General features: G+C 34.1%; 57 protein-coding genes (1 of these 57 running past the window's edge). 24 read left to right on the forward strand and 33 right to left on the reverse strand.

Going from position 1 to position 57,671, the window contains the following annotated elements; genetic code table 11:
• Positions 1-186: 186 nt before the first annotated feature.
• From LF845_RS06615 to LF845_RS06645, 7 genes are all read left to right on the forward strand, one after another.
• Positions 187-1,326, forward strand: a complete 1,140-nt coding sequence (locus LF845_RS06615) for an ABC transporter substrate-binding protein (protein WP_242820220.1) — start codon at positions 187-189, stop codon at positions 1,324-1,326.
• Between the two features lie 56 nt (positions 1,327-1,382).
• The gene (locus LF845_RS06620; RefSeq protein WP_242820221.1) at positions 1,383-2,264 is read left to right on the forward strand and encodes a branched-chain amino acid ABC transporter permease; all 882 of its coding nucleotides are present in this window, start codon (positions 1,383-1,385) and stop codon (positions 2,262-2,264) included.
• 8 nt (positions 2,265-2,272) lie between these two features.
• Positions 2,273-3,115: a branched-chain amino acid ABC transporter permease gene (locus LF845_RS06625; protein ID WP_242820222.1), complete on the forward strand. Its 843-nt coding sequence runs from the start codon at positions 2,273-2,275 to the stop codon at positions 3,113-3,115.
• Positions 3,116-3,124: 9 nt separating this feature from the next.
• The gene (locus tag LF845_RS06630) at positions 3,125-3,913 is read left to right on the forward strand and encodes an ABC transporter ATP-binding protein (protein ID WP_242820223.1); all 789 of its coding nucleotides are present in this window, start codon (positions 3,125-3,127) and stop codon (positions 3,911-3,913) included.
• Positions 3,897-4,604 carry an ABC transporter ATP-binding protein gene (locus LF845_RS06635; RefSeq protein WP_242820224.1) on the forward strand — a complete coding sequence of 236 codons (708 nt, stop codon included), beginning with the start codon at positions 3,897-3,899 and terminating at the stop codon, positions 4,602-4,604. The genes LF845_RS06630 and LF845_RS06635 overlap by 17 nt, the downstream gene beginning before the upstream one ends.
• A 110-nt stretch (positions 4,605-4,714) precedes the next feature.
• On the forward strand, positions 4,715-6,352 hold the full coding sequence (gene pruA / locus LF845_RS06640; RefSeq protein ID WP_242820225.1) for an L-glutamate gamma-semialdehyde dehydrogenase: 1,638 nt from the start codon (positions 4,715-4,717) through the stop codon (positions 6,350-6,352).
• A gap of 7 nt (positions 6,353-6,359) precedes the next feature.
• Entirely contained in the window at positions 6,360-7,259 is a 900-nt protein-coding gene (locus LF845_RS06645; RefSeq protein WP_242820226.1) for a proline dehydrogenase family protein, read from the forward strand.
• A gap of 35 nt (positions 7,260-7,294) precedes the next feature.
• On the opposite strand, the gene LF845_RS06650 is transcribed toward LF845_RS06645, so the two are convergent.
• The 10 genes from LF845_RS06650 to LF845_RS06695 are packed head-to-tail and all read right to left on the reverse strand — an operon-like array spanning position 7,295 to position 16,179.
• A complete protein-coding gene (locus tag LF845_RS06650; RefSeq protein ID WP_242820227.1) occupies positions 7,295-7,822 on the reverse strand; it encodes a hypothetical protein in 528 nt (175 codons plus the stop codon).
• Positions 7,819-8,598 (reverse strand): PilW family protein, encoded by a 780-nt coding sequence (locus tag LF845_RS06655; RefSeq protein ID WP_242820228.1) that lies wholly within the window; start codon positions 8,596-8,598, stop codon positions 7,819-7,821. The genes LF845_RS06650 and LF845_RS06655 overlap by 4 nt, the downstream gene beginning before the upstream one ends.
• 1 nt (position 8,599) lies before the next feature.
• On the reverse strand, positions 8,600-8,980 hold the full coding sequence (locus LF845_RS06660) for a type IV pilus modification PilV family protein (protein WP_242820229.1): 381 nt from the start codon (positions 8,978-8,980) through the stop codon (positions 8,600-8,602).
• Entirely contained in the window at positions 8,968-9,438 is a 471-nt protein-coding gene (locus LF845_RS06665; protein ID WP_242820230.1) for a pilus assembly FimT family protein, read from the reverse strand. The genes LF845_RS06660 and LF845_RS06665 overlap by 13 nt, the downstream gene beginning before the upstream one ends.
• 2 nt (positions 9,439-9,440) lie before the next feature.
• The gene (locus tag LF845_RS06670; RefSeq protein ID WP_242820231.1) at positions 9,441-13,241 is read right to left on the reverse strand and encodes a pilus assembly protein; all 3,801 of its coding nucleotides are present in this window, start codon (positions 13,239-13,241) and stop codon (positions 9,441-9,443) included.
• Positions 13,242-13,245: 4 nt separating this feature from the next.
• On the reverse strand, positions 13,246-13,521 hold the full coding sequence (locus LF845_RS06675) for a hypothetical protein (protein ID WP_242820232.1): 276 nt from the start codon (positions 13,519-13,521) through the stop codon (positions 13,246-13,248).
• Between the two features lie 54 nt (positions 13,522-13,575).
• Positions 13,576-14,472 carry a hypothetical protein gene (locus LF845_RS06680; RefSeq protein ID WP_242820233.1) on the reverse strand — a complete coding sequence of 299 codons (897 nt, stop codon included), beginning with the start codon at positions 14,470-14,472 and terminating at the stop codon, positions 13,576-13,578.
• Between the two features lie 56 nt (positions 14,473-14,528).
• Positions 14,529-15,170, reverse strand: coding sequence for a response regulator transcription factor (locus tag LF845_RS06685; RefSeq protein ID WP_242820234.1), 642 nt, complete (start codon positions 15,168-15,170; stop codon positions 14,529-14,531).
• Complete coding sequence (locus tag LF845_RS06690; protein WP_242820235.1) at positions 15,167-15,460, reverse strand: MTH1187 family thiamine-binding protein; 294 nt, start codon at positions 15,458-15,460, stop codon at positions 15,167-15,169. Before LF845_RS06690 ends, LF845_RS06685 begins: the two co-directional genes overlap by 4 nt.
• Entirely contained in the window at positions 15,457-16,179 is a 723-nt protein-coding gene (locus LF845_RS06695) for a tRNA1(Val) (adenine(37)-N6)-methyltransferase (RefSeq protein WP_242820236.1), read from the reverse strand. Before LF845_RS06695 ends, LF845_RS06690 begins: the two co-directional genes overlap by 4 nt.
• Before the next feature lie 165 nt (positions 16,180-16,344).
• On the opposite strand from LF845_RS06695, the gene LF845_RS06700 reads away from it, so the two are divergent.
• The 3 genes from LF845_RS06700 to LF845_RS06710 all read left to right on the forward strand — a co-directional run bounded on the left by LF845_RS06700 (position 16,345) and on the right by LF845_RS06710 (position 18,911).
• On the forward strand, positions 16,345-16,590 hold the full coding sequence (locus tag LF845_RS06700) for a type II toxin-antitoxin system prevent-host-death family antitoxin (RefSeq protein WP_242820237.1): 246 nt from the start codon (positions 16,345-16,347) through the stop codon (positions 16,588-16,590).
• Complete coding sequence (locus tag LF845_RS06705) at positions 16,590-16,862, forward strand: type II toxin-antitoxin system RelE/ParE family toxin (protein ID WP_242820238.1); 273 nt, start codon at positions 16,590-16,592, stop codon at positions 16,860-16,862. The genes LF845_RS06700 and LF845_RS06705 overlap by 1 nt, the downstream gene beginning before the upstream one ends.
• A 129-nt stretch (positions 16,863-16,991) precedes the next feature.
• Positions 16,992-18,911: a transketolase gene (locus LF845_RS06710; RefSeq protein ID WP_242820239.1), complete on the forward strand. Its 1,920-nt coding sequence runs from the start codon at positions 16,992-16,994 to the stop codon at positions 18,909-18,911.
• A gap of 34 nt (positions 18,912-18,945) precedes the next feature.
• Here the strand turns inward: LF845_RS06710 and LF845_RS06715 are convergent, their stop codons facing one another.
• A complete protein-coding gene (locus tag LF845_RS06715; protein ID WP_242820240.1) occupies positions 18,946-20,244 on the reverse strand; it encodes an NCS2 family permease in 1,299 nt (432 codons plus the stop codon).
• Positions 20,245-20,834: 590 nt separating this feature from the next.
• Here LF845_RS06715 and LF845_RS11895 point away from each other — a divergent pair.
• Entirely contained in the window at positions 20,835-23,129 is a 2,295-nt protein-coding gene (locus LF845_RS11895) for an NADP-dependent malic enzyme (RefSeq protein WP_278252189.1), read from the forward strand.
• 59 nt (positions 23,130-23,188) lie between these two features.
• On the opposite strand, the gene LF845_RS06730 is transcribed toward LF845_RS11895, so the two are convergent.
• Both LF845_RS06730 and LF845_RS06735 read right to left on the reverse strand, forming a co-directional pair.
• On the reverse strand, positions 23,189-23,713 hold the full coding sequence (locus tag LF845_RS06730; protein ID WP_242820241.1) for a biotin transporter BioY: 525 nt from the start codon (positions 23,711-23,713) through the stop codon (positions 23,189-23,191).
• The gene (locus LF845_RS06735) at positions 23,706-24,584 is read right to left on the reverse strand and encodes a patatin-like phospholipase family protein (protein WP_242820242.1); all 879 of its coding nucleotides are present in this window, start codon (positions 24,582-24,584) and stop codon (positions 23,706-23,708) included. The genes LF845_RS06730 and LF845_RS06735 overlap by 8 nt, the downstream gene beginning before the upstream one ends.
• Positions 24,585-24,628: 44 nt before the next feature.
• On the opposite strand from LF845_RS06735, the gene LF845_RS06740 reads away from it, so the two are divergent.
• The gene (locus LF845_RS06740) at positions 24,629-25,270 is read left to right on the forward strand and encodes an endonuclease V (protein WP_242820243.1); all 642 of its coding nucleotides are present in this window, start codon (positions 24,629-24,631) and stop codon (positions 25,268-25,270) included.
• Here the strand turns inward: LF845_RS06740 and LF845_RS06745 are convergent.
• The 6 genes from LF845_RS06745 to LF845_RS06770 all read right to left on the reverse strand — a co-directional run bounded on the left by LF845_RS06745 (position 25,267) and on the right by LF845_RS06770 (position 31,012).
• On the reverse strand, positions 25,267-26,016 hold the full coding sequence (locus LF845_RS06745) for a DUF169 domain-containing protein (RefSeq protein WP_242820244.1): 750 nt from the start codon (positions 26,014-26,016) through the stop codon (positions 25,267-25,269). The genes LF845_RS06740 and LF845_RS06745 overlap by 4 nt on opposite strands.
• Positions 26,010-26,429, reverse strand: a complete 420-nt coding sequence (locus LF845_RS06750) for a CBS domain-containing protein (RefSeq protein ID WP_242820245.1) — start codon at positions 26,427-26,429, stop codon at positions 26,010-26,012. Before LF845_RS06750 ends, LF845_RS06745 begins: the two co-directional genes overlap by 7 nt.
• Before the next feature lie 93 nt (positions 26,430-26,522).
• Positions 26,523-28,445, reverse strand: a complete 1,923-nt coding sequence (locus LF845_RS06755; RefSeq protein ID WP_242820246.1) for a putative nucleotidyltransferase substrate binding domain-containing protein — start codon at positions 28,443-28,445, stop codon at positions 26,523-26,525.
• 9 nt (positions 28,446-28,454) lie between these two features.
• Complete coding sequence (locus LF845_RS06760) at positions 28,455-28,817, reverse strand: hypothetical protein (RefSeq protein ID WP_242820247.1); 363 nt, start codon at positions 28,815-28,817, stop codon at positions 28,455-28,457.
• A gap of 113 nt (positions 28,818-28,930) precedes the next feature.
• Positions 28,931-30,739 carry a sodium:solute symporter family protein gene (locus LF845_RS06765; RefSeq protein WP_242820248.1) on the reverse strand — a complete coding sequence of 603 codons (1,809 nt, stop codon included), beginning with the start codon at positions 30,737-30,739 and terminating at the stop codon, positions 28,931-28,933.
• A gap of 12 nt (positions 30,740-30,751) precedes the next feature.
• Positions 30,752-31,012: a DUF4212 domain-containing protein gene (locus tag LF845_RS06770; protein WP_242820249.1), complete on the reverse strand. Its 261-nt coding sequence runs from the start codon at positions 31,010-31,012 to the stop codon at positions 30,752-30,754.
• A gap of 461 nt (positions 31,013-31,473) precedes the next feature.
• Here LF845_RS06770 and LF845_RS06775 point away from each other — a divergent pair, with 461 nt between their 5' ends.
• Positions 31,474-33,348: an AMP-binding protein gene (locus LF845_RS06775; RefSeq protein WP_242820250.1), complete on the forward strand. Its 1,875-nt coding sequence runs from the start codon at positions 31,474-31,476 to the stop codon at positions 33,346-33,348.
• Between the two features lie 5 nt (positions 33,349-33,353).
• On the opposite strand, the gene LF845_RS06780 is transcribed toward LF845_RS06775, so the two are convergent.
• The 13 genes from LF845_RS06780 to LF845_RS06840 all read right to left on the reverse strand — a co-directional run bounded on the left by LF845_RS06780 (position 33,354) and on the right by LF845_RS06840 (position 46,466).
• Positions 33,354-34,148 (reverse strand): TIGR02757 family protein, encoded by a 795-nt coding sequence (locus tag LF845_RS06780; protein WP_242820251.1) that lies wholly within the window; start codon positions 34,146-34,148, stop codon positions 33,354-33,356.
• Positions 34,132-34,239, reverse strand: a complete 108-nt coding sequence (locus LF845_RS06785) for an RCKP-type rubredoxin-like domain-containing protein (RefSeq protein ID WP_242820252.1) — start codon at positions 34,237-34,239, stop codon at positions 34,132-34,134. The genes LF845_RS06780 and LF845_RS06785 overlap by 17 nt, the downstream gene beginning before the upstream one ends.
• Positions 34,239-34,646 (reverse strand): Fur family transcriptional regulator, encoded by a 408-nt coding sequence (locus LF845_RS06790; protein ID WP_242820253.1) that lies wholly within the window; start codon positions 34,644-34,646, stop codon positions 34,239-34,241. Before LF845_RS06790 ends, LF845_RS06785 begins: the two co-directional genes overlap by 1 nt.
• 19 nt (positions 34,647-34,665) lie before the next feature.
• A complete protein-coding gene (locus tag LF845_RS06795; RefSeq protein ID WP_242820254.1) occupies positions 34,666-37,044 on the reverse strand; it encodes a TIGR03960 family B12-binding radical SAM protein in 2,379 nt (792 codons plus the stop codon).
• 17 nt (positions 37,045-37,061) lie between these two features.
• Entirely contained in the window at positions 37,062-38,177 is a 1,116-nt protein-coding gene (rodA, locus tag LF845_RS06800; RefSeq protein WP_242820255.1) for a rod shape-determining protein RodA, read from the reverse strand.
• The gene (gene mrdA, locus LF845_RS06805; protein ID WP_242820256.1) at positions 38,164-39,978 is read right to left on the reverse strand and encodes a penicillin-binding protein 2; all 1,815 of its coding nucleotides are present in this window, start codon (positions 39,976-39,978) and stop codon (positions 38,164-38,166) included. The genes rodA and mrdA overlap by 14 nt, the downstream gene beginning before the upstream one ends.
• Positions 39,979-40,415: 437 nt before the next feature.
• On the reverse strand, positions 40,416-41,216 hold the full coding sequence (mreC, locus tag LF845_RS06810; protein WP_242820257.1) for a rod shape-determining protein MreC: 801 nt from the start codon (positions 41,214-41,216) through the stop codon (positions 40,416-40,418).
• A 7-nt stretch (positions 41,217-41,223) separates the two neighbouring features.
• Complete coding sequence (locus LF845_RS06815; protein ID WP_242820258.1) at positions 41,224-42,246, reverse strand: rod shape-determining protein; 1,023 nt, start codon at positions 42,244-42,246, stop codon at positions 41,224-41,226.
• An 84-nt stretch (positions 42,247-42,330) separates the two neighbouring features.
• Positions 42,331-42,888 (reverse strand): HD domain-containing protein, encoded by a 558-nt coding sequence (locus tag LF845_RS06820; protein ID WP_242820259.1) that lies wholly within the window; start codon positions 42,886-42,888, stop codon positions 42,331-42,333.
• A complete protein-coding gene (gene lgt, locus LF845_RS06825) occupies positions 42,875-43,828 on the reverse strand; it encodes a prolipoprotein diacylglyceryl transferase (protein ID WP_242820260.1) in 954 nt (317 codons plus the stop codon). Before lgt ends, LF845_RS06820 begins: the two co-directional genes overlap by 14 nt.
• Positions 43,829-43,844: 16 nt before the next feature.
• Positions 43,845-44,726, reverse strand: a complete 882-nt coding sequence (locus tag LF845_RS06830; RefSeq protein ID WP_242820261.1) for a DMT family transporter — start codon at positions 44,724-44,726, stop codon at positions 43,845-43,847.
• Positions 44,723-45,604 carry a DMT family transporter gene (locus tag LF845_RS06835; protein WP_242820262.1) on the reverse strand — a complete coding sequence of 294 codons (882 nt, stop codon included), beginning with the start codon at positions 45,602-45,604 and terminating at the stop codon, positions 44,723-44,725. Before LF845_RS06835 ends, LF845_RS06830 begins: the two co-directional genes overlap by 4 nt.
• Entirely contained in the window at positions 45,585-46,466 is an 882-nt protein-coding gene (locus LF845_RS06840; RefSeq protein ID WP_242820263.1) for a DMT family transporter, read from the reverse strand. Before LF845_RS06840 ends, LF845_RS06835 begins: the two co-directional genes overlap by 20 nt.
• A 231-nt stretch (positions 46,467-46,697) precedes the next feature.
• Between LF845_RS06840 and LF845_RS06845 the strand changes: the two genes are divergently transcribed.
• The 3 genes from LF845_RS06845 (at position 46,698) to LF845_RS06855 (ending at position 50,562) form a co-directional block, all read left to right on the forward strand.
• The gene (locus tag LF845_RS06845; protein ID WP_242820264.1) at positions 46,698-48,020 is read left to right on the forward strand and encodes an NAD(P)/FAD-dependent oxidoreductase; all 1,323 of its coding nucleotides are present in this window, start codon (positions 46,698-46,700) and stop codon (positions 48,018-48,020) included.
• Positions 48,021-48,321: 301 nt separating this feature from the next.
• Entirely contained in the window at positions 48,322-49,308 is a 987-nt protein-coding gene (gene pta, locus LF845_RS06850; RefSeq protein ID WP_242820265.1) for a phosphate acetyltransferase, read from the forward strand.
• 9 nt (positions 49,309-49,317) lie between these two features.
• Positions 49,318-50,562: an acetate kinase gene (locus LF845_RS06855; RefSeq protein ID WP_242820266.1), complete on the forward strand. Its 1,245-nt coding sequence runs from the start codon at positions 49,318-49,320 to the stop codon at positions 50,560-50,562.
• A gap of 26 nt (positions 50,563-50,588) precedes the next feature.
• On the opposite strand, the gene LF845_RS06860 is transcribed toward LF845_RS06855, so the two are convergent.
• A complete protein-coding gene (locus LF845_RS06860) occupies positions 50,589-51,335 on the reverse strand; it encodes a slipin family protein (RefSeq protein WP_242820267.1) in 747 nt (248 codons plus the stop codon).
• A gap of 93 nt (positions 51,336-51,428) precedes the next feature.
• On the opposite strand from LF845_RS06860, the gene LF845_RS06865 reads away from it, so the two are divergent.
• The 8 genes from LF845_RS06865 to LF845_RS06900 all read left to right on the forward strand — a co-directional run.
• The gene (locus LF845_RS06865) at positions 51,429-52,298 is read left to right on the forward strand and encodes a YicC/YloC family endoribonuclease (protein WP_242820268.1); all 870 of its coding nucleotides are present in this window, start codon (positions 51,429-51,431) and stop codon (positions 52,296-52,298) included.
• Positions 52,295-52,906, forward strand: a complete 612-nt coding sequence (gene gmk / locus LF845_RS06870; protein WP_242820269.1) for a guanylate kinase — start codon at positions 52,295-52,297, stop codon at positions 52,904-52,906. Before LF845_RS06865 ends, gmk begins: the two co-directional genes overlap by 4 nt.
• Before the next feature lies 1 nt (position 52,907).
• Positions 52,908-53,129, forward strand: coding sequence for a DNA-directed RNA polymerase subunit omega (locus LF845_RS06875; RefSeq protein WP_242820270.1), 222 nt, complete (start codon positions 52,908-52,910; stop codon positions 53,127-53,129).
• Positions 53,122-54,312 (forward strand): bifunctional phosphopantothenoylcysteine decarboxylase/phosphopantothenate--cysteine ligase CoaBC, encoded by a 1,191-nt coding sequence (gene coaBC / locus LF845_RS06880; RefSeq protein WP_242820271.1) that lies wholly within the window; start codon positions 53,122-53,124, stop codon positions 54,310-54,312. The genes LF845_RS06875 and coaBC overlap by 8 nt, the downstream gene beginning before the upstream one ends.
• Complete coding sequence (locus LF845_RS06885) at positions 54,309-54,944, forward strand: uracil-DNA glycosylase (RefSeq protein ID WP_242820272.1); 636 nt, start codon at positions 54,309-54,311, stop codon at positions 54,942-54,944. Before coaBC ends, LF845_RS06885 begins: the two co-directional genes overlap by 4 nt.
• Positions 54,945-55,006: 62 nt before the next feature.
• Positions 55,007-56,194, forward strand: coding sequence for a CsgG/HfaB family protein (locus tag LF845_RS06890; protein WP_242820273.1), 1,188 nt, complete (start codon positions 55,007-55,009; stop codon positions 56,192-56,194).
• Positions 56,195-56,200: 6 nt separating this feature from the next.
• Complete coding sequence (locus LF845_RS06895; RefSeq protein ID WP_242820274.1) at positions 56,201-57,313, forward strand: flagellar assembly protein T N-terminal domain-containing protein; 1,113 nt, start codon at positions 56,201-56,203, stop codon at positions 57,311-57,313.
• 141 nt (positions 57,314-57,454) lie between these two features.
• Positions 57,455-57,671, forward strand: partial view of an RrF2 family transcriptional regulator gene (locus tag LF845_RS06900; protein WP_242820275.1) — the 5' portion only. Its footprint extends 185 nt past the window's final position; the window shows 217 of its 402 coding nt (coding positions 1-217); the start codon lies at positions 57,455-57,457; its stop codon lies off the right edge, out of view.

Consider the following 57,671-nt stretch of genomic DNA (forward strand, 5'->3'; position numbering starts at 1 on the left):
ATTTTAACTAAATACAGTATGCTTGAATATTTGCTCATTTTTACTTAAAAATAGTAAGTATTATATTACCAATATGTTATAGGGCATTAACTTTAATCAATAATAAAAAAATGTTTGACAAATAGAGTGGTTTAGAATAAAGTTAAAGTTCAGGATTTTAAACTAAAATTTCTACAAGGAGGATTTATGAGAAAAATTGGCTTACTTAGTTTAGCCGCAGTTTTTATGCTTGCAACTTTTGCTTTTGCAGCAGGGGAGCTTGTAATCGGTATTCAGGGACCTGAAACCGGAAACTTGGCAGTTTATGGACAAAAAACTTTATCAGGGGCTAAACTTGCTGTTGATGAGATTAATGCAGCAGGTGGAGTTAATGGTAAGACTATTAAGTTAATCAATTATGATAGCCGTGGTGACAAGGCTGAAGCTGCAAATGCTACTCAGAGACTTATCAATAAAGATAAGGCATGTGGTATTATCGGTGAGCCTACTTCAGGGGCTACTTTTGTTATTGGACCAATTGCTGACAGAGCAAAAACTGTTTTAATTTCTGCAGGTGCTACTGCCAAAGGCGTAACTGACAACAAACCTTTCGTATTTAGAGATACTCTTCTTGATAGCGACGGTGGACCTGCTACTATCAAGTTTATTATGGATAAATTTGGTTGGAAAAACTTTGCTTTAATCACTTCTGTAAACAATGATTACAGTGTAGGCCTTTCTGCAATTTTTAAGAAAGCTGTAAAAGATTTTGGCGGTAATATTGTTGTTGAACAGACAATATCTGATGGAGACACAGATTTTTCTGCTCAGATTACAGCAATTAAACCACATAATCCACAGGCTATTATTTTCAGTGGTTACTATCCTGAAGGATCTTTAATCCTTCTTGAAGCAAGAAAACAAGGTCTTAACGCACCAATCGTTGGCGGTGATGGACTTCTTGCTCCTGACCTTTGGGATGTGGCTAAAGATGCTGCACTTGGCTCAATAGTCTATGCTGGATTCTCACCAGAGGCTAAAGCTCAGAAAGTACAGGAATTTGTTAAGAAGATGGAAACAAGAGGCGGAGCAGATATGTTCTCAGCTCAAGGTTATGACGCAGTTTATCTTCTTGCTAATGCAATGAAAGATGCAAAAGTTACTAATTGTGCTGATGCTAAACAAAGAACTGCTATGAGAGATGCTCTTGCAAATATTCCTGGTTTTGATGGTGTTAGTGGCCAGATGAAGTTTGATAAAGAAGGTAACGCTGTTAAGAAACCTTTTATCCAGGCTGTTGATAAGAAAGCTGACGGTAAATACTACTTCAAGCTTCTTAATGAATAATGATATAAGTGGTGGGGCTTCCCACCACTTTCTATTTACCCTATAAAGGAGGAATCGTGTTAGAAATAATACTCAAACAGCTCCTAAACGGAATCACGGTTGGGAGTATTTATTCTCTGATAGCCCTTGGATATACGATGGTTTATGGTATTATTAAACTTATTAACTTTGCTCACGGCGATATTTATATGGTTGGGGCTTTTATCGGGCTTATTGTTGCTACTCATTTTACAAGTAATTTTATAGTGGTTATGGCTGTTGCTATGGCACTTACTGCTGTGCTTGGGGTTTTAGTTGAAAAGATAGCTTACAAACCTGTAAGGAATTCTTCCAGAATTTCTGCTCTTATCAGTGCAATCGGTGCATCTATTTTCATATCTAATTTGGTTGTTTTAATAAATGGGCCTCAAAGAGAGGCATATCCACAAATATTTCCTGAAATAAATTTTGTTATAGGCGGTATTACCATTTCTTTTTTACAGATTTTTATAATTTTGGTTTCAATTGCCCTTATGTTTGGGCTTTATTATATAGTTCATAACACAAAAATGGGCGTTGCGATGCGTGCTGTATCCCAAAATATGACAACTGCACGCCTAATGGGGATTAATTCCGACAAAGTAATCTCTTTTACTTTTGCAATTGGCTCATCCTTGGCAGCTGCTGCAGGAGTGCTTGTGGGTACATATTATAGGGCTGTCGATCCATTGATGGGTCTTTTGTTTGGTCTTAAGGCATTTGTTGCTGCGGTTTTGGGAGGTATCGGAAGTATTCCTGGGGCCATGGTGGGAGGTCTTGTTTTGGGACTTGCCGAAGTTATGGGGGTAGCATTTATCTCCCCTTCATTTAGAGATGCAATTGCTTTTGGAATATTGATTTTTATCCTTATTGTGAAGCCTTCCGGACTATTTGGTAAGGCAACTAAAGAAAAGGTATAGGTGAAACAATGGACTCAATAATAAATTTTCTCTTTAATGATTATATTATTCAAGTTGCCACAATTACTGGTATTAATATTATTATGGTGTTAGGACTTAACCTCATTACAGGTGTTACCGGTCAGCTTTCATTGGGGCATGCTGCATTTATGAGTATAGGTGCTTATTCATCCTCAATTATATCTATTAAACTTGGAGCCCCTTTTATAGTGTCACTAATTGCCGGCACAGGATTTGGAGCACTGTTTGGTGCTTTATTGGGTGTGCCTATTCTTAGACTTAGAGGTGACTATCTTGCAATTGCAACACTTGGTTTTGGTGAAATTGTTAGGGTTGTCATATTAAATACACCTTACCTTGGCGGAGCTCTTGGTATATATGGTATACCACCTTCAACAAACTTAGCGATTACAGCATTTTTTGTGGTATTTGCAATATTCTTTATGTACAGACTTGAAAAATCAAGACACGGTCTTGCTATTAGAAGTATTAGAGAGGATGAAATTGCTGCCGAAATGATGGGAGTAAATATTTCTAAATATAAAGTATTATCATTTACCATTGGCTCTGCTTTTGCAGGACTTGGTGGAGCGCTCTATGCTCACTTTCTGTCCTATATTAACCCGATAGATTTCGGTTTTATGAAATCGATAGAGCAACTTTGTATGCTAGTATTAGGTGGCATGGGCAGTATTACAGGGGCTGTTTTTGGAAGTATTGTTTTAAGTACAGTGCCTGAAATTTTAAGGTTTGCATCTGAATACAGAATGGTTACTTATGGTATTGTTTTGATACTTATGATGGTGTTTAGACCTCAAGGGCTTTTTGGTAAAATTAAGGTTAATGTGTAAGGTGCTGATATGAGTGATGTTATTTTAAAAGTAGATAAAGTATCAATGCATTTTGGTGGTTTGAAAGCCGTAGATAATGTAAGTTTTGATATAAAGCAGGGGGAGATTCTAAGCTTGATTGGGCCTAATGGTGCTGGGAAAACAACTGTTTTTAATGTAATTACCGGTGTATACACTCCGACATTTGGCACTGTAACATTTAAAGGTGAAAATTTAAATGTATTAAAGCCTTATAAGGTTACTGCTTTAGGTATTGCAAGGACATTCCAAAATATCAGGCTTTTTGCACAGTTAACTGTTTTGGATAATATATTGCTTGCAATGCATTGTAGAAGAAAAACAAATTTACTGGAATCTGTATTTAAATTGCCAAGATACAGGTTTGAATCAAAGGCGTGTGTAAAAAAAGCTGAAGAGCTTTTAGATTATATGGGCTTACTTGGCGAGAAGAATGAACAAGCCCAAAATCTTCCATATGGTAAGCAGAGAAAGCTTGAGATAGCAAGGGCTATGGCAACTGATGCCGAGTTATTGCTTCTTGATGAGCCTGCTGCAGGAATGAATCCACAAGAAACAGAAGAATTAATGAACTTAATAAGAAAAATTAGAAAAGATTTAAGCAAAACTATATTCTTAATTGAGCATGATATGAAGCTTGTTATGGGTATTTCTGACAGAATTATTGTTTTTGACCATGGTCAGCTTATTGCTGAAGGGTTGCCTGAAGAGATTAGAGCTAATAAAAGAGTAATTGAAGCATACTTAGGAAAAGAGGTTGATGATGCTGAAACTGCATAAAATACATACTAAATACGGACACATTGAAGCTTTGAAAGGTATCGATATTCATGTAAAAGAGGGCGAAATTGTCGCTATAATAGGTGCTAACGGCGCCGGAAAGACAACGACTCTTAATACCATTTCAGGTATATTAAAGCCTGTTGCAGGGACAATAGAATATATGAATCATGATATTACAAAGTGGCCCACCGACAAAATTGTCGCTGAAGGCTTGATACAGGTGCCTGAGGGGAGGCAGATATTCCCACTACTAACCGTAAAAGAAAATCTTATGATGGGCGCATACTTAAGGAAAGATAAGCTTGAAGTCGCTAATGATTTGGAAATGGTATATAACTTATTTCCAAGACTTAAAGAGCGTGAAAAGCAGTTGGGTGGGACTCTGTCTGGTGGCGAACAACAGATGCTTGCTATTGGAAGGGCATTGATGTCAAAACCAGCGCTGTTGCTTCTTGACGAACCTTCTCTTGGACTTGCTCCGATTATTGTTCAAAATATTTTCAAGATTATTGTTGATATCAATAAAAAGGGCACCACAATAATGCTTGTGGAGCAAAATGCCCATATGGCTCTTTCAATTGCCCATAGAGGCTACGTGATGGAGACAGGAAAGATTATATTGGAAGATGATGCGAAAGCATTATTGAACAACGATGAAGTAAAGAGTGCATATTTAGGCGGTCACTAATACACGGCAGGATACATTTTTGTATCCTGCATTTTTTTGTATTGACTGTTCATTATTTTGAAATTAGTATTAAAATATAATACATTGAACAAAAAAAGGAGAGGTGCCTTATGAATAACTATAACAATTCCATTGTAAACATCCCTTTTCCGGAAAATGAAAAGGTTTATGATTATGCTCCGGGAAGTCCCGAGAGAGAGAAGCTTATTCAAGCTATAAATGAACTTAGGTCACAGAAAATAGAAATACCCCTTTTAATTGGTGGTAAAGAAATAAAAACCGGTAAAACTGCAAAAGTTGTTTGTCCTCATGATCATCAGCATGTATTGGCTGAATATCATTTGGCTGGAGAAGAAGAGATAAAGCTTGCCATTGAAGAATCTCAGAAGGCATGGAAAAAGTGGCAAGAGATGGCCTGGCAGGATAGGGTGAGCATATTTTTAAAAGCAGCAGAGCTATTATCTACAAAATACAGATACATTATGAATGCTGCCACAATGCTTTCTATTAGTAAAAATCCTTATCAGGCTGAAATCGACTCGGCTTGCGAGCTTATCGATTTTTTAAGATTTAATTGCTATTACGCTCAACAAATTTACAAAGACCAACCGATATACAGTCCGAAAGGGATATGGAATTATGTTCAGTATAGACCTCTTGAAGGCTTTATTTTTGCTGTTACACCTTTTAACTTTACTGCTATCGGCGGTAATTTGCCTACTTCCCCTGCAATTATGGGTAATGTTGTGCTTTGGAAGCCTGCATCAAGCGCAGTTTACGCACCATATTTCTTTATGAAGATTTTAAAGGAAGCGGGCTTACCGGACGGTGTGATTAACTTTATACCGGGCAGAGGTTCAATGATTGGTGATATTGTTTTAAAAAGTGAACATTTTGCAGGAGTTCATTTTACCGGAAGCACTGCGGTATTTCAGAATATGTGGAAGACTATCGGGGAAAATATCGCTAAATATAGATCATATCCGAGAATTGTTGGAGAGACCGGCGGTAAAGATTTTATTTTTGCTCACAACAGTGCCGATTTGAAAAAGCTTGTTACAGCTGCTATTAGAGGAGCTTACGAATATCAAGGTCAAAAATGTTCTGCAGCATCAAGAATATATATACCAAAGTCGATTTATAATGAATTTTTTGAGCTATTTAAAGCAGATGTCTCAAGGATTAAAATGGGCGGCGTAGAAGACTTCACTAATTTTTTCAATGCAGTTATTGATGAGTCAGCTTTTGATAATATTGTAGAATACATTGAGTATGCTAAGAAATCAAAAGATGCCGAAGTTTTGATTGGCGGTAATTATGACAAGTCAAAAGGTTACTTTATTGAACCTACATTTATCCTTGCAAAAGACCCAAAATTTAAGACTATGGAAGAAGAAATATTCGGACCTGTATTGACTGCATATGTTTATGAAGATGAAAAAGTTGATGAGGCATTGGAGCTTTGCGACACTACTTCTATGTACGGGCTTACAGGTGCCGTATTTGCAAATGACAGAGAGTTTGTTGCTAAAGCAATGAAAAAGCTTGAACATGCCGCAGGTAACTTCTATATCAATGACAAACCTACAGGTGCAGTTGTGGGTCAGCAGCCGTTTGGCGGCGGTAGAGCTTCCGGTACAAATGATAAAGCTGGAAGTTATTTAAACCTTATAAGATGGGTTTCAACAAGGGCTATTAAAGAAACTTTTAATGCTCCTGAATCTTTCGAATATCCTTTTATGAAGTAGGTGATATATGGGCATTTTTAACTTTTTAGTATCAAAGACAATAATGCATATTCCTGCTCCAATTGTAAGTATCTTTGCAAAAAGCTATATTGCAGGGCCTACCCTTTACGATGCTGTTAAAGTTACTCACGACTTAAACAAAAAGGGTATGATGGCAACAATTGATGTATTGGGTGAGTTTATAAGCACAAAAGAGGAAGCAATATTTTATAAAAATGAATGTATCAAAATACTTGATGTTATTGCAAAAGAAGGGCTTGATGCAAATTTGTCTCTTAAACCTACTCAAATGGGCTTGAATCTTGACAAAGAGTTTGCTTTTGAAAATATAAAAGAGATAGTGGCTCATGCCAAGGAATTAAATAATTTCGTAAGAATAGATATGGAAGATACGCCTTGTACGGATGATACTTTGGAGTTTTTTAGAAGGTTAAGGGAAGAGTTTCCTGGTCATGTGGGGACAGTGTTGCAAGCTTATTTAAGAAGGACTCCTAAAGATATAGAAAATTTGTCTGACGGGCTTCTTAATTTCAGGCTTTGTAAAGGGATTTACAATGAGCCGAGAAAACTTGCCTATAAAGATCCATATATAGTAAACCAAAATTATATTTACTCTCTTGAGAAGCTTTTTCAGAAAAAAGCTTATGTAGGTATTGCGACTCATGACGAGAAACTTGTGTTTGAGGCATTGAGGCTAATTGAAAAATATGGGTTAAAAAGGGAAGAGTATGAATTTCAGATGCTTCTTGGTGTGGATGAAGAGCTGAGAAATATTATTGTTTCCGGCGGGCACAGATTAAGGGTATATGTCCCATTTGGTAAGGATTGGCTACCATATTCAAGAAGAAGACTGAAAGAAAATCCAAATATAGCACGACACGCATTGAAGCAGTTTTTGGGGATGTAGGTTTGGAAATAAGGGAGGGAATTATCCCTCCCTTATTAAAAAGTATATCTATAAAGAGCTTCTGCAGTTATTCTATTGCCAGAACTTGCTTCTTCTGCCTTAGATATGATTTTTAAGAGATATTGGTACTTTTGAACGTTTCCTCCGTAACTCGGAGGAAATGATGCAGCACCACCAGCGCCAGAGATGTGACTTTGATAAAGTTTAACTATATAAATTTTTAGATTAATACCGTTTTCAGTAATATCTATCCACGGTTTTGTTTCTGCTTCTTGTTTACAAGTTGAATTGTCTGGACTAGAAATTATATATTCTTCAAAAGTTCCACATGTTAGTGATTTTATTGTGTAATCAAGTAATTTGGAAGATCCTGGTTTATTAATCAACTCTATACCAATATTAATTCCAGTATCAGCGGCTTCTTTTAAAGAATTAAATTGCCTAAAAGCACCAGAAAATTTAGTTGAATTTGTAGTGGCAAAATACATTGCAATTGCTAATATCAAAGCTGCAGCAGAAAATATAATAACAGTTATTAATATGAAACCTTTATTATTTTTCATTTTATATTCTCCAGGTATATTATACTTTCAATAATTTTCCAGTCATATTTATTAGCATCAGTAATATGAGATAGAACAATTGACTTATCAGAAAAATCAATATTATAAGTATATGTTTTATTTAATGTATTTTTTCTTTTTTTGTCAGATTGGGCAACTATACCAAGATAAAGAACATTTTTATTACTATCATATTTAAATCTAAAGTCTGCAACACAGCTTAATATTTTTGTATTACCATCATTTAATAGCAAACTTTTTGTTCCTGGCGCACAGCTACTTTCAGCAGTCCCACCTAAGTGAATATCCATTTCATAATAGTAGGGATTTCCACATGAATTACCATCATCTTTACACTTAAAAATTAAAGTACCCGGAATACAATTAACTTCACCTGAGTCTAGTGCCCCTATTTTATTTTTTTTATCATCCAATACGACAGCAGGGTAGGTAGAATTTCTAACGCCATTACTTTGACAAACTTCCCAGGAACCAGATTCTGTGTCATTTCCAAGAAGTGTTTTAAAAGTTAGGGAGTCGTTGTCTGTTGAAATTAACTTATTAATATTATTATCGATTCCAAAACCAGTTGATCTAACCAGTTTGTCAATATTTAAAAAAGTGATATTGGTATCAATATTTGTTTTAGCATTTTCTAATTGATTAGATTCGTGAGTAAATAGGCTACTGATTGTTAAATAAACAGAAGAAGATATAATAGCTGTTAAAAGAATTGCTATTAATAGTTCAACGAGTGTAAAAGCTTTACCATTCATATTATTTCCTTAAGTATATAATTGAAGTAATTGTTCTATTATCTTTAGAATATGGATCCTGATAGGTAAGATTTAAAATGGTTTTTTTTAAACTGGCAGACTCATTATCCACCCAATATGTATAAACAAATGTGTGGTTATCATAATTTATTGTTGCTGTAAAGTTATTAATACTACTAAAGTTATCAAATGATTGTTGATACAATTCAGATTTTTTCTGAGACAATAATCTAGTGGCTTTGTCTCTTATTTCATTTTTTTTATTAATTTTTATTACATTGATAACTCCAGGTATTAGCCCTAACATAGCTATAGAAAAAATAACTAGTGCCACAAGTAACTCAATTATTGTAAATCCTTTATTATTAGCTACTTTATCCATGGTTTACCTGCCAGACTTAGTCCAATTACTTTAGATTTATCTTTTAATTTTATTGTAATATCCCCAATGCTGTTTGGGAAGCCTTTTTTATTAAATATTACATAACCATTTATAAAACTATTTGTTAGTTCGGATTTAAAGTTAGTTGTTGATAAAGTGGTGATGTTGTCTAGAGGATTAGGTGGAGGCCAATTCGATGAGTTATATTCAAAAAATTCTATCTGCTTATTTGAAAATTTAAGACCATACAATAAGTAATTATCTATTCCGTTATATTCTACACCCTTTAAGATAGATTCTTGTCGAGCACTATTTAAGAGTGATACTACTTTGTTAGTTTCAGAACTTAAAACCTGTGCATTTATGTAACGAGAGGCTGACACAGAAGCAATACCAAGTAAAATAGCGAGTATGGAGATTGTTACCAGTAGCTCTATTACTGTGAATGCCTTTTTCATGGTTATCTCAATATTTTAAATATAAGTTTACTGTTTGTGTCATCAGCTTGCTGTTTTTGCTTTATTATAGCACCGACAGATGTTTGTATCAGTTTGGTAAACTTATCCTTATCCGAAGGTAAGGCCGTAATTCCTTGACCAATAGGAGGAGCTCCAGGACCTAACAACTTTCTACTTGCAATTCCTATAGTCGGATTATTGGGGTCATCAATTTTAAGTGTTGAGGTTTCAGATGAAGAGTCTAAAAACATCGGTTGATCATATGGTGTTCCAGTTTTATAATAAATTGCATTTAAGTAACTATCTCCACCATATGAACACAAATCTTCTTTTGGTTTAAAAGAGAGTACATCTAGTATACCGCCAGCTAAAAATGGCTCAGAGTAAGCTCTTTCACCATTATTTAACTCTCTAAACCATCCGTTTGTTATATTATAGGCACAGCTTGATATTGAAGTGTTATTACATACTCCATTATTACTATCAGTTATTAAACCATTTGTAGTTTCTGTTACCACAGGATAACCCTTACTGCATGAATATTCTAAATTGGTAGTGTCATAGGCAGCATCCCCACACTCAACTCCTAAACAGTAACACTTAACAGTTTTTATAGAAGACTCTACGTTAGTATCAGTACTATTGTATAAGTCGCTAGGAAAGGTTATAGTAAAAGTCTTTGTTGGATCCTTCCATTTATCATTTTTGTCTTTTATGCCTATGATATACTGAGTTGAATTATCTATTTTATCTTCATTCGTTAAAAAGCGCCCTGTATTTAAGTATAACCATAGCTTATAGTTTTCATCAATAGTATTTGCAGCTTTAGCAAATATAGGTCTTTCTACATCAATTATTTTTTCTATAGTTAATGCACTGTTAATAGCCTTGTACCCACCACTATTATCTTTTAAATATATTCCATACAAAGCTCCGATGTCTGCATCTGCAGAAGAATATGTGCCAAAAACTATAGCATCCGGTTGATAATCATGGTCAACATCTAGTGAATCTATATCACTAATGGCAATATTTTTTGCGACATTTAAATCTAAGACTTTTTCACCTGTTTTTAGGTTAATAAAGTATATTTTAGCACTGTTTGATGTACTAAGAAAATTTTTTCCATCAGGATCTAAAGGCCCGCTACCAACTACTAAATACCAGCTTCCTTTAGATGTTTTATCTCCCTGTCTAATTATTGAAGGGTAAGATAGTGTGAGTGTATTATCTGGTAGTTGGTATTCCCACAGTAATTTTGGCTGTTCAGGTGTTGTAACATCAATTGCAAATATAGAAGAGCTATACGTATTATCAGTAATTATTTTTTTACCACCGAACCCCATCATTCCGATTAAAACTGTCCTCCAAGAATCCTTTTTATCTTGTTCATCACCAATTGAAGCATCAATTAGCATAAACCTGTAATCAACCTTAGGTACGTGGCATGCTTTCCCTTCTTCAAAATACCATTGTAGATATGGTAACGCATTTTTAGGGATAAAAGCCCATAGCTCTTGGCCTAAGCTCGTGTTGTTGTCAGGGTAAACTTCAGCAACAGAATTAGAATCACTACTATCTTTTATTTTACCACTAGCAAATGCGTGAACCATACCATCATTAGCACCGACAAATAAGACATTTTTTCTTTCTTTTACTATATCGGTGTTAATAAACGTATGATAAGAACTATCGTTGTAAATCAGATCGTATGCATTGACTTGTTCATTCTTTAAAATAACTGGGGTGGAGTTAATAATATCCCCCAATTTATATACACCGCTACCGGTGTTTCTACTTCTTACGTCAGAATAATCTATTCCCCTTATGAAGTTTATTAATTTTTCTGATGTTGAAGTGTTAAGACTCCAAATATTTGAGAGCAAATTAACCGTATCAGAGTCTGTGGTAACAAAGTTATTAGTTAATGTATATGCACAATTAGTTGTACAATTGTTATTAAATGCTATTTTTCTATTACTTGCATCTGTTGCTTTTAATACATTTGCAGCACTCCAGATTGGATTTAGATTTTTAAGGTTGTATCCATCTCCGCTTGGTAAATCACATGAATCAGGGATAAGATCAGAGTCACTGTCATCAATTTTAAATCCTCTCGTTTCTCCAAGTGTGTCTAAAAATTTAAAAATCAAAATACTATCAGTGGCTAACTCTAACTTATTATTTTCATTAGAATCCTCTCTTATATTATCCTTATCATCAATGAAGTAAGTTTTTATATCACCAATCCAATTTATTTGAGTATTATTATCTTCAAATTGTGGATAATAATAAGCTTGATAAAGCATCGAAGTTTCACGCTTTTCTGTAGAAACCGTTGCTATAGCAGTACCTGAATTTGCTCTTTTTAATATATCGTCAAATATTGCTATTAATTGTTCTTTTAATTCTAGAGCATTTTTTGCACTAAAAAAAGTATCTGGCAATCCATCTGGGCTTGACGTCCTATTTAAATTATCTATTGCATCCCAGTCTGAGTGAGAAGAGGGCAAAGTTTCACATGCGCTACCTTTGCCATAACCAGCATCATCCATTTGGCAACTATTATCTGGGTAGTCTGATGTTCCCCCTGGCCACTCGGAACCTGAAATATCTTTATCAAATGCACCATACATCGCCACATTTTGCAAAGAAGTTATACCTGTACCTTCAAGAAACATTCCAAAAGAATATACTGCATCTATATTTACAAAAATATTATCCTTGTTTCTTATACCACCAAGATGCATCTTGTGTGCAGGAACAACTGGATCCGGTGAATTGCCATTAATATCAAGGTCATCAATATTATTTGAAGGAGTATTCCATTGTCCATCTGATGCAAGTATTACATAATTACTAGAACATGGTGCAAATTGACATTTCAATCCATTACCATCTCCATTATTGCATATCCACAAAGGATCTTTAAAATGATTTAAGTTATCAGATCCTTTATCAGGGTCTAATCCTCCATATTGAGCATCATTTTGTAAGTAATAATTCCAAACATCCCACATAGCAGGCCCTGAAGGGGTACTACCACTAACTGTAACGGTATTAATGGAAGTTATTAAATTTTTATAAGGATATGACGTATCAGTGCTATTTGCAGTCAAAAAATCACCAACATAAACGCTTCTTCCATTATTAGAAATACCATTACCTGCGAAAAACATAATTCCTATTCTAGGTCTATTTTCTTTTTCTTTAAGCTGATATAGGACTGCATCCATAATGCCATGATGGCTTGTGTTATCATACAAAGGTAGTTCTATTTTAATACCATTATAACTTTCAATAGTACATGTGTTTCCTGTACAAGCTATTTCAGGATCACACTTTTGAGTATTACCAACTGCTCCTGGACATTCTGCAGGTACACCACCAGTCATTGCCCACTGAAAAATGTCAATACGTGTCATATAGTTCCAGTTTAAACAAGAACCGCTGGCAATTGTATTTACACCAGGATTAGTATATTGCCATAAGTTCTCATCACAGCCAGAGTGAGTTACATTTGTTTCTATCCATTTATAACTATTATTAACTTTTACAAACTTGTAAACTTTTTTTGGGTCAAATAAACCTTCGTAATTTTTACTTGAGTCATAGTTTTCATAATATGCATACCAACTCATACTGCCGCTAATATCTAAAGCAATCATAACTGTTGGAGGAACAGACGCAGTAAATGTTGCCGGTATGTAAGAATAGTCTGTACAGCTATTTGCTGAGATTGCTTTTTGAGCTTGTATAAAGTATAAAGAGAACAATAAAATATAAAATATTACTTTTTTCATTTAATCACCTCAAAGGCATTGAATTTAAATGGTGTAAGACATCTTTGCATTGATTTTCTTCTACTAAAACAGATATACTATTGCCAGGTTGTAAGTTATTTATAAAATTTAAATCATTTGAATATATCTTTACTTGTTTGTTGCAATTTCTATTATTAGGTTGTACGACAATATATTTATTACCTTTTTCTATTACAGTTCCTCTAATGAGAAGATTATCAAATGCATTTAGATGTATAGAATAAAATAATGCAAAAAGAAATATCAGTATTCTTATCATAATTCACCTCTTTAATTCTATTATACAATCCTTCCATAAAAAAATCGTGAAAATTTAAAATTTAATTTTCACCCAAAAATTTTTATTACCTTTCCAGCTTAATCTAAAGCCATTTTTTTGCATTAACTTTTCAGCTACAGTTAGGCCTACTCCAAGCCCGGCTGATTTTATGTCAGGGTTTATATCATTGACAATTATAACATACTTTTTTCCTTTAAACATGACAAATTTTATAGATATTTTTTTAAGCCCGTATCTTCTAATATTGTCAAATATAAGATAAAGACTATTGTAGACATCATTTTTTATCCCTTTTACATAAAAATCTCTACCTCTTACTTTTACATCAAACTTGTCTGAAATTTGAAGCTCAAGGATAATTGTTTCTATAATTTCTCTAATATTAAGATTTTGTTTTTGAAAAGATTTTGTATTTAATTTTTCAGTGATTTTTAATATGTTGTTGAGGTTATTTTCAAGCAAAAGGTGTGAGGTTATCAGCCTTTCAACAGGCTCATGTTTGCCTTTTTTTATCAGCTCAAGATTTATTTTGGCTGATGCAAGATAGTTTCTAAGCTTGTGAGAAAATACGAGGAAAGCTGTCTCTATAGTTTTCAGGTATTGTTTTTCCCTGTCAATAGCCCGGTAGATTGTGAGATAGTAGAGTAGGGCGACTGATAATATTATTATCATGTCCCAATACAGCATCAAAAAAAGTTTATCTTTTACTAAATCTCTAATGTATGTGGATTTGACATAAAAATAATTAGGCTTATTAATTTCAAATAGTATATACTTTTCTTGTCCAAAGCTTTTGTCAGTGATTCTCATATAATCGGGAAGGTTTACTTTTATTTTATTTTGAATCATTTTTTGGTAAAGGGTAATCTCTCTTTTAAGATTTTCCTCAGCTTGAGTCTTGAATGCCTGAATAAATATAATATTAATCATTGAAAGACCGATAGATATTACAATAATCAGGAAAATAAAAAATTTTAACTCAAATCTTAAATTTTTAATTTATAACCCCTTCCTTTATAAGTGATTATTGAATCTTCAGGTAGTATTTTTCTCAAATTTTTAATGTATGTCCTTACGGATTCTGTGCCCACAGGCTTATCTCCCCACACGTTTGCAAGAATTTTATCAAATTCTACAACTTCCCCTTTATATTTTAGCAAAAGGGATAAAAGCTCCCACTCTATTTTTGTTAAATTGATTTCTTTGCCATCATTATAGAGCGTTTTCTCTTTTAGATTTATTATGATATTACCAATAGTTACACAATCTTCGCAGTAAACCCTTTTAGCCAAAGCTTCAATCCTTAAAATCAGCTCTTTTGGGTCAAACGGCTTTACGATATAATCATCAGCACCCGTTTTAAAACATACCTCTTTTGAAGCTATGTCATCTTTTGCGGTAATTATTATTACGGGTATATTAATATTTTTCTTTCTGATATTTTTAAGGATATGCTCCCCTTTTTTATCTTTTAGCATCAAGTCAAGCAGAATTATGTCATATTTTTCCAGTTGATAGTACAAGCTTTCATCCACAGGAAAGCAGATATCGACACTAAAAAAATCTTGCAGATAATCCTTCAAAGACTCTGCTAATATAGTGTCGTCTTCGATAATTAATATTTTCATAATTTTTTCATTACGGAGTCAACTTTATCAGTCAATTTCCCCTCTCTGTTTTTTCTGTAATCAATTTTAATCGAAATAGAGATTCTGTTGCAATCTTCAAGTGCTTCAACAGCATCGTTGATTACATTAAGTACCTCTTTTGTGGTTTCCCCTGCCACAATGGTCCCCATAGGAGTAAGCTGCCACTCAAGCCCGCTCTCTTTTATCACTTTGACAGCTTTTGATACGTATTGAGATACACTTTCGCCTTTATCAAGGGGGGTAATGCTTACATACGCCATCGCTTTCATATTTTCGCCTCCTCTGTAAAAAGTATATCAAATTTATCATTTTTTTGCCCGTTTATTTTTTGAAATATAGGCGGCTCTACAATCATTTCAACACTTGATGCCTTTTTAAATTCTATAAAGACAAGACGTGCAGGCTTATTTATGTCCGGGTGAAAAAAACGTAGTCTTTTTGGCTCTAAATTATATTTTCTTGAATTTCCCAAAAGCTCTTCTGTCAAATCAGCATCATAAGATATATATAGGCTTCCCAAATTTTCAAGATAACTTTTGGCAAATTTAAAAATATCTATTATCCCAAGCTCATCATCAAATCTTGCAATATTTTCCTCATGTGCGTTGCATACTCGCCCGCTGCTGCTTTTGCGGTATGGTGGATTTGATACCATAATGTTATATTTATTTTTAGGTTTATACTGTTTTAAGTCAATATTTATAGGTTGTATTATATTTTCGCATGAGTTTAGCTTTATCGTTTCATTGAGGCAATGATACATACTTTCCTGGTATTCAAGTGCATCAATATTTGTAAAATTGTAAAGCTTATGCAACAATAAGGCGATTACTCCGCTACCTGAGCCGATATCGATAATATATTTTGCTTTTTTCTTAGAAACAAATCTTGCAAGTAACACTGAATCAAGGGAAAATCTAAAGCCATTTTTGGGCTGACAAACTTTTATCTCTTTGCTCAAAATTGTATCTATTGTGGTTTCTAACATACTACATTTATTATATTATCAACAAAAAATAACAAGGGGAATTTATATTAAACTGTTAAAAGTATTCAGATTAACTCACAGTTGATATAAAAAGGCTTGATATTTTAATAGTATAGTATATCGTACTATTAAAAGTACTTTTTAAAGTATTAATGGGAGGCTGTTGTGATTATATCAGCAAATCAGTTGAAACAGAGAGGAATTAGCTTAATAAATGAGCTTGCTCAAAAGTTTGATGAAATTATTGTAAGCTTTAGAGGTAAAAATAAGTATGTAATTATGGATATCGAAAGATACGAAAAGCTTAGGGAAAGCGAGATAGAGCTTGCGTATCAAAAAGCTTTAAAAGATATTGAAAATAAAAAATTTCATTCTGATATTGAAAACCATCTGGAGAATATTTCCAAGTAATGTATGAAATAATTTTTACAGAGTCTTACGAAAAGTGTGCAGTCAAGTTTTTTAAGAAACACCCAGAATTAGTAGATAGGTACAAAAAGATACTTTATCTTTTGAAGAGCAATCCATACCACCCATCTTTGAGACTTCATAAATTAAAAGGTAATCTGAAAGATTTTTATTCTGTTTCTATAAACTTGGAATATAGAATTATTTTACATTTTATTATTCAGGATAAGACAATTATCCCTATTGATATAGGAAAGCACGATGATGTTTATTGATATTAATTAGTTTCACAATTCTATTAGGTGTTATTTTTATTCCTGTCTGTTTAATACTTTCAAAGGTTAACAAATATTGACCTTGGGGTGTTTTTAATGTATAGTTCGCCAAAAAAACAAGGGGAAATTATGAATAATAAAGGTTTTGGTGGTAAATTAAGCGCAGAAGACAAGAAATATCTTGAAAGTTTGGCTACTACTTGCAGGGGCGATATTTTAAAAATGACAACACTTGCTGCAAGCGGCCACCCCGGCGGTTCAATGTCATCTATCGATTTGTATCTTACTGTTTACAAATTTGCCAATATTAGCCCTGATAATGTGAATTCTCTTGATAGGGATAGAGTTGTCGTATCTCACGGGCACACTTCTCCTGGTGTGTACTCTGCACTTGGTAGAAACGGTTTTTTTAATATTGATGATGCTATTGCTTATTTCAGGCTTGCAGGAAGTATTTATGAAGGGCATATTGAAAGGATGGTCAAAGGGGTTGAGTGGACTACAGGTAATTTAGGGCAAGGGCTTTCAGCTGCTTGCGGTATGGCTATTTCAGGAAGAGCAAATAATCTTGATTATAATATATACGTATTTATGGGGGATGGTGAGCAACAAAAAGGTCAAATCAGTGAGGCAAGAAGGTTTGCTGTCAAATACAATCTAAAAAATATTACAGCGGTTGTTGATTATAACAGGCTTCAGATTAGCGGTGATATTGGCAATGTAATGCCACAAAATATAAAAGATGAATATGTTGCTGATGGATGGGTAGTCCTTGAGATTGATGGGCATAATTTTGATGAAATTTACGATGCTTTTTCTAAGGCTCAAACTATAGACAGACCGGTTATGATTTTGGCAAATACAGTAATGGGCAAAGGTGTCTCTTTTATGGAAAATATTGCTGACTACCACGGTAAACCTTTGTCAAAAGAGCAGTTGTCCGATGCTTTAAAAGAGCTAGGTATTGAAAACGATATTGAAAAGTATGAAGAGAAAAGAAAAGGGTTTGTATATAATAAAGATGAACATAGTATCTTTAGAAACAGTGTAAAAGTAAGCAAGGGTATGCCGAAAGTGTATTCAGCGGATACTAAAACAGATAACAGATCAGCTTTTGGTAACGCTATTGCAGATTTAGTGCATCTTTCTGTTACAGATAAATCACTGACTCCGATAGTTACATTTGACTGTGATTTGGCTGGCTCAGTAAAGCTTGATAAAGTAATGAAAGAATTTCCCGAAAGATTTGTTCAATCCGGTATTCAAGAGCATCATACTGCTGTTGCTGCTGGTGCTGCAAGTGTTAATGGAGTTGTTTCTGTGTTTGCGGATTTTGGAGTTTTTGGCGTAGATGAAACTTATAATCAACAAAGACTTACAGATATAAATGATGGTAATTTAAAAGTAGTTACTACGCATGTTGGTATTGATGTTGGGGAAGATGGCAAAACTCATCAGTGTGTAGATTATGTAGGGGCTATGAGAAATATTCCTAATTTTAAGGTTTTGGTGCCTGCTGACCCTAATCAGACTGACAGGTTGGTAAGGTATGCTGTGGGTGAATACGGTAATTATCTTGTAGCTATGGGCAGGTCAAAGCTTCCGGTGATTACGAAAGAGGATGGTAGCGTATATTTTGATGAAGATTATGAATATAGTTATGGCAAAATAGATATTATAAGAGATGGTAAATATCCTCTCATTACATACGGTACAATGACATCTTATGCACTAAAAGTAAGAGAGCTGCTCTTGAAAGACGGAATTGAACTTGCAGTTATAAATATTGCTTCCCCTCTCAGTTTTGATATTTTTGAGATTAAAAAATATTTAGATAGTGGTTTTGCTTTTACTTATGAGGACCATTTGTCAAACAGTGGAATTGCAGCTACGTTGTCTTTATTAGCTATGGAAAGCGGTATATCATTTAAGTTGAAAACTTTTGGACCTACAAATTATGCATACTCAGGCAAACCAGAAGAAATCTTTAAACTTCTCAAAATTGATCCTGAAAGTGTTGCAAAATCTATAAAAGAATTACTGAAATAAGAAAGGGGCAGTTTATCTGCCCCTACTTTTTTACTTAATTTCCACCAAGGTATATAAATCTTAAAATGAATAGAATAGCCAATATCCAGACAGGGATACTGACCTCCTTATGTCTTCCAGCAAGGAGTTTTATTATAGGGTAAAATATAAAGCCTAATGATATCCCCGTTGCAATACTGTAGGTGAAAGGCATTGATACTATCACTATAAATGCGGGGAGGCTTTCAGTGAAGTCATTCCAATCAATTGTAGTTACAGATTTTAACATTAACACACCCACAATTATAAGTGCAGGGGCTGTTGCAAATACAGGGATAGATTCGGCAAGAGGAGAGATAAACATTGACAGTAAAAATAATATTCCGGTAACCACGGCGGTAAGCCCCGTTTTACCCCCGGCGGCAATACCTGATGCACTTTCAATGTATGTTGTTACTGTTGATGTCCCTAACATACTTCCTGCGACTGTACCGATTGAATCGACAGTAAGAGCTCTGTTTACTCGTGGGAATTCATTATTTTCTTTTATAAAGCCACCTTGTTTTGCTATCCCAACGAGTGTCCCTGTAGTGTCAAAAAGGTCGACAAATAAAAAAGCGAAGATTATTCCGAAAATGCCTATATCAAGAGCACCCCTTATGTCTAATTGAAGAAATACAGGAGAAATATCGGGAGGTGTGCCTACTATCCCTTTAAATGTGCTAAGTCCAAATATTAGCCCTATTACCCATATTATCAGCATACCTATCAAAATGGAGCCTTTTACTTTGCGTGCCATTAGTGCTCCTATTATTATTACACCAAGAAGTGTCATAAGCGGCACAGGGCTCATAATGTCGCCTAATGAAACTAATGTAGCCGGATTGTCTATGATTATTTTAGACTCTTCCATTCCGATAAGTGTGATAAATAAGCCTATACCGCCTGCTGTTGCAATTTTAATGTTTTCAGGTATGGCATAAACGATTATCTGTCTTATCCTTGCAAATGTTAGCGCTAAAAAGATTACCCCTGAAATAAATACAGCACCCAAAGCTGTTTGCCAAGGGTATCCCATTTGCATAACTACTGTGTAAGTAAAGTATGCATTTAGTCCCATTCCGGGTGCAAGTGCAAAAGGATAATTTACCAAAAGCCCCATTAGGATGGAAGTAAATCCTGAAGCCAACACCGTTGCCATCATTACTGCACCGAAATCCATTCCTGTTTTGGATAGTATAGCAGGGTTTACAAATATAATATAAGCCATAGTCATAAATGTTGTTATCCCTGCAATGATTTCAGTTTTAACGTCAGTATTGTTTTCTTTTAATTTGAAAAACTTTTCCAACATAGTTTCCCCTTAATTTTTTTAGGTGGAATGGTTAGCATAATTTTGCCTAAATTTAAATATTAAAATGACATTTATAATTTATTAAATTTCTAGTGAATAGTTATTCATAGGTTTTTATCCTTTGGTTTTTGAAAAATTTAACTTTAAATAAAGTAATGTTATTGGTTAAACTATGTTAAATTTGTTTTGATTTACAAAATTATACAGTTATTTTAAACAATGGTGGCCAAGAGTGTTAAATTATTGGTTTTTGATAGTAAAAATATATAAAAAATAAAAATGTTGAAAAATAAGCTTATTTTATTTTTCAATCCATATTATGTTACATATATTTTATGTAACAATATAATTATTGTTTATAATAATTTAATGTATTAGTAAAACCTATTATACGTATTTTAATTGAAGTATTGGTTAAGTAATGAAAAGTATTAAATTTTATATTTTCAATAATAAAATGGTTTGTATAGATATTATCTATTCAATGTTTAATGAACTTACATTTTAGGTTTTGTTTATATTTTCTGTTTACATCAGATTAAAGTTGATTTATAGTTTATTATCTTAATGCAAAAAAATGGAGGATAACAATGTCAAACAAACCAAAACTTACTAAAGAGGATGCACTCTTATATCACTCAATGGGGCGAAAAGGTAAAATAGAAGTTGTAGCTACTAAACCTTGTTTTACCCAAAAAGATTTATCTTTGGCTTACAGTCCTGGCGTGGCTCACCCCTGTTTGGAAATAGAAAGAGATCCTGACTTGGCTTTTGAGTATACTGCTAAAGGTAACCTGGTAGCAGTTGTGTCAAATGGTACTGCAGTATTAGGTCTCGGTAATATTGGACCTCTAGCTGGCAAACCGGTGATGGAGGGGAAAGGCGTACTTTTTAAGCGTTTTGCAGATGTGGATGTATTTGATATAGAGCTTAACTCTCAAAACCCTGATGATATTATCAAAGCTTGTGAGCTTCTTGAACCAACTTTTGGCGGGATTAATCTAGAAGATATTAAGGCACCTGACTGTTTTTACATAGAGGAAACTTTGGTTGAAAGGCTTAATATTCCAGTATTTCATGACGACCAGCATGGTACGGCAATAATTGCTGCTGCCGCAATTCTTAATGCTCTTGAGTTGGTAGATAAAAAAATTGATAAGGTAAAAGTTGTAATTAATGGTGCTGGTGCTTCAGGGATTGCTATTGGAAAGCTGATTGTCAGCTTAGGTGTAAAAAAAGAAAATTTAATTTTCTGTGATACCAAAGGTGTTATATACAAAGGTAGAACAGAAGGTATGAATAAGTATAAAGAGTATTTTGCTATAGATACGGATTTAAGGACCCTTGAAGAAGCTATGGAAGGGGCAGATATATTTTTGGGCCTTTCTGTTAAGGGTGCAGTTACTAAAAAGATGGTCCAGTCTATGGCAAGAAACCCAATTATTTTAGCTATGGCAAACCCTGACCCAGAGATTACTCCTGAAGAGGTGGCTGAGGTGAGAGGGGATGCAATAATGGGTACAGGCCGCTCAGATTATCCAAATCAGGTTAACAACGTTTTGGGATTCCCTTTTATTTTTAGAGGTGCACTTGATGTAAGGGCAAGGAAAATTAATGAAGAGATGAAAATTGCTGCGGTAAAAGCGTTGGATGATTTGGCTAAAGAAGAGGTGCCTGAGTCTGTATGTAAAGCCTATGGTTTGAAAAAAATAGAATTTGGAAAAGATTATATTATACCAAAGCCTTTTGATCCTAGAGCATTAACAAGAGTCGCACCTGCTGTTGCTAAGGCAGCAATTGATTCAGGTGTGGCAAGAATTACTATAACTGATTGGGATGCTTACAGATCTTATCTTGAATCAAGGCTTTCTGTTGCTAAAGAGTTTACAAGACAGATTATCAATAGGGCAAAAGAAACTCCAAAGAGAATTGTTATGCCTGAAGGGGAATATGATAAGGTGCTTATTGCCGCACAGAAAATTGTTGAAGAAGGTATCGGTACTCCTATACTTCTTGGAAATGAAGAAGTCATAAAAAGTAAGGCAGAAAAGCATAATATCAACCTTGAAGGGATAGAAATAATTAATCCGGAGAAATCTAATAAACTATCTGAATATGCTGACTACTTATTTAAACTAAGACAAAGAAAAGGGATGACATATATTGAGGCAGAAAGAAGGCTTGTTAAGATTTTTAATTATTATGGCTCTATGATGGTTCTTAATGGTGACGCAGATTGTCTTTTAACCGGCTACTCAAGAAGTTATGGGGATTCTGTCAAGCCGCTTCTTGAAACTGTTCCTCTTAAGAAAGGTTATAAAGTTCCTTCTGGTGCATACTTTATGGTATTTAAAGATAGATTGGTTTTATGTGCCGACACTACGGTTAATATTGACCCTGATGCTGAGGCACTTTCACAGATTGCTATCCAATCTGCTGAAACTTGTAAAAAGTTTGATATTGAGCCTAAGATTGCAATGCTTTCATTTACAAACTTTGGTAGTGTTAAGATACCAAGGACAGTGAAAGTTGCTGAAGCAATGCAATTAGTTAAAGAGAAAAGGCCTGAACTGATTATAGATGGTGATATGCAAGCTGATACTGCAACATATCCACCTATAGCTGAAGAAGCATTTCCATTTTCTGCAATAAAAGGTGATGCTAATGTATTAGTGTTCCCAAACCTCGAGGCTGGTAATATTGCATACAAATTGCTTTATAGGTTAGGAAATGGTACAGCAATAGGGCCTATTTTACAGGGTTTCTGTCACTCTGTTCATGTACTTCAAAGAGGCAGTGATGTAGATGAGATAGTAAATTTGGCTGCAATCGCTGTTGTAGATGCAGAATATAAGAAAGCTAATAGAGATAAGTTGTGTAACTAATTTATAGCTTGAAATAAATTGTTGGGAGTGCAGTTTCAATGAAAACTGCACTCCTTTTTTTATCTATAAAAGTTAATTTTATTGCTTACTATACAAGCTATTATCAGTTTTATGAAATCAAATCCGAATGGCAAAATGAATCCGACTTTCAAAGCAGTAGACAGGGTAAAAGTTTTGTTTTGAATAAAATTTATATTGTAATATAAATATAATACTCCAAGGATATATATTAAAAGAAGACCGATAAGTCCACCGATAAATTTCCCCTTAAAGCCTTCAATCTTTTGTGCTAAAAGCCCAATAGGTATTGCCGCAAATAAAAAACCGACTAAATAGCCAAATGTCGGTTGCAAAAAGTATGACAAACCGCCTCCATTTGCAAATACAGGTAGCCCAAGCAAGCCTAAGATAAGGTATAAAAATATACCTATCACGGATATCTTTACTCCAAAAATCATTGGTATTAAAAGTACGATAAAAGGCTGCAGTGTTATTGGCACTGGCTGAAACGGGATTTTTATAAATGTGCTGACAATCATTAGTGCGGTTGTTATCCCCGCATACGCAATCTTTTTGTTATCCAAGTTTTACCTCCCTTAAAATTTTCTTTCCTTCGTTGTATCCTATTTCGAGGATTTCCTTAGCCTTAGTGAAGTCAGTTAGTTTGTAATCGTCAAGGTCAGGTTTGACTTCGATTACGTTTTTTTGAGATTTAATTTTGTATTCATATATACTTTCTTGCATTATGGCAATTGTTTGTACCAAAGTTTCAAGCATTGAAGGATACTTTATAGTGTCATCATTGTTAAAATTAAATATTTGTTTTATTAATGTATTGAACGATTCATTGACACTTTTTTGTGGCTTGGTTTGATGGTTTTTAAAATATTTTTTTATAAGCTTGTCTTTTACTACAAATGGGCCTACATCTACCGCAATTTTTATATTGCATTCATCCGGTAATAGGTCAACAGGTACGGGATTTTTTATACCACCGTCTATTAAAAACATCCCATCATAATATACTGGGATAAAAACTCCCGGAAATGATATGCTTGCCCTTATGGCTTTTATTATATCCCCTTTGTTAAAGATAACTTCAAGCCCTGTTAATGAGTCTGTAGCTACACATGCAAATTTTATCTTTAGATTACTAATCTCCTTTTCGTTTACAACAGAATCTAAGAAATCTTCTATTTTCTTTCCGTCTACAATTCCTGCCCTTGACAATTTAAAATCTACAATGTTTTTAAAAACACCAAAATCAAGATTTAGTATAAATTCCTCAATTTTTTCAATGGGATATCCTGAGGCATAAATACCGCCAATCAAGGCACCCATACTACTTCCTGTTATAGCGTAGGGTTTGACCCCTTCCTCTTCGAATGCTTTTAGTATTCCTACGTGAGCAAGTCCCCTGGCAGCACCGCTGCCTAAAGCCAAACCTATTTTCATATAAAATCCTTACAATTTTTTTGGTTTTAACATATAAAGCTTGTATGTATGAACACTTAATTAAGCTACAGAAAAGATTAGCAGAAAAACTCGTTATTTGTCCATATGAAAATGATATTAAACTTGTTGCTGGGGTTGATGTTTCTTTTAATAAAAACTCTAACATAGGGTTTTGCTCCGTAGTTATTTTAGATAACAAGTTTAATATTATTGAGGTTGGATTTCATAAAATGGAGGTTAAACTACCTTATATCCCAGGGTTACTTTCATTTAGAGAATTGCCTTTGATTGTCAATACATTTAAAAAAATGAAAAACATTCCGGATATTATTATTTGTGATGCTCAAGGGACTGCTCATCCCAGAGGGCTTGGACTTGCAAGTCATTTAGGAATAGTTTTAAAAATTCCTACAATTGGATGTGCTAAAAATAAACTTGTAGGTGACTTTGTGGCTCCTCCTGATAAAAAAGGGGGATATTCAATACTGCAATATAAAGGTAAAACTGTGGGCATTGTATTAAGGACAAAAGTAGGGTGCAATCCAGTTTTTGTGTCTCCCGGAAATTTAATCGATATAAATTCATCTTTGGCAGTTATTATGAAATACGTCGGCAAATACAAGTTACCTGAGCCTACAAGGCTTGCACATATTTATTCTAATAAGCTCAGGCGCAATGAGATTTAATCTAAGTCCTCCGGTAGAGTGGTGTATGTTTTTGGTAAATCACATAAATCAGGTATCTGAAATGGTATAGGGTATCTTATTCCGGCTTTGTGTGTACTTTCGAGCCCTTTAATTACTTCATCTTTCATACTGTATGGAAATCCCACAGCTACCTCAAAGTCTTGAGCCATAGCAAATCTTCTGTCGCCAAGGCAAGGGATTTCAATTACCGGTTTGCTTTTGATATAGCTTTCAGCAACTGCTCTTGAGCATACCCCTGCATCGCCTGAAGAATTAAAATTAAATTCTCCCCCTTTTTCATATAAAAATGCCTGCACCATTCTCATTGCTTGAGCGGTATTGCAATAAAAAACTACTACATCAGGTATAATACTTTCAATTGGTCTATTAATAGGGTAGGTTAGTACTGATTTTATATTTTCAGGAACACGAGGCATACTTTCCTGCATCTTTTTTGCTGAGTCGATATTTTTTTGGTATATGTTGCAATTAACTTCTCCATCCAATACTCTTTTAGGAGGTTTTATCAAGCCTGTGCATGATGCTCCAAGGACACAAAAGCTATCTTCTTTTGTTATCATAGTTGACCATCCGTAATATCTTGAATATGCTATTTGTTGACAAACAGTTATTTTTCTGTTTTTTAGCCTTACCTTTATTTCAGGAATATCTTTAAGTAAGTTTACTCCGACCGGTATGGTTTGAAGTTTTAAAAAATTATTAAGAGATTCGTAAAGATTTAGCATAATTTTACCTCACTAAAGGCCTTTAAAACATCGCCAAGAGAAATTATCCCCACAAGTTTACCATCATCAACAACAGGCACGCGGTGAATATATTTTTCCAGAAATATTTTTGCAACATTTCTAATATCTTCATCGCTGCTGACAACAATTGGTGGTTTCCCCATTACAGTGGAAACCGAGGGGGAAGTTAATTCTTGAACATCTATCATTGGTATCTTATCAGCTTCTTCCAGAATATCCGGAAGTTTGTCCAAAATATTTGACTCGCTAAAAACACCAACAACATTATCGTTTTCATTCAATACAGGAGCTCCTGATATTTTATTTCTCCTTAGAATAATAACGGCATCTTTAATTGGTAGGGTATCTCTGATTGAGATAACATTCTTTGTCATAATCTCTTTTACTTTCATTTCTGTACTCCCTTCAATAAATAATGTTTATATTGTGTTTTAAATATAACAATATTTCAAAATTGTAAAGTATTAGTTGTGATAAAATTGAGTTTATAGCCCGACAATTCTTGCAAAGTGTCTCCTTGTGCTATCTTGAAGTTTATCTGCTACTTTAAAAGCCTCTTTTAACGCCTCCTGTTCGTCTTTAGGAAGAGTGTACGGGTCAAGGTAGTGGCTTGGTTTTTTGTTTTCACCAATAAGTATTAGCTCATTCTTTAATCTTATATAAGTAAAAAATTCAAAAGCAGCCTTAATGTGATCTACAGTAGTTGAGTTGAAAATATTTATTGCGTGAAGTTTATCAAGCCGTTCCATTGTGTTTTGTGATGGTATTCCATGTTCGAGGCAATACATCCTAATACAATCTACTATAAATATACTGCCATTCTCTTTAACAGAAAGTTCTCCTTTATGCTCTTCCTCACTTGAGGTTATAAATCTGTTTAGAAGGCCAAGGGGGACTTTGTGTTTATAGTCTAACTCCATCATTTGATATAGAAAAAGAAGATTACGCTTAATTTCAGAGAAAATATGGTCTTTTAGTTCATTGCATAGTTTATTGTCACCAATTAACGAATAAAGGTCAAAGAAAATGGTAGAGAACCTTACCCTTTGAGGCTCAGGTACATTTATCCATTTGCTGACACGCTTTTTCCAGTCAGACAGCTTACCTCTCCATATAGGATTATTTGCCATAACCTTTCCATTGCAAAGAGGATAGCCTACTTCATCCAGAGCCTGAACTAATTTTTCAGTAAATGGAATAAAAAAATTACTTACTTCTGCCTCCATTTCATCCGGGTAGTCCTCAAAAATAATTCCATTATCCTGATCAGGGCCGAGAAGCATTTCACGTCTACCGCCGCTCCCCATAATTATAAATGAATATTTTATATCTGGAAGCTTGCACCCACTTTTAATTGACTCATTTAAAATAATTTCAAAACATCTGCGTATAATGTTGTGGTGAATGTATGATATTATTTCCATTGTTTCAATATGAGACCTGTTTTCCATTAATAGCACTTTGGCAACGGTTGCTATTTCTGATTTAATTGCTTTTAGCTCATCAATTGATTCTGCTTCTTTAGTCTTGCCTATCAGTAGCACAGTTTTTTGACTTCTAAAGCGCATTAAATCTCTGATAGTTACAATTCCTGCGATACTGTTGTTATCTAATACAGGTAGATGTCTAATATTGTGGCTAAGCATAAAGCTTGCAGCTTCGTACATATAAGTGTCAGGCGTTACGGAAAAAGGATTTGGAGTCATTATATCCTTGGCTTTTAAATCTCTTAAACATTGCCCAATGTCTCTTGCCAAGACTTTAGTTACAAGGTCTCTTTCTGTAATAATCCCTTTTAGGTTTTGAGTTTCATCACAGACCAAGACCGATCCTATCCCTTTTATAGTAAGTATTTTGGCAACTTCTCCAACTGAAATATTTTCTGGACATGTTTCGGCAGGAGATGACATGATTTCACTTACCTGCTTTTGAAAAGGGTATGCTTCGATTTGCAGAATAGGGTCAGTTGATTGGGATTTAACCACATCTTGGTACAGTTTTCTAATTTTAGAGAAAACAGCTTTGCTGAAAAATCTTGTTATTTCAGGATATGTTCTTGCTAACTCAAGTATTAAATCTTTTGGGATTAAAAGACATTCTGTTTTTTCTGCAGTTCTGGCTCCGGCAGAATAACCGCCATCCGTAAAGATAGGTGTCCAGCCAAAAAAGTCACCGTTTCTTCTATAATCAACTGTTATCTCAACCCCTTCATCTGTTTCGGATATTATTTCAACAAGTCCATTATTTATGAAATACAGGTATCCGGTGGGTTTATCCTTTTGAGAAAAAATTAATGTATTCTCTTCGTAAGAGTGTATTAGACATTTATCATCAAGTAATTTATAATTTTCGTCTGATATTACATTAAAAGGCTCAACAGACCTAAGGTAATTAAGTATGTTTTTCATAGGGTTGCCCTAACTTTTTTTTGTTTTAAAAAATGGGTGTGCCTGCGTTTTGATAATATATTCTCCAAATATTTTAAACCAAATAGTGACCCCTGCAATACCTGTCCACTGCTGATAAGGGTAGGCAAAGAATAAGACACCAGCAATTGCCCATACGATTGCAATACCAGCGCATAAATTTAAAATTCCAACAAAAGGTGCCCACTTTTTAGGATTTTTTGGTGGCTCCCCGCGTTTAAGTGCAACTTTTGAATAATCCTTTTTAATAAAGACAGTATAAGCATTTTTAAACCAAATAAATGCCAGAGGGAAAAGGGCAATAAATAAAATCCAAGTAACTGCAATGTTTGTATCGATAATTAAGTTGTCCATATACACCTCACATATGTTATTATAACAAAGATATTCTAAAATCAAACTAAAATAGCTATTTAAATTATAAAAAAGGCCTCCTGTCGGAGGCCTAAGGCAATGTAGTAAATATTTTAGTGATCTGCAGCTGCAGCACCGGCACCCTTTGGATAGCGAACGCTTTCTACCATTTCAGCTATATCGTGTGGAACAGGTGCAGTCATGTTTTTAACTGCAAAAGCTACTATAAAGTTAACTATTGCACCGATTGTTCCAAAAGCATTTGGCTCTATTCCGAAGAAGAAATTTTGTTTACCGCCGAAAAGCCCTAAAAATTCAGTTCCTTTGATAAAGAAGATACCTTTATGTGCAAAAACGTAGAGCATTGTAATACCAATACCTGCAATCATACCTGCGATAGCGCCTTGTCTGTTCATAGTTTTACTGAAAATTCCCATCATAAGAGCAGGAAAGATTGAGCTTGCTGCAAGACCAAAAGCTATTGCAACCGTACCTGCTGCAAAGTCAGGTGGGTTCATACCAAGATATCCTGCAACTACGATAGCACAGGCCATTGCTATTCTACCGGCCATAAGCTCACCTTTTTCAGACAGGTCTCTCATAAACATATTTTTCAAGAGGTCGTGTGAGATTGCTGACGATATAGCAAGTAGTAAACCAGCAGCTGTTGAAAGAGCAGCAGCAAGACCACCTGCAGCGACAAGTCCGATTACCCAGTTTGGAAGTTTTGCGATTTCAGGGTTTGCAAGAACCATAATATCGTTATTAACATATAATTCATTTCCTTTCCAACCTGCTGCCTCAGCTTTGGCTAAGAAATCTTTATTTTTAGATTTGTCATTGTAGTATTGAATACGGCCATCGCCATTTTTGTCATTAAATTTTAACAACCCTGTAACTTCCCAGCGCTGCATCCATTTTGGGCGCTCTTCAAATTTGATACTTGCTTCAGGTGCAAATACGTCACCACCTTTAAGTACTGCCTTGTTAACTGTTGCATGAAGATTTAATCTTGCCATAGCAGCAACTGAAGGGGCTGTAGTATAAACGATAGCGATGAATACAAGCGCCCAACCAGCTGAGCTTCTTGCATCTTTTACCTTTGGCACTGTAAAAAATCTAATAATAACGTGTGGAAGACCTGCTGTACCTATCATCAGTGATAATGTGTAAACAAACATATTAAGTTTGCTTAATCTCGGAGTTGCGATATATGAAGCAAAACCAAGATCTTTTACAATGTGGTCAAGTTTTTCAAGGAGATACATGTCAGAACCTTGAAAGCCTGAGCTAAGACCAAATTGAGGAATAGGGTTACCTGTCAAATGTAAAGATATGAAAATTGCCGGAATAGTGTAAGCTAATGTTAAAACACAATACTGAGCAACCTGAGTATAAGTAATACCTTTCATTCCGCCAAAAACAGCATATACAAAAACTATAGCCATACCGATTAAAACACCAAGATTGTTGGAAACTCCCAAGAATCTTGAAAATGCAACACCAACACCGGTCATCTGACCAATAATGTAAGTAGTTGAAGCTATAAGAAGACATATAACAGCAACTATTGCCGCGCCGTCAGAATAATATCTTGTCTTAAAAAATTCAGGCACGGTATATTTACCAAACTTTCTTAAATAAGGAGCGAGTAAAAGAGCAAGTAAAACGTAACCGCCTGTCCAACCAAGCAAGAATACTGCACCGCCGTACCCCATGAAAGCGATAAGACCTGCCATAGATATGAAAGAGGCTGCTGACATCCAGTCTGCACCGGTTGCCATACCGTTAAGTATTGGGTGAACTCCACCGCCTGCTACATAAAACTCTTTAGTGCTGCCTGCTCTTGACCAGATAGCAATACCGATGTAAAGTGCAAATGTTAAACCGACAATTATATACGTTGTAAGTTGTAAACTCATATTGTCCCCTCCTTAATCTTCTTCTACGTCGAATTCTTTGTCAATTTTTCCAATAAGTTTTGCGTAGATAAAAATCAGTGCTACGAAAACATAAATTGAGCCTTGATGAGCAAACCAAAATCCAAGAGGGGTACCGCCTAACTTAATATTGTTCAGCGGTTCAACAAAAAGGATAGTTAAAACATATCCAAATATAAACCAGATGATTAAAATGTTTCGAATTAGACCTAAGTTTTTTTTCCAGTAGGCTTCGAGCCTTTCCTTATCGACCATAAAAACACCTCTCTAAAAATTATTAAAAAAACAAACAAGTTACCTTAAAGCACCTGCCGACCTATTTGTTTTATCACCTCCTTACTTTTTGCTTCCAAGGTGAAAAATTATATTTTAAACCCCCTGAGTTGTTTTATTAATATAATAATGTTTTATTGCTGTCAATAATTAAATTTTAATAAAATTGTAGTTTAGTAAACATAAAGTATACAGTGTACTGTATACAGTATACTAAAGTGAGTAACATATTGTTATAATAGTATTTTTTTTAGTATTTTTTCAATACATTGTTATATAAATAGCTAAATAAAAAAATTAAAAGTATAACATTTTTTTATTATAATTTTGATTAATTTTAATTATGAAAATTTTTCTGTTGTTTTTTTAGCCTATGTGCTATTATAAATATGAATGATTAATACATTATGTTGCATCTGATAATTTCAAAAGAGGTATACGGTATGATTTATGAAAGCATAACTAAGGCAAACAAAAACTATAAAAGAGATTTCTTACAACCGGAAGAGATTCAAGAATTAATGGAAAAGCCTTACATGGAAGTCGCTGACTATGTTGGTAAGAATTTTTTAGAGTGGATAGAGCCTTATAGAGAGGTGTTTGAATATACTAAGGTTCCAAGATATCAGTTTTTTAAGGGTGGAAAGTTTAATCCTTTTTATAATGTTATTGAAAAACATTTAAATACTAAAAATAAAAATAAGGCAGCTATTATTTGGAGAGGGTCTGATTATACAGAGAAAATATATACATATCAATCTCTTTCATTTGAGGCATCTAAACTTGCATACGCATTTAAAAAACTTGGAGTAAAAAAAGGGGATAAAGTTTTAATATACATTCCGAATATTCCAGAGGCTATTATTGTTATGCTTGCTTGCGTGAGAATAGGTGCAATACACGCTTTTTTTCATTTCAGTTATTCAGCCGATGCACTTGCTGAAAGGATAGATGACTGCAGAGCGAGCCTAATAGTAACAGCTAATTATAGCCTAACAGGCAATGAACTCGATATTAAAACTAAGGTCGATGCGGCGTTGAAAAAGTCTGAGCATCAGCCAAAACATGTGGTGGTTGTAGAGCGAATTCCAAAAAAGGTTCATATGAAGCCGTTGAGGGATATTTGGTATCATGATTTATTGAGTGATACTGACTTTAAGGAAGCTGTCAACCTGGAATCGACTATTTTAAGTTTTGATGACCCATTATTTATTATGATTACTACCACTCATTTTCCTGAGCCAAAAGGATTAGTTTATAGTGCTGCAGGATTTTTAGGCTGGGCTCACTACACATTTAAATTAATATTTGATCCTAAAGATGGTGATACTATTTGGAATACTACTGATATTGCATGGATGAATAGCCACAATTATAAAATATACGGGCCATTAATGGCAGGTGCTACTTCAGTTATGTTTGAGGATTCGATTCAGATGCAAAATGCCAGACGTTTTTATGGTATTGTAGAAAGGTACAATATTAACAAGTGCTATATGTCTCCAAGAATTATTAAAGCACTCATGAATGCAGATATGAAAAAAAAGGTTTTTGAGCGTGTAGATAGTCTTGAGCTTTTTTTCCTCGGTGGCGAACCTATAGAAGAGGATGTGCTTTACTGGTTGTATAGAAAACTTGGTAAAGATAAGCTCCCGGTTTTGAATATTTATTCAGTGACAGAGCTTGGCTCAGCAGTTGCAGCCCAATTGCCGGGTTTTTCAAAAGTTAAAAAAGATTCTGTAGGGCAGCCAATCCCCGGAGTAGACCTTGCAATTTATGACAGTATTACTAAAACGAAAATTAAATACCAAAATGAGAAAGGTTTGGTGTCTATAGAAAAACCTTTAATGTCTATGTGTACAAGTTTATGCCATGGAGAAGAATTATTTTACAAGACATTTTGGAAATATTTTGATGAAAAATATGTCTTTAGGGTAGGGGATGCAGGATGTTTTGATGAAGAAAGTCATTTTTATCTGTCAGGAAGGGTTGATGATATTGTTCATGTTGCGGGGAAAAGAATAAACCTTCAGCAGATAGAAGAGACAATAAATAAGCATAAATTAATAAAAGAATCTGCAATAATAATATTAAACGATGAAAAGAAGGGTGACTCTTTGATAGCCTTTTGTGTTTTGAAAAAAAATGTTGATGAAAGTAACTATAGCCTGATTATTGATGAAATAAATGAAGTTATTATTGAGGAGTTGGGAGAGCCGGTTTTACCACAGTATATTAAATTTGTTAGAGTATTGCCTAAGGGTGCAGACGGTGTAGTTTTAAGGGATTTATTAAAAGAGATTGCCATGCAGATGTAAGTTATTTAAGAAAATGGACATAAATTAGCAAATTCGCAGTTTATACATTTACTTGAGTCTGAAGTGATACATTTATTGACAATACCCAATCTTGTGATAGGGAAGTCAAACTTTAAAGGGTCGTCCGGTGCAATATTTTTAAAAAAAGCAGTTATTGCCAAACTGTTTTTATGTGTGCCCGCTTCAGAGCTAATTATTTGCAGTTTATTTGAAAATTTTAGAATATGTGTATCAAGTGGGTATAATAATTCTGATTTGTTATATTTTTTCCATAAACCGAAATCTATATCTGTGTCCCTCACCATCCATCTAAGAAACATTCTCATCCTTTTTAAAGCTGACCTTCCATACGTCGGAAATAGAAAAAAATATCCTGTTCCGGCATTGTTTTCTTCACCAAAACTTTTTGCCAATAACATAAATCGACTGAGGCTTTCTTCAACATTATTAGATAGGCTGTAAAAACAGCCCTCAATGCTGCCGTAATCTTTATATATTTTATTTAGAAATTTTACTAATAGGTAAATATCATTTTCAGTTTGAAATCTGTAATAGATATTTTTTTTGAGCGGTAAGTTAGCCGTTACTTCAGTGCCATAAACATCAAAGTAATTTCTTAAAAAATTCTGAATAAGTTTAACCTGACCGTAAGCAAACAGTGAAGAAACAAAGGCTATGTATTCTGTGTTACCTTTGTATGTTTTTGGAAATATTATTGGGTCAGTGCCGAGATAGCTCTCAGCACTGTATTTTTTATAAATTTTTTCAAAGAATAGGTTTAGATTATTGTTTTTTGTCAAATGTACCAGTTTCTCCGCACTGAGGACACTTTTTTGGCTTACATCTACCTTCTTTTTCATATCCACACTTTGAGCATACAAATACTGCCATCAATTGCCTCCTTTTTTACATTTTTCACATGTACCAAAAAGATTTAACTGATATTCTTCTACCTCTCCGTTTAAGCCGGAAAAACCGATATTTATGTCAAATATATCATGAACACTTCCACACTTTTTACAGTAAAAATGTGCATGGTTAGACAAATCCGGGTCAAATCTACTGCATTTTGGGTCAGTAGAGATTTGTCTTACTACCCCTGACTTTACCAAAACATCAAGAGTATTATATACCGTAGCAAATGAGAAACTTTTATCTTTTGATCTAAGTTGTTCATAAATTTCAACAGCTGAAGGGTGTGAAGTATTATTGTCAAGAAATTCAACAATCCACTGTCTTGGTTTCGTAATTTTAAAACCTTCTTTTTTAAGCGCCTCAATTGCTCTTTCTGTAAACATAGCATTCTCCTGATTTTATTTAAAGTAGCCCTTCAAAAGGTGTTAAACTTTTTCGCTTTATTTTAATTTTAGAAATATTATAGTTTAAAAACTTAAAAAATTCAACAAAATTAAATGTCCCGAGGTTGGAAACCCTCAACTTTAAATAATTTTTGCCAATTTCAATAAGATAATCTTTTAACTTAATCTCTTTTATATTTCCATTTTTACCCTTTTTCTGATAAAAGTCCTGGTTTAAATTTATGTGAGATTTTAGTATATCAAATGACGAATTGTCAAATTCATATTCAGCGATAAAGTCAGCACAAAGATTGATGGAGTCTGCATTATAATAGGTTTTAAAATATAATCCCTTTGGTAATATGCTGTTTAATTTGTGCAACTTCTCTTCTAAATTTTCTGGTATGATTTTAGTAAGTAAAATTTCATTTTCACCTTCAACTCCAACCGGTAGAGGATAAAGGTAACTGAGCTTTGGTTGTGGGTTAAAACCTTTTGAGTAGTCAAGCTCTATCGCTGCAATATTAAATGATTGAGATAGGACTCTATTTAAGTCTATTGCGGAAAAGAGTGAGCTAATATTTTTCTTGCTGAATACAAAAGCAATTTTCTCAAATACTTTTTCTTCTGTTAAGTTAGGTTTTGATATAAAAGAGGACTTAATGGCATCTATATTTTTTATTTCTTTGAAATCACAAATCCCGCAACCTTTACAGTTTGTTTCACGGCAATCATCTGTAGTCGTTTCAGATTTTGATTTTTCATATTCTTGCCACAAAAATTCTTTCGTAACTCCTGTATCAATATTATCCCACGGTAAAATATCATTTTTGTCAAAGGATTTCATCGCAGTCTCTTCAAACGTTAAACCGGCTTTTTCAAAACTTTTGAGCCAATTGTCAAAAATAAAATGCTCTGACCAACCGTCATAAATATTTCCCATACTTAAAGCATTAATTAATACCTTACCCATCCTCCTGTCACCGCGGGATATTGCTCCTTCAAGGATACTTTGATAAGGGTCGTGAAATTTAAATCTAATTTTTGTACTTTTTAAAGTTTCACTTAGAATGGTTTGCTTTCTTTTAATTTCATCTATGCTGTTTTGAGGAAACCATTGAAAAGGTGTGAAAGGTTTTGGAACAAAATTGGATACAGATACGGTAATGTTAAAACTTTTTCTAACTTTTCTTTTTATTTTTACGGCTAGGTTTGCTATCTCCAAAACATCTTCATCGGTTTCAAATGGCAAACCAATCATAAAGTATAGCTTTGCCCCGTTAAAACCGTTATTGGAGGCACAAACCACGGCATCAATAATCTCTTCTTCTGTCAAATTTTTATTTATGATATTTCGCATCCTTTGACTTCCTGCTTCGGGTGCAATTGTAAATCCAGATTTACGTACCTTTTTTAGCTCTTGAAAAATATAATCTTTTACTCTGTCTGCTCTTATGGATGGAAGGCTCAGAGATACTTTGTTATCTGAGAGCGCTTCTGAAAGTTTTAGTAGGAGTTCTTCAAGGCATGAGTAGTCAGCTGCGGAAAGTGATAAAAGGGATACTTCCAAGTACCCTGTATTTTTAATTTGTTCAATTGCATTTTCAATAATATCCGAAACGTTTCTTTCCCTTGAAGGCCTGTAAATCATTCCTGCCTGACAAAACCTGCAACCTCTAGTGCAACCTCGTGAAATTTCAATTGTTACTCTGTCCTGAACAATCGGCATGAGGGGGACAACAGGTTTTGTGACAGTGTAATCATTATGAAAATTTTTATATATATTTTTTCGGACAATTTTATTTTTTTGAAGAGCAGGTATGTAGGTAAATTTATATTCATTAATCTTTTCAAGTTTTTCTCTTCTTGTAAGTTTTTTATCATTAATATCATTTAAAACTTTTATTAGCTCTTCTTCCATTTCACCTATGAAAAAAACATCTATAAAATCTTCAATAGGCGCAGGGTTGACCACACAAGGCCCGCCTGCGATAACTATAGGGGAATTTTCAACTCTATCTTCTGATAAAAGTGGTATACCACTTTCAGATATGATTTTAAGCATATTTGTATAGGAAAGCTCGTACTGTAAAGAAAAACCAATAATGTCAAACTTTGATAAGGGTGTTTGGCTTTCAAGAGATACAAACAATTCTTTGCCAAATTCATCCAGAGCATCAACCCATGGCATAAAGAATCTTTCGCAAATAATATCTTTGTCCTGATTTAGGCGTTCATATAGTATTTTTATACCTAAGTGAGACATACCTACTTCGTAAACATCGGGGAAGATAAGGCAAAACTTAAGTGCATCTTCGTTATTTTTATGATATGAATTAAACTCATTGTTAATGTATCTCAGCGGCTTATTAACATTTAATAATTTTAAAAATTCCATATTTATTCCTTGACTTTTTAATACTCCGAAGGGGAGTTAAATTTTCTCATTTTTGCTGAATTTACAAGTCCCATCATTGCCATAAAAGTTATCATTGAAGAACCTCCATAGCTTACAAAAGGCATAGGTATCCCAACTACGGGCATTAATGATACTGTCATTGCAGAATTAACAAAAACTTGAAAAAATGTAACAGAGGCAACAGCAATACAAAGAATTTTTGCTGTTGGTTCACTTGTTTCAATGGCATTTTGAATAATTCTGTATATTAATAGAATGAACAGTAATAGTATAATACTGCCACCAATCAGGCCAAACTCTTCATTAATAAGTGAGAAGATAAAATCAGTATGTCTTTCCGGCAAAAATTTTAAGTGAGTTTGCGTTCCTTGAAGAAAGCCTTTTCCAAACATTCCTCCTGAGCCTATGGCGACTTTAGACTGTATTACATGGTAGCCACTTCCAAAAGGGTCTCTTTCAGGATTTAAAAAGGTGAGTACTCTGTTTTTTTGGTATTCTTTTAGGTTAAACCATAAGAATGGCATACTTAAAATAAATGTAAATAGACTAATAATAAACGTCCATTTAGTTACCCCTCTGTATAGTAAAACCATACCCCATACAGCTAAAAATATTACTGCTGTGCCAAGGTCAGGCTGTAAGAAAATAAGCAAAAAAGGGGGAAGTAAAATTAAAGATTTTTTTATGATATCAATAATTGTCAGATTATTTTCAGACAAATCACGAAAGTTGTAAGCTAAAATTATGACAAATATTATTTTGAATATTTCTGAAGGCTGTAGTCTAAAACCGCCTATATTTATCCACCTTTGAGCACCCATACCTACGTGTCCTATTATTAAAACGAGAATCAGAAGAATGATGCCTAACACATATAAAATATAAGCGTATTCTATCCATCTTTTATAGCTAACTGCAGAAAAAAATAAAAAAGCTAATATTCCAATACCAAACCACAATATCTGTTTTTTGTAATATGCGTCAAATGTCCCGTCTGACATGTCATAAGAAGCACTATAAATTGCCAAAATACCACATATGTTAATTAAAAAGATTATTAAAAGGAGTATAAAGTCAAAGTTTTTAAGTTGTCTTTTGTCAATCTGAAACATATTTTAAATCCACCATTTTATTTATTATTGCCCCGGCAAGAGCTGCTGCACTCTGGCTGCCCGAACCTCCGTGCTCAACCATTGCAATAAGGGCATATTGAGGTTGTTCAGCAGGGAAGACTGCTGCAAACCAAGAATGGTCCCTATATTTTTCAGGAATTTTATCATCATCGTATTTTTCAGTTTTTTTAAGGCTGACTACTTGTGCTGTTCCCGTTTTTCCTGCAACGGTAATTGACTCCACCCTTGCTCTATAAGATGTACCGTGCCTACCATAAACCGCTTCTGTCATCCCATCAAGAATAGATTTTTTTATCTTTTCCGGGATTGTGATATAGTCGTAAACTTCTGTTTTAGTTAAAATTTCTTCATTATCATCTATTATTGATTTTACAATGTGAGGTTTTAGTATTTTTCCTCCATTAAAAATTCCTGCAAACATATTTACCAATTGAATAGGTGTTACACTAATATAACCTTGTCCAATTGATGCAATAATTGTTTCCCCCGGAAACCAAATCTGGTTAAAGGCATTTTTTTTCCAATCTCTATTTGGGAATACCCCCTTTTTTTCATTGGGAATATCTACGTTAGTGTATTCTCCCAATTTAAATCTCTTAGCATATTCAGAAATTTTATCTATTCCTAACTGTAATCCTAAATTGTAAAAGTATACGTCGCATGACTCTGAAATCCCCTTTTTTAAGTCAACATCTCCATGCCCTGCAGTTTTCCAGCATTTGTATTCATAATTTCCAAACTCAAGTTTACCGTTACAAAAAAACTTGGAATCCGGAGTAATAGCTTTTTCCTTTAGCCCTATTAGTGCCATAAGAATTTTAAAAATAGAGCCGGGTGGATAATGGCTTTCAATAGCTCTGTTCAGCAGAGGTTTTTTATTATCTTTAATAAGCTTGTCCCAGTTTTCTTCAGTGATATATGGAATAAACTCATTAAGGTCATATGTAGGGGATGAAAATAAAAGTATTAATTCTCCTGTTTGTATATCTTCAACTACAATAGAGCCGCGTTTGTTTCCAAAAAGTTTTTGGGCAAATTTTTGAAGCCTGTAGTCCACGGAAAGCCTGAGCGATTTTCCGTTTACAGGGGGCTGAAACTCTATGGTATTTATCGTTTGACCTAAGCTGTCAACTTCAACAAATTTTTTGCCATCTTTACCTCTTAATATATCTTCATAAAAATATTCAACGCCTGTTTTCCCTATTAAATCTCCGGCGAAGTAATTTTGTTTTGTTTTTAAATCTTGCTCTGTAGTTTCTCCAAGATATCCAATTATATGGCTCATTGAGGTGCTATCCAGATAGTCTCTTACCGGGTCAAGTTTTATATTTACCCCCTGCAAATCTTCAATATTTTCACTGAAATATGACAACTCTTCAAAAGTTAATCCTCTGTATGCAAGAACTTCTTGGTAGTAGTATGCCTTTTTTAATCTTTTTTCTATTAATTCTTTATCGATGGGAATTTTTTGGTTTATTAAATTTAATAGATTATTTTTATCTTCAATATCTTCTCTTACGAGATAAAGGTTATAGCTTGGTTTATTTTTTACAATAATATTATCATTTCTGTCATAAATAAATCCGCGATCAGCTTTTACCCTTACAACTCTTATTCTGTTGTTATCTGCTATTTTTTTATATTTGTCATAGTTAATTATTTGCAGATAAAGCAGTCTGAGAAATATAATGAAAAAGCCGGCAAGTAAAAATGCAAAAAACACTACTGACTTTTTATTGTAAATCAAGTTAATCTTGTCTTCAAGCTTTCGAAATAACAACTTTGTGCCTCACTAAATAAAAGTTTATCAAATAATAGGTAATTAAATCTACGGCTGATGAAATTAAAAATTTAGTTATTTCCGTATCTTCAGCCTTCATAACTAAAAATACAAGTAAAAATTTATAAAATAAAATTGAGGTGGTTATAAAAGGTAAGTAACTATGACTTTTTTCATTTGTGAAAAATTTATCGTAAAAGCTTTTAAATATAAATATTATATAAAATATAAAAAATCCTACGCCAAAATAGCTTGGATATAGGTAGTCAAAAAGTAAACCGCCAATAAATATGTAAAAGATAAAGTCTTTAAACTTTTTCCCTGAGTTTAGATAAAGTAAGAAAAAAACAATTAAAAAATCAAAGTACTTAACAAAACGGTTATAAATTAAGAATACAACTGTTCCGATAAGGCATAATGTAGCATATTGTAAATATTTATTTTTTAACATTTTTTATAATAAGAGCGTTTTCTATTTTATTAAAGTTTATGAGTGGCTTTAGTATAATTTTTTGAAACAAATTACTTTCTGAATTTTCTATCTTAACTACTGTGCCAACAGGTATCCCTTTTGGGTAAACCCCACCTAACCCGGTTGTTATGAAAAGGTCGTTTATTTCAACAGGTTCTAACTTATCATAGTAGTCTACAAAAATACCACCTTTGCCATCCCCTTTAAGTATACCGGTAGTCCGTGTTTCAAAATTCATAACACTTACATTATTTGTTATGTCAAGTATGACTTTGACCAAAGACGAATTAATATATACATCGTCTACTTTGCCTACAAGCCCTGTGTGCCCCACAATCGTATCATTTACCTTGATATTATCTTTCATCCCTTTATCGATAATGAAATAACTGAGTGAATTGGTTAGGTTTTTTCCTATTATGTTACAGGCAACTGTATCAAAATTATACGCATCTTTAAACTCTAAAAGCTGTTTAAGCCTTTCGTAATCAGTTAGCTTTTCTTTCAATATACTTATTTCAAACTTGTAATTGTCCAGCTCTTTTTTTAAAAGTTCATTCTCTTTTTTTACATTTACGAGAAATATATAGTTGTTTACTAAGTTACCTATTGAGTTTGAGGTAATATAATAAGTATAGACAATCGGATTTAATATATTTCCCAAAATTCCCCTGAATGGTCCGGTAATCTTTGGGTTCTTAATTTGCACAACAATTAAGGCTGATACGAAAGCTAATATCAGAAAAAGGTATCTTTTTTTTACCATCAATTATTTAGTAAAAACATACTTTCTTTAGCAGTTTTAATTCGTCAAGTGCCTTTCCTGACCCAAGTGCAACAGCAGTTAGAGGGTCATCAGCAATAATTATTGGTAGCCCGGTTTCACTTGACAACCTTTTATCAAGCCCTTTTAATAGAGCTCCACCACCTGTTAAGACTATTCCTCTATCAACTATATCTGCTGATAATTCAGGCGGAGTTTTTTCAAGAGCAACTTTTACAGCTTCAATAATTTTTGAAACAGCATATTCGATAGCCTCTCTAATCTCAGCATCAGTAATCTCAATAGTTTTTGGTATGCCGTTTACCAAATCCCTACCTTTTATTTCAATACTCAAACTTTCTTCCAGCTCAAATGCAGAGCCAATTTTTATTTTTATTTGTTCGGCTGTATATGTCCCGATGAGCAGGTTGTATTTTCTTTTAATATAGTTGATAATTGCTTCATCCATTTCATCCCCACCAACCCTTACAGAGTTGGAGTATACTATACCGGACAATGATATTACTGCAATTTCAGTAGTCCCGCCTCCAATATCTACTATCATATTCCCGCAAGGCTCCTCAATTGGCAGGCCAGCACCTATTGCTGCAGCCATAGGCTCTTCTATCAGGTAAACTTCCCTTGCACCTGCTTGTATTGCGGAGTCTTTTACAGCTCGTTTTTCCACTTGAGTTCCACCTGAGGGGACGCAAATGATAATTCTCGGCCTAACTAAAGACCTTCTTTGATTAACTTTTTGAATGAAATATCTAATCATCTTTTCAGTTATTTCAAAATTGGCGATGACACCGTCCTTCATAGGTCTTATTGCAACAATATTTGCAGGAGTCCTTCCCAACATGCTTTTAGCTTCATTTCCTACTGCAAGCACTTCCTTAGTATCGTTGTTAATAGCCACAACGGAAGGTTCGCTACAGACAATCCCTTTACCCTTTATATAAATGAGTGTATTGGCAGTCCCCAAATCTATTGCCATATCATTAGAAAATATATCTAATATTTTTCCAAACATAAATCCTCCATCACAAAATTCTAAATAAGCATAATATCAGAATGTAATCTATAATTCAATGTATATTGTATAAAAATTGCTTTTTTATGACATAAGTATTTCTTCAATTTCAGCAAGTGAGTCTATAACAAACTTAATATGCTCATCTTTATCAACACCAAGCTCTAAAATCCCTTTTTCAATATCGTCTCTGTTGACACCTTTTGCAAATGATTTGTCTTTTAGCTTTTTCTTAACACTTTTGACTTCCAGATTTGATATTTTTTTGTCAGGCCTTACGTAACCGCAAGCCATTAAAAAACCACAAAGTTCATCAACTGCAAAAAGTGTTTTTGCCATAAGTGTTTTTCTGGGGGTATTGGTATATTCTGCATGCCCTAATATAGCTTGCAATATATCTTCATCTACCCCTTTATTTTTCAAAATTTCCACCCCTTTGTAAGGGTGTTCATCGATGCTTGGATACATTTCATAGTCAAAATCGTGTAACAGTCCTGTAAATCCCCACTTTTCAGTATCTTCACCAAACTTTTTGGCATAAGATTTCATTGCTTGTTCAACTGCAAACGCATGCTTCAAAAGAGAATTGGATTTGGTATATTCTTGTAAAATTGACAGTGCGGTTTCTCTATCTGTTTTCACTTTTTCCCCTTTTGTATAAAATAATGGTTCCTATAATTATCATTGCCATACTTGCCAAATGAGGTGCTCTGAAGATTCCAATCATAAGGTCATCGGCTCTAAATGTAGTTACAAAGCCTCTTATAATTCCATAAAATATGAGGTAAAGCCCTGTGATTTTACCAACTCCAAGATTTTTATCATTCTTCCACAACGTTATTAAAATAGCAGCACCGATGAAATTAAGAATCATTTCATAAAAAAAGGTGGGGTGCACGGGAAGTGTCCCAAAATCTTGGTATGCGGGGGGGAAGTATTTTTTTGGAAAACTTATCCCCCACGGCACATAATATTTTAATTCGTAAGCTTTGTTTTCAAATACTACAGTTATTTTTTTCCCGCTATCTATTAAATCTTTTATGGTGGAAATAGATATAGGATTATTTTCTATTTTTAATGAGGTCAAAACAGTTGCCCAAAATTCAGGGAATTTGTTTTTTAATGAAAATATAATGGATAAAGGGGTGATTGTGGGGACTCCATGGGCTTCACCGTTTGCAAAATTGCCAAATCTTCCAATTCCTTGAGCTAAAAGTAAGAAAGGCAATATTAAATCCCCAAGAAATATTAATTTTATTTTTTTTAGTCTTGTTATTAGAAGTAGAGTAAAAAAACCACCTATTATTCCGCCGTGTATCGCAAGTCCACCGTGCCATACAGCAAATATTTCAAAAGGGGTATTCTTATAAAATTCCCACTTTAACAATACGTAATATATTCTTGCCCCTAATATCCCTCCCATGAATGTAAAAAGGATAATATTTTCTATTTCATCAGGGTTGTATTTTAATTTCTTAGCCTTTTTTTTGGTAAAATAGATTGCCAATAATATCCCTATCAGATACATGAGGCTGTAATAACGGATTTCAAAGTTACCTATTTTAAAAATATACGGAAACATTACATAATCTCCTTGTTTACCTGGCTGCACTTTTAGATGCTATAAGTATTGCCATAAATATTAGAATTATTCCTACAAATTGATATTTGTCAATCCCTTCTCTAAAAAAAAGATAACCAAGTACTGCAGCACCAATGGGCTCACCTAAAGTGACAATTGCAACCATGCTGCTTTTAAGATGTTTTAATGCCCAATTTAACGATGTATGCCCAATTAACTGAGGGATAACAGCTAAAAGAAACATAAAAGTATATGAGGAAGGCTTATATCCAAGAAATGTTTGCCCGGATAAAAGGGAAATTAATAATAACGTTAAGGCACTGGCTGTATATGTTATTGTTATGTAAGGTATAATATCTAAGTTTTCCCTTACTTTACTTCCAATCATCATATATATTGCTGCTGCAATAGCGCCTATTATTGCAAAAATATCTCCGATTAAAGCATTTTTATCAAAGTTTAATGCATCATTTATATTAATATCGCCCATTGTTAAAACTATACTGCCGATAATAGATAATGCTATCCCTATGATAATATTTAAGTTTTGTTTTTCTTTAAGTAAAAAAAACGAGAGAATGCCGACAAAGATAGGGCTCGTTGTGACTAATACTACACTGCTTGCTATGGAGGTTAGTTTAATTGAAGTAAACCATGTATAAAAATGCACAGAAAGTATTGTCCCGGATATTATTGATAGTATAAAGTCTTTTCTGGTTATTGAGTGGATGGTATAGTGTTTAAACTTAAAAACAGATATAATTATTATACTTGCAAAAATGAGCCTATATGTTGCAATCATCAGTGGAGGTACATCGTCACAAAATCTTACAAAAATTGCTGCAAAGGATATTGAGATAACACCTGATAATAATATGAAAAAGATTTTTAGTTTCATCTCTTACTCCTTATTAATGCACTGCCTACTTCACTGACAAGCATAGCAATAATAATTATTGATGCACCAATATATTGATTAAATGTCAGTACTTCTTTACCAATTAAATAACCAAAAAAAGCGGAGGAAACAGGCTCGAGCGTAAAAAGGATTGCTGCTTTTGTGGGTGTTGTATATTTTTGCATGGCAGTTTGTATAAAGAAAGCTACTACTGTTGCTAAGAATCCGGTTAGTATTAGTGCAAAAATTGTATCTTTTTCAGGTTGTATTTTTATATCGATACCTGATGCGAAGGTAAAGATAATTGATAAAAAAGCTACAACAATAATTTGTACGGATGTTAATATGATGGTATCGTATTTTTTTGAGTAATAATCTGTGAGTATTATATGGATCGCAATTCCAAAAGCATTTATTATAGCAAATGACTCTCCAATTCCAAAAGTAAAATTACCCTGAAAGGAAATGAGGTATAAACCTATTGTTGACAAAATGACAGCGGCAATTGAAGTGGGATAAGGTTTTTTATGTAAAAATACATATGATAGTATTGGGACAAATAGTGTATAGATGCCGGTCAAAAAACCGGTGACAGATGCTGTAATATATTTTAAAGCGAAGGTTTGGAAATAAAACACTGTGAATAATACCGAACCCATAGATAGCCCTGCTAAAACAGACTCTTTGTTGACTTTATTTCTTCTAATAATTAAAAAAGGGGAAAGGATTAATGATGCAATTAAAAATCTATAGCTTATGAATAAGGAAGGGTCTACCTTTTCTATACTTTCCTTTACTATAATAAATGTACTACCCCATACTAAAGAAATAAATAAAAGGGATAGATCTGCCAAATACTCAAGAGCTTTTTTGTTCATAAGCCATAAACCTTATCTTTTTTAATTGAGGCAGCAAGATTGATATCACTATTAGAATCATTCCAGCTACTTTTATATGGTTGACTTTTTCGGAAAGTATAAAAACGGATGCCAATACAGTAATAACAGGCTCTATAGATGAAAATATTGATGCATAAACAGCTCCGATGATTTCTACTGAAACATACAAAAGTGTTATTGCCAAAAAAGTTGACACTAAAGATAACCCTAAGATAAGCAAAAATGTGGTTTGGTTTATGGGTAATAAGTAGTCAGCTTTAAAAGCAAACGGTATGGAAGCAAAAAGTATTACATAATAACTAAATGTAAGTGGTTTTTGGGTTTTTAGAGAATATTGGATAAAAATAAGATAGAAGGAGAAAGTTATTGCTGCACCTAATGCACACAAAATACCAAAAAGTGAATATTTGTTGGAAAATGCATCGTAAAATATTAAACAGCTTCCTAAGCTTATTAATCCTAATGATATCGATGTAACTACATTTAGTCTGTACTTAAAAATAATTATTGATAAAACAGTTACAAAAAGGGGATACATATATAAGATCAAAGCTGCACTTGAAACTGACGTGTATTTAACAGCAAGGAAAAATAGACTACTTTGGGTAAAATAGAGTAAAGAACCGGCAAAAAATGCTTTTAGTAGATTTACTTTCTTTATGATAAACAGCTTATAGTCCTTAATTATAAAATAAATCGTAAAAATTAAAACCCCCAACATAAATCTAAAGAAAAGCATATCGGATGTAGTTATTCCAAGTTCGTAACCAATCTTTGCAAAAATTGCTAAAAATGCAAAACAGACAGCCGATAAAATTGCGGCTATTGCCCCTTTAATCATTTTATTGTCCTTTAAAAAAGTTAATATGTAATAATTTATTATTAACACAAAATCAAATGTATTTTTTGGAGTGTTCTTATAATTTTAAAAGCCTCTTATCAGAAATTATATCAACAAATAACAAGAAGTTAAAAAAGTAGACTAATATTCTTAGTTTGGAAGTGAAAAAATAACTTTTCAAAATAATTCAAATGTATATTATTGAATATATATCTAAATAAGGAGGACGTAATGGAAAAAGTTGTGATTGTGGGTGGTGGCCCTGCCGGTCGTGTATTTGTTCATGGATTGCATAGTTCAAACAAAAAGTTTGATGTTACGTTAATTAAAGATGAGCCAATAAATGTTAATAGGTGTGCTGTGCCTTATGGGATAGAGGATAGTAAGCCAGTTGAAAAGTATTGTATTCCAAATAGCTTAGTTACGGATTTTGGTGCTAAATTGGTTATAGATACAGCAGATTATATTGACACGAACAATCAAACAGTAAAAACTTTGAATAGTGGGTCTTTCAAATATGATTACCTGTTGCTTGCTACAGGTTCAAAGCCGATTATCCCAAATATCGAAGGTGTGAATTTGAAAAATATAATATCAGTAAGGTCAAAGTCCGACATGGAGATGTTGAGGCTTTATTCGAAAGAATGTAAGAAGTGTGTGGTTATTGGTGGTGGGTATATTGGTGTTGAGGTTGCCGTTATTTTAAAGAAACTTGGACTTGATGTCACTATTGTTGAAATGCTTCCTCATATTCTGCTTTCGACTATTGATGATGATTTTGTTAATGAGATTGAGTCACATGTTAAGGAAAATGGTATAAACTTAATGACAAACAGCAAGGCTGTGAGATTTGAAGGGGATAAAAAAGTAGAAAAGGTTGTTTTTGAGGATGGTACGAAGGTTGATACAGACTTTGTTGTAGTTTCGATAGGTGTTACTCCAAATACTGAATTGGCTGAAAAATCAGGCATTGTTGTCTCAAGGTATGGTATAGTTACAAATGAGTATCTTCAAACAAATGTTGAAAATATATATTCAGCTGGAGATTGTGCTGAAAAGAAATCTTTTATTACTAAAAAACCTACTCGTGGAGAGTTTGGGACTAATGCAGTTTTCATGGGTAAAGTTGTTACCAAAAACATTATTGGAAAAAAAACCGTTTTCCCAGGTGTTATAAATGCTAACGCATCCACTGCGTTTTCTTACAGCTTTGGTTCGGCAGGGTTGATTTATAAGATAGCTAAGAGTGAGGGGATAGACGTAGTCGTTGGTGAATCGGAAGTGATGGATATGTATCCAATGATGGATGGTGTTAAGAGTATAAAAACAAAGCTTGTTTTCAATAAAGATAACGGTAAATTAATAGGTGGAGCTGTATTGAGACATGGGCACTGTACTGCTGGAAATGTTGATTTTATATCCTTTGGGATTCAGATGGGTGCTACGGTTGACGACTTATTGAATTATCAGTATACTACACATCCTGAGCTTGCTGCAAAACCTTCGGATAATACCTATATGTTTGCAGCAAGAGATGCACTGAAAAAGATGTAGGTATGTTTTCCTCTCTGGTGTGATTACGTACTGTACCACACCAGAGAGTGTTTAGAAATTGGTAAAATGACTATTAAGCTTAAGTTTAAATAAATATAACTTAGATAGGGATAAAATTGTAATTTTATCTCTCAATGTGGTTGAGCTATTGATTTGATATTTGAGTAGAAAAAAGTTCTATTGAGTAATTTAGCATAACTTGTTATAATAATGTTAAGTATTACTTTCAAAAAGTTAAAAATAACTTGACAGAAAGTAATGTTTGATTAAAATAAAATATAATTATATTTTGGAGGCCAATATGTCTTTAATGGAAAAGTTTTGGGAAATGGCGAAAGATAAGAAGGGAACAGTAGTGTTGCCTGAAGGGAATGATGAGCGAACAATTGATGCTGCTCATACTATTTCAAAAAATGGTTTGGCAAAAGTCATTGTCCTTGGTGAACAAGAAAAGGTTGAGCAAATTTTTAAATCTAAAGGTTATCCTGTTGATTGTGAAATAATTGAGCCAAAAAGTAGTAAATATTATAATGATTTTGTTAATGAGTATTATGAAAGAAGAAAGTCTAAAGGGATGACCCTTGAAGAGGCACAAGCTACTATGTGTGATGTCAACTATTTTGGTTGTATGCTTGTGGAGAAAGGGATTGCAAATGGTGCTGTTACCGGAGCTTGTCATACTACTGCTGATGTCTTGAGGGCTGCTATAAGGGTTATTGGTACAAAGCCCGGCATGAAGACGGTTTCGAGTTGCTTTATTATGGTTACCCCTAAGAAAGAATTTGGTAAAGATGGAGCGGTTATATTTGCCGACTGTGCAGTTAACCCTAATCCTGACGCAAGAACTTTGGCTGAAATAGCACTTGCAACTGCTGACAGTTGTAAGGCTTTTTTGGAAGTTGAGCCTAAGGTTGCAATGTTATCCTTTTCTACGAAGGGGAGTGCGAGTCATCCTGATGTGGATAAAGTTTTAGAGGCTTTAAAAATTGTTAAAGAGATGAATCCTGAACTTAAAGTTGATGGTGAATTGCAGGCTGATGCTGCACTAATCAAAAGCGTAGGGGAGAGAAAAGCACCTGGCAGTGATGTAGCCGGCAGTGCTAATGTCTTAATATTCCCTGATTTGGATTCAGGTAACATTGGATATAAATTGGTTGAAAGAGTGGCTTCTGCTGAGGCTATAGGTCCTATTATTCAAGGTTTGAAAAAGCCTGTAAATGACTTGTCTCGCGGATGTAAATATATGGATATAGTAAATGTAGCAGCTATTACTATGGTTCAGTCATAGGGGGTAATGATGAAAATTCTTGCATTAAATTGTGGAAGCTCTTCCGTTAAATATCAGCTTTTTGATTGGGAAGCTAAGCAGGTAGTTGCAAAGGGGGTAGTTGAAAGGGTTGGTATTGGTGATTCATTTATAATACATGAGGTACCGGGTAGAGAAACTTACAGAAATGAGTATGAGTGTCATGACCATAATACAGCTATTAATCTAATTGTTAATACGCTTGAGAGTAAAGAGCATGGTGTTATTGAAAAGATAGTTGAGATTTCTGCGGTGGGACATAGGGTTGTACACGGTGGTGAAAGGTTCAAAAGTAGTGTTCTTATTGATGATGAGGTGATTAAGGCTATTGAAGATGTTCAACATCTTGCACCGCTTCATAATCCGCCAAACCTTGCGGGGATAAGAGCTGCTAAGGCCGTTTTACCTGATGTGCCCCATGTGGCTATTTTTGACACTGCGTTTCATCAATCAATGCCTGATTATGCTTATACCTATGCTGTCCCTTATGAGTGGTATAAAGATTTTGGGGTAAGAAGGTATGGTTTTCATGGGACAAGTCATTTGTATGTATCCAAAAGGGCTGCCGTACTTCTTGGCAAAGACCCAAAAGATTGCAACATTATAACGATGCATATTGGTAACGGGGTTTCCCATACTGCCATAAAAAAAGGAAAATCTGTTGATACATCAATGGGCTTGACACCTCTTGAGGGCGCGGTTATGGGAACAAGATGTGGTGATTTAGACCCCGCAGTTCCTCTTTTTATGCAGCAGCAGTTGAATGTAAGTGCAAAAGATATGGATAACATACTGAATAAAAAATCTGGAATATTGGGCATTACTGGAAAATATACTGATAGACGTGATGTTCTGGAGCACATTGAAGATGAAGAAAGGTGCAGGCTTGCTATAGAAATAGAGGCTTATAGATTGAAAAAATATATTGGTGCCTATTATGCTGTATTAGGAAGGGTTGATGCTATAGTTTTTACTGCAGGAGTCGGAGAAAATGCCGGTGTTATAAGACAAAAAGCTCTTGAAGGGTTGGAAGAATTAGGGATAAAGGTCGATAAAGAGAAAAACTTGAAAACATTTAGTAAATCAGGTGAAACTGAGATTTCTACACCTGATTCAAAAGTAAAAGTATTTGTAATACCGACAAACGAAGAGTTAGTGTTTGTCGAAGATGTAGTAGCAATATTGCAAAATACCTATAAAGACCACACAGAATATCCTTACAGCTTTTTAAAATAGCAGATAGCCGCTATTTAGCGGCTATCTTATTTGTCTTTTTTGATAAAATTATTTAATAATTCTACAGGTATTGGAAAAACTATAGTGGAGTTCTTCTCTGAAGCTATTTCGTTAAGTGTTTGTAAATATCTAAGTTGAATTGTTATAGCATTCTTAGACATTATTTCACTTGCTTGTGAAAGTTTTTCTGCAGATTGTAGTTCACCTTCAGCATGTATAATTTTGGAACGTCTTTCCCTTTCAGCTTCAGCCTGCTTGGCCATAGCTCTTTGCATTTCTTGTGGCAGGTCGATATGTTTTATTTCAACAGCCGTTACTTTTACCCCCCATGGATCTGTCTGTTTGTCTATAACATCTTGCAGCTCAAGGTTTATCTTTTCTCTATTGGAAAGCAGGTCGTCAAGTTCGAATTGACCTAAAATACTTCTCAAGGTTGTTTGAGATATTTGACTGGTAGCATAATAAAAATCTTCCACTTCCAAAATTGCTTTTTCAGGGGATACGACTCTAAAATAAACAACTGCATTAACCTTAATTGAGACATTATCCTTTGTAATTACATCTTGCGGTGGTACATCCATTACAATTGTTCTTAAGTTTATTTTGAACATTTTTTCGATACCGGGGATAAGTATGATAAGTCCTGGTCCTCTAACGGCAACATATCTACCAAGTCTAAATATTACACCTCTTTCATATTCTTTAAGTATTTTTACGGTATTGAATACAATGATCAAAAGTAGAATAAAAATGATTATAGGCAAACTAAACATATTGACCTCCAAGATTTATTTATGTATTATTCGGTTCAATTTTATATTATACAAAATATTATACTATTTTACATAAAGATAAAGAGGAATTTTATGATTGTGAGTATGACCGGTTATGGGAGCATAACCAAGCATTTTGAACTGTTTGATATTACTGTTTCTGTAAAAGCCGTTAACAGTAAGTATTCCGATATAAAAATGAAATTACCCAAATTTTTATATTTGAAAGAGGTTGAATTAATAAATATTGTTAAGAATGAGCTTTTAAGGGGCAAAATAGATGTAATGATAGATGTTTTTCTCCGTAAACCTTTGAAGAAAGCAAAGCTCAGTACCGAATATTTTAATATGTACATGGATGTTTTAAGAGAGATACAGATAAAGAGTGAAATTTTAGATGATATAAAGATTGAGCATATTCTTAAGTTTGAAAATATTATTGATTATGTTGATGAGTCTGATGTTACCGATTTTGTGGATAAAGAGGTAGTAGCCGTATTAATGGAAGCCCTTAATTCAGTAAAAGATATGAGAAATGCAGAAGGTAATAACTTACAGTTGGCAATTGTAGATTCTTTAAATAAACTCGAGCAATTAAACAAATCAATCAGTACTTTTAGGGAAGATGTCTATAAAATTAATTTTGAAAAATACAAAAAGAGAATCGAAGACTTGGTAACAAAAGTAAATGAAGACAGAATTGTTACTGAAGCAGGGATAATATCGGAGCGACTTGATATTTCAGAAGAGGTTGAAAGGATCAATTCTCACTTGCAGCAGATGAAGAGTGTTATTGAAAATGAATTTCCCTGTGGCAAAAAGCTTGACTTTTTTTGCCAGGAATTGAACCGGGAGTTTAATACAATCGGTTCTAAGTCATCTCAAATCGAAGTTATTAACAGTGTGGTAAATGCCAAAACTGAAATTGACAAAATAAGAGAACAGGTCCAAAATATAATATGAATAATTTAGGTAAACTCTTTGTAATAAGTGCACCGAGCGGTGCAGGCAAGACCTCTTTATGCAATGAACTGTTAAAAACATATGACAATCTTGAGTACTCTATTTCTGTAACAACAAGAAAACCAAGAGCAGATGAAATTGAAGGTAAAGATTATTTTTTTGTTGATGAGGATACTTTCAAAAAAATGATTCAAGATGATGAGTTTTTAGAGTGGGCAGAGGTGCATGGGAACCTTTACGGTACGCCTAAAAAATTTATAAATGAAAAATTGGAGTCAGGAGTTAATATTTTACTTGATATAGACCCTCAGGGGGCGAGACAGTTGAAAAGTAAATTGCATTTCGGAGTATATGTCTTTATAATTGCCCCAAGTTTAAAAGATTTGGAAGAGCGGCTTAGAAATAGAAGAACTGAGTCAGAAGAAAAACTGAGATTAAGACTTGAAAATGCTAAAAAAGAGGTTAGATATTATAAGGATTATGACTATATTATAATAAATAAAAATTTTAAAAAGGCATTTAACGAGCTTAATGCAATTTATATCGCTGAACATTTAAGATCAAAAGATGTAAAAAAAATAGAAGATATAATGAACCTGGAGGTTTAACGTGGCACTTATTAATATTGAGCAACTTATCGAAAGAGAAGATATCAAAGGGAAATATAGGCTTAACCGTATTTTAAGCCTGAGGGCAAGAGAAATTATTGAGGCAAGAGAAGGTACTTTGCCACCACAGGTAGAATGTGGTACTAAGCCAACTACAAAAGCTATCTTTGAGTTAGTTGAAAATAAGGTAAAGATAGAAAAGATTGAAGAGGCAGATGAGTAATATTTTAATAGGGGTAACTGGTGGGATTGCCGCCTATAAAATTCCCCTTCTTTGCAGAAAATTTATCCAAAATGGAGACAATGTTAAGGTTATTCTAACAGAGAATGCTGCAAAGTTTGTTACTCCACTTACGCTTGAAACTTTAACTAAAAATAGAGTTTATATTGACGATTTTCAGCTTGATGTCAGCCCGAGAGACATCGAACACATAGATTTAGCTACTTGGGCTGATCTTTTTATTATTGCACCTGCAACTGCCAATACGATAGCTAAAATTACTTATGGTATTGCAGATAACTTGTTAACATCAACAATTTTAGCTTACGATAAAAACAAACCTGTGTATATTTGCCCTGCGATGAATACAAATATGTACTTAAATCCTGCAACTACAGATAATATTGATAAGCTAAAGAATAGGGGATTTAAAATTATTCATCCTGTTGAGGGTGAGCTTGCTTGTAAAGATATTGGTATAGGTAAGATGCAAGAGCCTGACAAAATTTATGAGATTGTATATTCTGACAAGGCTAAAGGTGATATTTTAAAAGGAAAGAGGATAATTGTAACTGCAGGGCCTACAGTTGAAGATATTGACCCTGTTAGGTATATTTCAAACAGAAGCAGTGGGAAAATGGGCTATTCATTGGCTGAAACAGCTAAGAAGTTTGGTGCTGATGTTTTGCTTGTTTCAGGCCCGGTTAGCATTAAGACCTCTCTCCCTTTGATAAGTGTAAAGAGTGCAGTTGAGATGTTGACTGTTTTAAAGGATAAAATATCTGATTGCGATATTTTGATAATGGCTGCTGCTGTGGCTGACTATAGAGTTGAAAATGTTTCAGGTGAGAAAATAAAAAAGGATGGGGGTGAGCTGTTAATCAAATTAGTCAAAAATCCTGACATCCTTACCGAGCTGTCTAAATTTAAAAAAGAAGGGCAGGTATTTGTAGGGTTTGCAGCAGAATCGCATGATTTGGAAAAATATGCCAAAGACAAGCTTGAAAGGAAAAAGCTTGATATGATTGTTGCAAACGATATTTCAAGAAAAGATATCGCTTTTGACTCTGACTTTAATGAGGTTTTTATTTTTAAAAAAGATGGCAGTAAAAAACATATATTAAAAGAAAGAAAAGAAAAAATATCTGAGATAATTCTATCTGAAATAGTAGAATATATTCAATGAGCAAATTTATAAAAGAAAACTTTATAAAAGAAATTTATGGTGTAGAAGAGATTTTAATGGACAGATGTAGCAATATTGAATCCGGTCCTTTTGATGCTCTTGTTGAGAGAGTAAAAGTCTGTCGAAAATGCCAGTTGGCCAAATCTCGCCAAAACATTGTATTTGGTGAAGGAAATATAAACGCAGATTTGATGTTTATAGGGGAAGGACCAGGAGCTGAGGAGGATAAACAAGGGCGACCGTTTGTTGGGAGAGCCGGTCAACTTCTAACAAAAATGATTCAGGCTATGGGTTTAAAAAGGGAAGATGTCTATATCGCTAACATTGTTAAGTGCAGACCTCCGGATAATAGAAACCCTTTCAAGGAAGAAGCTCAGTCTTGTATTGAATACCTGATGGAGCAGATAAAAATTGTAAAACCAAAAGTCATTATTTGCCTTGGCAGTGTTGCTGCTACTTATCTTTTAAACACTGAAAAACAGATTTCAAAACTTCGAGGCCAATTTACTAATTTTAATGATATTAAGGTCATGCCTACATTTCATCCTGCCTATTTATTAAGAAACCCTTCCAAAAAAAAGGAAACCTGGGAAGATTTAAAAAAAGTTATAAATTTTTTAAATTTGAAATGATTTATTTGAATTTAGTGGTATAATATTTTTAGGTCTTAAATAATTAACTTTAGGGGGTTTAGATGAAATCTTTGAAATTATTGGCTTCAGTTCTTAGTTTGTCCTTGGTTCTTTTCGCCTGTGCTGCACCAAAAATTGACCCGATGAGTATGCAGGTTACGCCTGCCGATACTGAGCAGGTTAATATCCCTCAGATTTGTATGGCCCAATACGAAAGCAAAAAAATAAGTGTTGCTGTACTTCCTTTTACCAACAATACTACTTTTGGAAAAATGGAAGGGGTTAATACAAATATTCAGGGTGAGGCTACCAGGACTCATACTTCTGCAGGTGTTGCAGGTGTTGTTGCTGCGCCGGGTGCAGTTGGAATAGGTTATGCAGGTGCCAGTAAAACAAATGTTAAGTACTCAAAAGATATTAACACTTTTTACAGACAGATTTCACCTCAGCTTGGTGAGTTTGCTCAGTCAGCAGTTGAGGATACTATTGTTAACATTGGTGGTGTGAATGTTTTTAGCCGAGCTCAAATGGAAAAAATACTCCAGGAGCAAGGATTTCAGATGAATGTGGCTGATCCTAATACTGTTGCTCAGTTTGGCAAAATTGCCGGTGTAAGTTATGTAATCACAGGTACTGTTGACAATATAAATGCAAAATATGTTCCTAAATCAGATACCAATACAGGAAATGTCTGGGTCAACCTTGCCCTTGCTGTTGGAAAATCTATGGTTGAGGGATGGAATGTTACCACTGATATGACAGTACAGCTTATTGATGTATCCACAGGACAGATTTTGCTTTCCAAAAAGGTAAGCGGACGTGAACTTGGGGGGACACAGCCAGGTTTTAACCCTGAGCTTGTAGTTACTGCTGCCAAGAAGGCTATGCAGGAGTCTGTTGATGATATAAAACCTGTTTTTTCAGAGCATTTTTCTGCAAAAGCGTATATCAATCAACTTAGAGGAAATAAGTCTGCGGCAATGGTTTCCATGGGAAGAAAAGATGGAATAAAGCCAGGTGACAAGCTTGAAGCTTATGAATTTTTGGAAGTGCAGGATTTTATGACAAAAAAATCAAATTGTACAAAATCCAAAATTCCTGTTGAGTTGATAGTAAGTGACCAGGTGGATGAATCAACTTCGTGGGTTGTAGTTGAGGGTGAGCCTAATTCAAAAATGAGACTTAAACTGGGTACTCTGGTCAAAAGGGCACCTTTGTCTGGGCAAAGTGTGATAAAAAAATTGTGGTAACTGGTTATGTGTAAAAAGATATTTATAACTGCTATTATACTGTTAGCGGCATTCTCTTTACATTTATATGCTGCATCTGTAGAGGCTGTCGGTGAAGCATTGATAGCAAACAACGATATTGGTGCTGCCAAAAATCAGGCGATAGTGCGGGCAAAATGGGCAGCTCTTGAAAAGGCCGCTCAGGTAAATGTGAAGGTTGAGACAATTGTTCAAAATGCACTTTTGGTTGATGAATCTATTAAATCAGAAGTATCAGGAGCTATTAAGGATTTTTCGGTTATTGATGAAGGTAAAGATGGGGATACATATTGGGTAAAGATTAAGGCCAATGTAGAGCAAAAAGATGCGGTTAAAACAGTAAGTCTTTTTGCAAAAAATACTTCAGTATCTGTGCTTCTACCTGTAGTATTTCCTGATGGAAGAGTGCTTGAAACATCTCCATTGTCTGAAAAAATCATTAATGAACTTTTGCTGCAAAATTTTGAGGTTGTGGATGTTGCTTCGCTTGGCAACCCCTATTCAATTGAACAGCTCAGCAATGCTATGCAGAATAATGATTTTTTGCTTCTTAGAAGTCTGGCTTACAGGTCTCTTTCAGGGGTATTGCTTGTTGGTAAAGTTGAAAGCATTGCCACTGCAAAAGAGGGTAAAAATATTGGATATGGGATTAATCTCCCTTTTAATATTGTAAATGGTAAACTGACTTATAGACTTATAGGAAGTAAAGACGGACAGAAAATTATTCTTGATAGTGGCTATGTTTCGGCAAGAGGTCAGGCTGCTTCTGTTGATGATGCAGTTTATAATATGCTTGAAAACCTCAGCTATGAAGTAACAAACAGAATTATATCAAAAATCTCTGAAAAGATCAGGGGGATTGAAAACAGAAAGGTGGAAATTGTTTTGGCGGGAAATACCGACGTAAACAAGCTGTTGCAGTTAAAGGGTGACCTTCAGTATATTGCCTGGGTACTAAATATTGAAACTCAAGGTACTGACAAACTTGTCCTTGATTATCCGGAAAAAGTAATTTATCTTGCCAATGCTATTGAGCAGAAGAGGATATACAGTATCAAAAAGATTGATGACAGACGAATAGTCCTTGAGTCAAACAGATAATCAGAAGAGCCGCATAATTTAAGCGGCTCTTTTATTTTACCATTTGAAATATATCTGATTTAAATAAAATCATACCTCTATTGACATTTGGTTTAAATAAGACTAATATTGTCTAAATTAAGTTTGCAAGAGGTATTAGTTATGAAAATAACCAGAGCAGGGGATTATGCTTTAAAAGTTATGGCTTATATTGGTTCGCAGGATAAAAATAAGTTATTTATGCGTAATGAGTTATCGGAAATTTGTGGCATTCCTGATAGTTTTTTGGGCAAAATTTTACAGTCCCTTGCAAGAAACAATATTTTGTATTCCGAGAGGGGTAAAAACGGTGGTTTTAAGTTTGTTAAAGAGCCTCAGG

This window comes from Deferrivibrio essentukiensis (genome assembly GCF_020480685.1).
GTDB lineage: Bacteria > Chrysiogenota > Deferribacteres > Deferribacterales > Deferrivibrionaceae > Deferrivibrio > Deferrivibrio essentukiensis.

What these genes read in the sequence shown, in the direction of transcription:
- LF845_RS06815 (WP_242820258.1), bottom strand. Translation starts at nt 42,246, where the DNA reads ATGTTTGGAAAAATATTAGATATATTTTCTAATGATATGGCAATAGAT.
- LF845_RS06665 (WP_242820230.1), bottom strand. Translation starts at nt 9,438, where the DNA reads ATGAAAAAGGCATTCACAGTAATAGAGCTACTGGTAACAATCTCCATA.
- LF845_RS06675 (WP_242820232.1), bottom strand. Translation starts at nt 13,521, where the DNA reads ATGATAAGAATACTGATATTTCTTTTTGCATTATTTTATTCTATACAT.
- LF845_RS06795 (WP_242820254.1), bottom strand. Translation starts at nt 37,044, where the DNA reads ATGGAATTTTTAAAATTATTAAATGTTAATAAGCCGCTGAGATACATT.
- LF845_RS06790 (WP_242820253.1), bottom strand. Translation starts at nt 34,646, where the DNA reads ATGTTTACAGAAAGAGCAATTGAGGCGCTTAAAAAAGAAGGTTTTAAA.
- mreC (WP_242820257.1), bottom strand. Translation starts at nt 41,216, where the DNA reads ATGGTAAAAAAAAGATACCTTTTTCTGATATTAGCTTTCGTATCAGCC.
- LF845_RS11895 (WP_278252189.1), top strand. Translation starts at nt 20,835, where the DNA reads ATGTCAAACAAACCAAAACTTACTAAAGAGGATGCACTCTTATATCAC.
- LF845_RS06740 (WP_242820243.1), top strand. Translation starts at nt 24,629, where the DNA reads ATGTATGAACACTTAATTAAGCTACAGAAAAGATTAGCAGAAAAACTC.
- LF845_RS06845 (WP_242820264.1), top strand. Translation starts at nt 46,698, where the DNA reads ATGGAAAAAGTTGTGATTGTGGGTGGTGGCCCTGCCGGTCGTGTATTT.
- LF845_RS06860 (WP_242820267.1), bottom strand. Translation starts at nt 51,335, where the DNA reads ATGTTTAGTTTGCCTATAATCATTTTTATTCTACTTTTGATCATTGTA.
- LF845_RS06670 (WP_242820231.1), bottom strand. Translation starts at nt 13,241, where the DNA reads ATGAAAAAAGTAATATTTTATATTTTATTGTTCTCTTTATACTTTATA.
- LF845_RS06695 (WP_242820236.1), bottom strand. Translation starts at nt 16,179, where the DNA reads ATGTTAGAAACCACAATAGATACAATTTTGAGCAAAGAGATAAAAGTT.
- LF845_RS06890 (WP_242820273.1), top strand. Translation starts at nt 55,007, where the DNA reads ATGAAATCTTTGAAATTATTGGCTTCAGTTCTTAGTTTGTCCTTGGTT.
- LF845_RS06760 (WP_242820247.1), bottom strand. Translation starts at nt 28,817, where the DNA reads ATGGACAACTTAATTATCGATACAAACATTGCAGTTACTTGGATTTTA.
- LF845_RS06645 (WP_242820226.1), top strand. Translation starts at nt 6,360, where the DNA reads ATGGGCATTTTTAACTTTTTAGTATCAAAGACAATAATGCATATTCCT.
- LF845_RS06745 (WP_242820244.1), bottom strand. Translation starts at nt 26,016, where the DNA reads ATGCTAAATCTTTACGAATCTCTTAATAATTTTTTAAAACTTCAAACC.
- coaBC (WP_242820271.1), top strand. Translation starts at nt 53,122, where the DNA reads ATGAGTAATATTTTAATAGGGGTAACTGGTGGGATTGCCGCCTATAAA.
- LF845_RS06685 (WP_242820234.1), bottom strand. Translation starts at nt 15,170, where the DNA reads ATGAAAATATTAATTATCGAAGACGACACTATATTAGCAGAGTCTTTG.
- LF845_RS06865 (WP_242820268.1), top strand. Translation starts at nt 51,429, where the DNA reads ATGATTGTGAGTATGACCGGTTATGGGAGCATAACCAAGCATTTTGAA.
- pta (WP_242820265.1), top strand. Translation starts at nt 48,322, where the DNA reads ATGTCTTTAATGGAAAAGTTTTGGGAAATGGCGAAAGATAAGAAGGGA.
- LF845_RS06635 (WP_242820224.1), top strand. Translation starts at nt 3,897, where the DNA reads ATGCTGAAACTGCATAAAATACATACTAAATACGGACACATTGAAGCT.
- LF845_RS06765 (WP_242820248.1), bottom strand. Translation starts at nt 30,739, where the DNA reads ATGAGTTTACAACTTACAACGTATATAATTGTCGGTTTAACATTTGCA.
- LF845_RS06705 (WP_242820238.1), top strand. Translation starts at nt 16,590, where the DNA reads ATGTATGAAATAATTTTTACAGAGTCTTACGAAAAGTGTGCAGTCAAG.
- lgt (WP_242820260.1), bottom strand. Translation starts at nt 43,828, where the DNA reads ATGTTTCCGTATATTTTTAAAATAGGTAACTTTGAAATCCGTTATTAC.
- LF845_RS06615 (WP_242820220.1), top strand. Translation starts at nt 187, where the DNA reads ATGAGAAAAATTGGCTTACTTAGTTTAGCCGCAGTTTTTATGCTTGCA.
- LF845_RS06750 (WP_242820245.1), bottom strand. Translation starts at nt 26,429, where the DNA reads ATGAAAGTAAAAGAGATTATGACAAAGAATGTTATCTCAATCAGAGAT.
- LF845_RS06710 (WP_242820239.1), top strand. Translation starts at nt 16,992, where the DNA reads ATGAATAATAAAGGTTTTGGTGGTAAATTAAGCGCAGAAGACAAGAAA.
- LF845_RS06755 (WP_242820246.1), bottom strand. Translation starts at nt 28,445, where the DNA reads ATGAAAAACATACTTAATTACCTTAGGTCTGTTGAGCCTTTTAATGTA.
- LF845_RS06895 (WP_242820274.1), top strand. Translation starts at nt 56,201, where the DNA reads ATGTGTAAAAAGATATTTATAACTGCTATTATACTGTTAGCGGCATTC.
- LF845_RS06885 (WP_242820272.1), top strand. Translation starts at nt 54,309, where the DNA reads ATGAGCAAATTTATAAAAGAAAACTTTATAAAAGAAATTTATGGTGTA.
- pruA (WP_242820225.1), top strand. Translation starts at nt 4,715, where the DNA reads ATGAATAACTATAACAATTCCATTGTAAACATCCCTTTTCCGGAAAAT.
- LF845_RS06680 (WP_242820233.1), bottom strand. Translation starts at nt 14,472, where the DNA reads ATGATTAATATTATATTTATTCAGGCATTCAAGACTCAAGCTGAGGAA.
- LF845_RS06690 (WP_242820235.1), bottom strand. Translation starts at nt 15,460, where the DNA reads ATGAAAGCGATGGCGTATGTAAGCATTACCCCCCTTGATAAAGGCGAA.
- LF845_RS06735 (WP_242820242.1), bottom strand. Translation starts at nt 24,584, where the DNA reads ATGAAAATAGGTTTGGCTTTAGGCAGCGGTGCTGCCAGGGGACTTGCT.
- LF845_RS06655 (WP_242820228.1), bottom strand. Translation starts at nt 8,598, where the DNA reads ATGAATGGTAAAGCTTTTACACTCGTTGAACTATTAATAGCAATTCTT.
- LF845_RS06785 (WP_242820252.1), bottom strand. Translation starts at nt 34,239, where the DNA reads ATGGCAGTATTTGTATGCTCAAAGTGTGGATATGAAAAAGAAGGTAGA.
- LF845_RS06855 (WP_242820266.1), top strand. Translation starts at nt 49,318, where the DNA reads ATGAAAATTCTTGCATTAAATTGTGGAAGCTCTTCCGTTAAATATCAG.
- LF845_RS06835 (WP_242820262.1), bottom strand. Translation starts at nt 45,604, where the DNA reads ATGAACAAAAAAGCTCTTGAGTATTTGGCAGATCTATCCCTTTTATTT.
- LF845_RS06840 (WP_242820263.1), bottom strand. Translation starts at nt 46,466, where the DNA reads ATGATTAAAGGGGCAATAGCCGCAATTTTATCGGCTGTCTGTTTTGCA.
- LF845_RS06830 (WP_242820261.1), bottom strand. Translation starts at nt 44,726, where the DNA reads ATGAAACTAAAAATCTTTTTCATATTATTATCAGGTGTTATCTCAATA.
- LF845_RS06770 (WP_242820249.1), bottom strand. Translation starts at nt 31,012, where the DNA reads ATGGTCGATAAGGAAAGGCTCGAAGCCTACTGGAAAAAAAACTTAGGT.
- LF845_RS06650 (WP_242820227.1), bottom strand. Translation starts at nt 7,822, where the DNA reads ATGAAAAATAATAAAGGTTTCATATTAATAACTGTTATTATATTTTCT.
- gmk (WP_242820269.1), top strand. Translation starts at nt 52,295, where the DNA reads ATGAATAATTTAGGTAAACTCTTTGTAATAAGTGCACCGAGCGGTGCA.
- LF845_RS06630 (WP_242820223.1), top strand. Translation starts at nt 3,125, where the DNA reads ATGAGTGATGTTATTTTAAAAGTAGATAAAGTATCAATGCATTTTGGT.
- LF845_RS06625 (WP_242820222.1), top strand. Translation starts at nt 2,273, where the DNA reads ATGGACTCAATAATAAATTTTCTCTTTAATGATTATATTATTCAAGTT.
- rodA (WP_242820255.1), bottom strand. Translation starts at nt 38,177, where the DNA reads ATGTTTCAGATTGACAAAAGACAACTTAAAAACTTTGACTTTATACTC.
- LF845_RS06775 (WP_242820250.1), top strand. Translation starts at nt 31,474, where the DNA reads ATGATTTATGAAAGCATAACTAAGGCAAACAAAAACTATAAAAGAGAT.
- LF845_RS06715 (WP_242820240.1), bottom strand. Translation starts at nt 20,244, where the DNA reads ATGTTGGAAAAGTTTTTCAAATTAAAAGAAAACAATACTGACGTTAAA.
- LF845_RS06660 (WP_242820229.1), bottom strand. Translation starts at nt 8,980, where the DNA reads ATGGATAAAGTAGCTAATAATAAAGGATTTACAATAATTGAGTTACTT.